This window comes from Kitasatospora sp. NPDC028055 (assembly GCF_040637885.1).
In the GTDB taxonomy this organism is placed as follows: domain Bacteria; phylum Actinomycetota; class Actinomycetes; order Streptomycetales; family Streptomycetaceae; genus Kitasatospora.
This window is the reverse complement of the sequence record NZ_JBEZXE010000029.1, coordinates 1-57,671: the sequence shown is the minus strand read 5'-3', so window position 1 is coordinate 57,671 and position 57,671 is coordinate 1. Positions and strand designations below refer to the sequence as shown.

39 protein-coding genes are annotated in these 57,671 nt (G+C 68.2%); 15 read left to right on the top strand and 24 right to left on the bottom strand.

Going from position 1 to position 57,671, the window contains the following annotated elements; translation table 11 throughout:
* Positions 1-105: 105 nt before the first annotated feature.
* Positions 106-2,424, bottom strand: coding sequence for a DUF262 domain-containing protein (locus AB0F71_RS25505; RefSeq protein ID WP_360238415.1), 2,319 nt, complete (start codon positions 2,422-2,424; stop codon positions 106-108).
* A gap of 553 nt (positions 2,425-2,977) precedes the next feature.
* On the opposite strand from AB0F71_RS25505, the gene AB0F71_RS25500 reads away from it, so the two are divergent.
* The 5 genes from AB0F71_RS25500 (at position 2,978) to AB0F71_RS25480 (ending at position 10,473) form a co-directional block, all read left to right on the top strand.
* Positions 2,978-4,156, top strand: coding sequence for a cysteine desulfurase family protein (locus AB0F71_RS25500; protein WP_360238413.1), 1,179 nt, complete (start codon positions 2,978-2,980; stop codon positions 4,154-4,156).
* A gap of 60 nt (positions 4,157-4,216) precedes the next feature.
* Complete coding sequence (locus tag AB0F71_RS25495) at positions 4,217-5,323, top strand: DUF4007 family protein (RefSeq protein ID WP_360238411.1); 1,107 nt, start codon at positions 4,217-4,219, stop codon at positions 5,321-5,323.
* A 2-nt stretch (positions 5,324-5,325) separates the two neighbouring features.
* Complete coding sequence (locus AB0F71_RS25490; RefSeq protein WP_360238409.1) at positions 5,326-8,937, top strand: ATP-binding protein; 3,612 nt, start codon at positions 5,326-5,328, stop codon at positions 8,935-8,937.
* Positions 8,934-9,767 (top strand): phosphoadenosine phosphosulfate reductase family protein, encoded by an 834-nt coding sequence (locus tag AB0F71_RS25485; protein WP_360238407.1) that lies wholly within the window; start codon positions 8,934-8,936, stop codon positions 9,765-9,767. The genes AB0F71_RS25490 and AB0F71_RS25485 overlap by 4 nt, the downstream gene beginning before the upstream one ends.
* Positions 9,768-9,954: 187 nt before the next feature.
* Positions 9,955-10,473, top strand: a complete 519-nt coding sequence (locus tag AB0F71_RS25480; RefSeq protein ID WP_360238405.1) for a hypothetical protein — start codon at positions 9,955-9,957, stop codon at positions 10,471-10,473.
* A 36-nt stretch (positions 10,474-10,509) separates the two neighbouring features.
* On the opposite strand, the gene AB0F71_RS25475 is transcribed toward AB0F71_RS25480, so the two are convergent.
* The 3 genes from AB0F71_RS25475 to AB0F71_RS25465 form a co-directional block, all read right to left on the bottom strand.
* Positions 10,510-11,337 (bottom strand): phosphoadenosine phosphosulfate reductase, encoded by an 828-nt coding sequence (locus AB0F71_RS25475; protein ID WP_360238403.1) that lies wholly within the window; start codon positions 11,335-11,337, stop codon positions 10,510-10,512.
* A gap of 506 nt (positions 11,338-11,843) precedes the next feature.
* Positions 11,844-12,608 (bottom strand): helix-turn-helix transcriptional regulator, encoded by a 765-nt coding sequence (locus AB0F71_RS25470; RefSeq protein ID WP_360238401.1) that lies wholly within the window; start codon positions 12,606-12,608, stop codon positions 11,844-11,846.
* A 10-nt stretch (positions 12,609-12,618) separates the two neighbouring features.
* Positions 12,619-13,134: a hypothetical protein gene (locus AB0F71_RS25465; RefSeq protein ID WP_360238399.1), complete on the bottom strand. Its 516-nt coding sequence runs from the start codon at positions 13,132-13,134 to the stop codon at positions 12,619-12,621.
* 938 nt (positions 13,135-14,072) lie between these two features.
* On the opposite strand from AB0F71_RS25465, the gene AB0F71_RS25460 reads away from it, so the two are divergent.
* Genes AB0F71_RS25460 through istB form a run of 3 tightly spaced genes read left to right on the top strand, consistent with a single transcriptional unit; the run spans position 14,073 to position 16,553 of the window.
* A complete protein-coding gene (locus tag AB0F71_RS25460) occupies positions 14,073-14,447 on the top strand; it encodes an HNH endonuclease (RefSeq protein WP_360238397.1) in 375 nt (124 codons plus the stop codon).
* 39 nt (positions 14,448-14,486) lie between these two features.
* Positions 14,487-15,740 (top strand): IS21 family transposase, encoded by a 1,254-nt coding sequence (istA, locus tag AB0F71_RS25455; protein WP_360238395.1) that lies wholly within the window; start codon positions 14,487-14,489, stop codon positions 15,738-15,740.
* A gap of 3 nt (positions 15,741-15,743) precedes the next feature.
* Positions 15,744-16,553 (top strand): IS21-like element helper ATPase IstB, encoded by an 810-nt coding sequence (gene istB / locus AB0F71_RS25450; RefSeq protein WP_360238393.1) that lies wholly within the window; start codon positions 15,744-15,746, stop codon positions 16,551-16,553.
* A 9-nt stretch (positions 16,554-16,562) separates the two neighbouring features.
* Here istB and AB0F71_RS25445 read toward each other — a convergent pair whose 3' ends face one another.
* Entirely contained in the window at positions 16,563-17,096 is a 534-nt protein-coding gene (locus AB0F71_RS25445; protein WP_360238391.1) for a hypothetical protein, read from the bottom strand.
* Positions 17,097-17,217: 121 nt separating this feature from the next.
* Between AB0F71_RS25445 and AB0F71_RS25440 the strand changes: the two genes are divergently transcribed.
* Positions 17,218-18,285, top strand: coding sequence for a hypothetical protein (locus tag AB0F71_RS25440; protein WP_360238389.1), 1,068 nt, complete (start codon positions 17,218-17,220; stop codon positions 18,283-18,285).
* A gap of 671 nt (positions 18,286-18,956) precedes the next feature.
* Positions 18,957-19,589 (top strand): hypothetical protein, encoded by a 633-nt coding sequence (locus AB0F71_RS25435; RefSeq protein ID WP_360238387.1) that lies wholly within the window; start codon positions 18,957-18,959, stop codon positions 19,587-19,589.
* A gap of 1,081 nt (positions 19,590-20,670) precedes the next feature.
* Here AB0F71_RS25435 and AB0F71_RS25430 read toward each other — a convergent pair.
* Positions 20,671-25,275: an ATP-binding protein gene (locus AB0F71_RS25430; protein ID WP_360238385.1), complete on the bottom strand. Its 4,605-nt coding sequence runs from the start codon at positions 25,273-25,275 to the stop codon at positions 20,671-20,673.
* A 327-nt stretch (positions 25,276-25,602) separates the two neighbouring features.
* On the opposite strand from AB0F71_RS25430, the gene AB0F71_RS25425 reads away from it, so the two are divergent.
* The gene (locus tag AB0F71_RS25425; protein WP_360238383.1) at positions 25,603-25,929 is read left to right on the top strand and encodes a hypothetical protein; all 327 of its coding nucleotides are present in this window, start codon (positions 25,603-25,605) and stop codon (positions 25,927-25,929) included.
* A gap of 139 nt (positions 25,930-26,068) precedes the next feature.
* Here the strand turns inward: AB0F71_RS25425 and AB0F71_RS25420 are convergent, their stop codons facing one another.
* From AB0F71_RS25420 to AB0F71_RS25410, 3 genes are all read right to left on the bottom strand, one after another.
* On the bottom strand, positions 26,069-27,190 hold the full coding sequence (locus AB0F71_RS25420) for a tyrosine-type recombinase/integrase (protein ID WP_360238381.1): 1,122 nt from the start codon (positions 27,188-27,190) through the stop codon (positions 26,069-26,071).
* 648 nt (positions 27,191-27,838) lie between these two features.
* Positions 27,839-29,293, bottom strand: coding sequence for a site-specific integrase (locus AB0F71_RS25415; RefSeq protein ID WP_360238379.1), 1,455 nt, complete (start codon positions 29,291-29,293; stop codon positions 27,839-27,841).
* A 156-nt stretch (positions 29,294-29,449) separates the two neighbouring features.
* Complete coding sequence (locus AB0F71_RS25410) at positions 29,450-30,595, bottom strand: hypothetical protein (protein ID WP_360238377.1); 1,146 nt, start codon at positions 30,593-30,595, stop codon at positions 29,450-29,452.
* 219 nt (positions 30,596-30,814) lie between these two features.
* On the opposite strand from AB0F71_RS25410, the gene AB0F71_RS25405 reads away from it, so the two are divergent.
* The gene (locus AB0F71_RS25405; RefSeq protein ID WP_360238375.1) at positions 30,815-30,967 is read left to right on the top strand and encodes a hypothetical protein; all 153 of its coding nucleotides are present in this window, start codon (positions 30,815-30,817) and stop codon (positions 30,965-30,967) included.
* Positions 30,968-31,174: 207 nt separating this feature from the next.
* Here the strand turns inward: AB0F71_RS25405 and AB0F71_RS25400 are convergent, their stop codons facing one another.
* The 6 genes from AB0F71_RS25400 to AB0F71_RS25375 all read right to left on the bottom strand — a co-directional run bounded on the left by AB0F71_RS25400 (position 31,175) and on the right by AB0F71_RS25375 (position 42,151).
* Positions 31,175-36,184: a hypothetical protein gene (locus tag AB0F71_RS25400; RefSeq protein WP_360238373.1), complete on the bottom strand. Its 5,010-nt coding sequence runs from the start codon at positions 36,182-36,184 to the stop codon at positions 31,175-31,177.
* Positions 36,181-36,537, bottom strand: a complete 357-nt coding sequence (locus tag AB0F71_RS25395; protein ID WP_360238371.1) for a hypothetical protein — start codon at positions 36,535-36,537, stop codon at positions 36,181-36,183. Before AB0F71_RS25395 ends, AB0F71_RS25400 begins: the two co-directional genes overlap by 4 nt.
* A gap of 1,426 nt (positions 36,538-37,963) precedes the next feature.
* A complete protein-coding gene (locus AB0F71_RS25390) occupies positions 37,964-38,872 on the bottom strand; it encodes a hypothetical protein (protein WP_360238369.1) in 909 nt (302 codons plus the stop codon).
* Positions 38,873-39,372: 500 nt separating this feature from the next.
* Positions 39,373-40,551: an XRE family transcriptional regulator gene (locus tag AB0F71_RS25385; RefSeq protein ID WP_360238367.1), complete on the bottom strand. Its 1,179-nt coding sequence runs from the start codon at positions 40,549-40,551 to the stop codon at positions 39,373-39,375.
* Positions 40,535-41,407, bottom strand: coding sequence for a hypothetical protein (locus AB0F71_RS25380; RefSeq protein WP_360238365.1), 873 nt, complete (start codon positions 41,405-41,407; stop codon positions 40,535-40,537). The genes AB0F71_RS25385 and AB0F71_RS25380 overlap by 17 nt, the downstream gene beginning before the upstream one ends.
* A 552-nt stretch (positions 41,408-41,959) precedes the next feature.
* On the bottom strand, positions 41,960-42,151 hold the full coding sequence (locus tag AB0F71_RS25375; protein WP_360238363.1) for a hypothetical protein: 192 nt from the start codon (positions 42,149-42,151) through the stop codon (positions 41,960-41,962).
* Between the two features lie 120 nt (positions 42,152-42,271).
* Between AB0F71_RS25375 and AB0F71_RS25370 the strand changes: the two genes are divergently transcribed.
* Complete coding sequence (locus tag AB0F71_RS25370) at positions 42,272-42,790, top strand: hypothetical protein (protein WP_360238361.1); 519 nt, start codon at positions 42,272-42,274, stop codon at positions 42,788-42,790.
* Between the two features lie 52 nt (positions 42,791-42,842).
* On the opposite strand, the gene AB0F71_RS25365 is transcribed toward AB0F71_RS25370, so the two are convergent.
* Together AB0F71_RS25365 and AB0F71_RS25360 are read right to left on the bottom strand one after the other, a co-directional pair.
* Complete coding sequence (locus AB0F71_RS25365) at positions 42,843-43,067, bottom strand: hypothetical protein (RefSeq protein ID WP_360238359.1); 225 nt, start codon at positions 43,065-43,067, stop codon at positions 42,843-42,845.
* Between the two features lie 217 nt (positions 43,068-43,284).
* Positions 43,285-44,886: a restriction endonuclease gene (locus AB0F71_RS25360; RefSeq protein ID WP_360238357.1), complete on the bottom strand. Its 1,602-nt coding sequence runs from the start codon at positions 44,884-44,886 to the stop codon at positions 43,285-43,287.
* 628 nt (positions 44,887-45,514) lie between these two features.
* On the opposite strand from AB0F71_RS25360, the gene AB0F71_RS25355 reads away from it, so the two are divergent.
* Complete coding sequence (locus AB0F71_RS25355; RefSeq protein WP_360238355.1) at positions 45,515-47,494, top strand: hypothetical protein; 1,980 nt, start codon at positions 45,515-45,517, stop codon at positions 47,492-47,494.
* Positions 47,495-47,531: 37 nt separating this feature from the next.
* Here AB0F71_RS25355 and AB0F71_RS25350 read toward each other — a convergent pair whose 3' ends face one another.
* From AB0F71_RS25350 to AB0F71_RS25330, 5 genes are all read right to left on the bottom strand, one after another.
* Positions 47,532-48,788 carry a site-specific integrase gene (locus AB0F71_RS25350; RefSeq protein ID WP_360238353.1) on the bottom strand — a complete coding sequence of 419 codons (1,257 nt, stop codon included), beginning with the start codon at positions 48,786-48,788 and terminating at the stop codon, positions 47,532-47,534.
* Between the two features lie 1,107 nt (positions 48,789-49,895).
* Complete coding sequence (locus AB0F71_RS25345; protein WP_360238351.1) at positions 49,896-51,146, bottom strand: tyrosine-type recombinase/integrase; 1,251 nt, start codon at positions 51,144-51,146, stop codon at positions 49,896-49,898.
* Positions 51,147-51,518: 372 nt separating this feature from the next.
* A complete protein-coding gene (locus tag AB0F71_RS25340; protein ID WP_360238489.1) occupies positions 51,519-51,776 on the bottom strand; it encodes a LysE family transporter in 258 nt (85 codons plus the stop codon).
* Between the two features lie 277 nt (positions 51,777-52,053).
* A complete protein-coding gene (locus AB0F71_RS25335) occupies positions 52,054-52,863 on the bottom strand; it encodes a methyltransferase domain-containing protein (RefSeq protein WP_360238349.1) in 810 nt (269 codons plus the stop codon).
* Positions 52,864-52,907: 44 nt separating this feature from the next.
* Positions 52,908-53,168: a phosphopantetheine-binding protein gene (locus AB0F71_RS25330; protein ID WP_360238347.1), complete on the bottom strand. Its 261-nt coding sequence runs from the start codon at positions 53,166-53,168 to the stop codon at positions 52,908-52,910.
* A 215-nt stretch (positions 53,169-53,383) separates the two neighbouring features.
* Here AB0F71_RS25330 and AB0F71_RS25325 point away from each other — a divergent pair, with 215 nt between their 5' ends.
* Positions 53,384-54,394, top strand: coding sequence for a ketoacyl-ACP synthase III family protein (locus AB0F71_RS25325; protein ID WP_360238345.1), 1,011 nt, complete (start codon positions 53,384-53,386; stop codon positions 54,392-54,394).
* Positions 54,395-54,496: 102 nt separating this feature from the next.
* Here the strand turns inward: AB0F71_RS25325 and fabV are convergent, their stop codons facing one another.
* The gene (gene fabV / locus AB0F71_RS25320; RefSeq protein ID WP_360238343.1) at positions 54,497-55,714 is read right to left on the bottom strand and encodes an enoyl-[acyl-carrier-protein] reductase FabV; all 1,218 of its coding nucleotides are present in this window, start codon (positions 55,712-55,714) and stop codon (positions 54,497-54,499) included.
* A 19-nt stretch (positions 55,715-55,733) separates the two neighbouring features.
* The coding region (locus AB0F71_RS25315) for a type I polyketide synthase (RefSeq protein ID WP_360238341.1) at positions 55,734-57,671 on the bottom strand (1,938 nt) is incomplete at its 5' end.

The following is a 57,671-nucleotide window of genomic DNA, read 5'->3' as shown; positions in this document are numbered from 1 at the left end:
ACTGCCCTTGGGATTCGGGAAGTCCAGGAATCCCAAGGGCAGGTGACTGTGGCGTCTATCGACCCAGGTTGAGGGCTATCGGCAGCCCACAGCAGCGATGCCGGCTCAGAGCCCGATCCAGGGGGCGAGCGAGTCCCAAGCCATGGTGCACAGCCGCTTGGAGCGCTCGCGCACGAACTCCACAGTCCAGTCCTCCTCGCGCTCCGCCAGGGCTGCAACCAGAGGCAGATAACGCGCTCGGCGGATGATGGCCTCCGCGCCTTCGCCGATTTCGATACCTTCGTGGGCTGCCTGGGCGAGCGTCTTCTCGGCCTCCTCGACGGTCGTGGCGGAGAGGGCCCGGAACATCAGCCGCTTGATCGGCCACGAGCGCTGATGGGCAGAGGAGTTCTCGACCCTGGGGAGCAGCGTCAGGTTCCCGAGCACGTGGACGGTGTTCGACTCGTCATAGAGCCTTCCCTCCCACCCGCTCGCACCGGGCCCCTTCGGGGCCACATGCTCGATCGTGGAGAACGCGTCGTCATGCCAGCGCTCCAGATTGAGGGTGCTCAGGACTCCCTGCCTGCCGATCGTGACCAGGCCGGGCCGCTCCCTGTCGGGAGTCGAGTCGTTGGAGGCCGCGAGGAGTAGGAGCTTGGTGAGCTGCCGCGAGCTCGAGTAGACAGGGGTCTCGGCCGCGCGTGCCACCCATCGGTCCTTCTCGCCGAGCCCTTCCTCCTGGAGCTGTTGGCGGAAGTACGTCAGCATCTCCTCGATAGGGGGAACCTCGGTGAGCTGCCTGCCGAACCGCATGAACCGCGGCGCACCTTCGTCAGATGCCGGGAGGGCCATGAGCTTGCGGTACTTGTTGTCGATTCCGTTGGTGCTGCCGAAAGCCCCTCGCCAAAGACCGTAGAAGGCGCCGCAGGCTCGGACGGCGGTCAGGAACTGACGGGCCCGCTCGTCGATATTGTCCTGCGCCAGCCGGTGCGAAGCGTAGTACCGGGTGAGCGGCGCGACCACGATCTCGTGCTTGGCCTCGCTAAGCACCTGGGCACACAATGCAGCCTGCTTTCGCAGCGCGTCATCCGTGCAGTCTGGCAACTTGTCCGGCTGAGCCCACGGACCGGAGACGAACTTGGTGACCTGGGCCAGAGCCTGCAGGAAGACCCGCCGCTCGGACTGGCCAGCCTCCTTGTCGAACGCGGTGCGCAGGTAGTGACGCTGCTCGCTGAGACGCTTGCTGAGCCGGGTTCCGTCATTGAGCAGCGCGAACGGGATGAGGATGTTGTCCGTTGCGGTCTGCCGCTTGTCAGCGGATGACGCACCCTGTGCATCGAGGTACTTCTCGATGGTGTCGAAGTGGTTGTACGACTCCGAGTCGTGCCACTCCTTGAGCGGCTCATTCTTGATGGCCTTGGGCTTGAACGTCTCGATCGCGGTGAGCGGCTGCCCAGTGGTGTTCAGCGCTTCGAACATGTCGAAGCCGTAGTCCTCGTGCTTGGACGTCACGACCGCCACGGTCACGCGGTTGAGCAGGTAGTTGGCGAAGACGATCAGCCGGAGGAGAGCCCCCAGGCGGTCGTCTTCCCGTGCCGCGTCGATCACGTAGTCGGGGAAAGGACTGTTGAACAGGCCCTCCTGGAGGACCTTGGAGTCCACCATGGCCCGAGCGGAGGGGAGCTCGGCCTCGTCCTCCCGAGCCTGCCGCGACAGTGAGACGGCCTGGCGCAGCGTGCGACGGATGAGGACGCGCGTGAGCTCGAGATGCCTGTGAGCCTGGGCGTTGGCGTCCTCGGCTTCGCCCTCGACGAAGGGAACGTGCTTGTAGTCCTGGGAGATCGGCTCGTCGCGGCGGAACTTCCCGTACTGGTGCAGGTAGTACCCGATCGGGGATTCGTACTGCGCTTCGCCCTTATTGCGGGACCACACGTCGTGGAACGAGCGGATCATGCGAGGGTAGAAACGGAAGCTGCCCTCGCCGTAGCGCATATCCTCCTCGAAGGTGTCGGTGAGGCGGACCGTCACATCGACTGCCTGGTTGAAACACCAGTCGCGGGCCTCACCTCCGTTCTTGGGGAGCCGATTCGCTCGAAGGCTGATTTCTTCGTGCAGGACAGTGGTCAGCAGGAGAAGGGTGGTCATCCGCTGCTGGCCGTCGATGATGCTCATGACCTTCGCGGGCACCATCGGTCGGTGGATCGGGTCTACGGTGCTGTACTGAAGGTCGCGCAGCGCGATTACCGAGCCGATGAAGCAGATCGATTCCGGGAATTTGGTGATCTGCTCCACGCCGTGGGCGACGTCGGCGATGAGGCGCTTGACCTTGTTGGATTCCCAGCTGTATGCGCGCTGGTACGGCGGGATATAGAGTCCCTGTCCGGTTTCGCTGAGGTACTGCGCCACGGTGTAGGGGGCGGCGTCAAAGATTTCTCGGGTTTCCAAATGAAGCTCCCGTGCATTTCGCGGTTCCGTTTGCCGGCCAGGCTCTCTTCGCGCGGTGATCGCGGCTTCTCGATTCCTCGGCTAACGCCGGGCGGCCTGCAGCCCGGCGTCGCTGGAACAGTTCACAGCTGCTGCGGTTCCTGCCGGCCCCCTCGCCACGTGTCCCCGAATAGGGACACTTCTGCTTCCAACCGTCCCCCTCGGCGTACCCAACCCTGACGATCGCGGCCTGCCGCTAAATGGGTAGTCCACGACCAGCGATCACCCTAGACCGAGTGGCTGACACGCATGGGCCCCTCTCGGAAAATCGCATACGAAAAACCGGGCATATCTGACATATGCCTCAAAATTTCGCTGACTAGCTCATGGTGCGCGGTCAGGGCGCTCGACAGGCAAGTTACGCACCGTGTCCGGCCTGGGTGGTTTGGGTGAGCGCGCGTCGGCAGTCGCTCCGGTTGGATAGGATCTCAGTGCACTCCTGGCGGAACAGATCGGCCCGCCGAGGGGAGCCGCCAGGAGTGAGAGTCGGAACGCGCCGGAACGAGGGGGCAATATGGTCGAGGGCCATGCCGCAGAAGCAAAGATCGTGTACCTCGACTACAACGCCACGGCTCCGCTGCGCCCGGAGGCTCTCGAGGCAATGCTGGCCGCGCTCAAGAGCGTCGGCAACGCCTCAAGCATGCACCACTTCGGCAGAGGTGCCGCCGTCAGGGTCGATGGCGCGCGCCGCCAACTTGCCGATCTGCTCCACTGCTCTCCCGGGGAGATCATCTTCACCTCGGGGGCGACCGAGGCGAACAACCTCGCCCTGCGGGCCGCGCTGGCTCGCGGCGGTGCGCTGGTGACCACCGCGGTCGAACACCCTGCTGTTCTTGAAGCGGGGCGTGCGATCACTGGAGGGGAAGCCGGTGATCTTGTCGTACTCCCCGTGGACGGCGATGGCGTCCTCGACCTGGAGCCGCTTGATGACGCCCTCAACCAGCGGAACGTCGCCCTGGTGTCGGTCATGCTCGCCAACAACGAGACCGGAGTCCTGACCGATCTGGCTCCCATCGTCAAGGCCGCGCACGAAGTCGGCGCCCTGGTCCACACCGATGCGACGCAGTACGTCGGGCGGCTGCCCCTGGACCTTGCCGAGCTGGACGCCGATCTGCTGTCGCTCTCCGCTCACAAGTTCGGTGGCCCTCAAGGAGTGGGGGCGCTGTTCGTCCGCCGCAGCACCAACCTTCCGCACCGCCCGCTCCTGATCGGAGGCGGCCACGAACGCGGATGGCGAGCCGGAACCCTCAACGTGGCCGGCATCGCCGCGCTCGGCGCCGCAGCAGAGGCTGTCCGACGCAACCTGCCCTCGGAAGTTGCCCGGGTGTCCGAGCTGCGCGACAAGCTGGAAGCCGGCCTGACCACTCGTGTGTCGGGCTGCCAGATCAATGCAGCGCGGGTGCCTCGCCTTCCTGGCGTGACCAGTGTCACCTTTGCGGGAGTGCCGGCGGACGCGGTGCTCGCCGCCATGCCACACGTAGCGGCGTCGGACGGCAGCGCCTGCTCGTCGGGAGCGCCGAGCCCGAGCCATGTCCTGCTGGCAATGGGCCGCAGCCGTGAGGACGCGGACTCCACTGTGCGCTTCTCCCTGGGATACGACACCACCGCGGAGGACGTCGACCGCGCAATCGACGCCGCTGCTGCCGCGGTTGAACAAACCCGGTTGCTGATGGCCGCTACCGCCGAACAGTGACCGACGTTATCCCCTATTAGCCCTTCTTTCCTGCGATTGACCACCGAGAGGCATCCCCGAATGTCAGACAGCCGGCTCGCTGAGGCCGTCGAGCTCAATTTCAACCGCCACGAGACCTTCGCGCCGCGGTTCGGTTGGATGCACAAGGCATACACGCAGGTCAAGGACCACCCCGACATCTTCTACCGCGAGGACGCGCCCGTCCTCCTCGGCGTTGGCCGGAACATGGTCAACGCGATGCGCTACTGGTCGAAGGCGTTCAAGCTGACCCAGGAGCATGCGCACACCGACCCGTCCAAGAAGGCACGCCAGTCCGCACCGACATGGCGCGCACGTTGGCTGCTCGACGATCACGGCGCGGACCCGTATCTCGAGGACACCGGCAGTCTCTGGCTGCTGCATTGGTGGCTGCTCTCCGCCGAACCGGACTCCAAGTGCCAAGCACCCAGCTGGTACGTGATGTTCAACCTGGCATCCCGCTCCCGAGTCACGACCGCAGAGATGACGAGCGTCATTACGCGCTTCGTGCATGAGAACTTCGATGAAGAGAAGTGGCGGGCTGCGGAGTCGGTCAATCGTGACGTGGACTGCCTGGTCAAGATGTACGCCCTGGACCAGGAGTTCAACCCGCTGTCTCCGGGGAGTTTCGAAGACCTGCTCATGTCCCCGTTCAGGGAGCTCGGACTGCTGGAGGGGCAGGGCAAGGGCAAGCAGCGGACCTGGCGCTTCACCAGCGGATCCCGGTCGAACCTGCCGGCGCCGGTGCTCGCCTATGCCTGTCTGGACTACGCCTCTCGGCTCGCCTCTAACGCTGGCTCGATCACGCTGGCACGCCTGGCCGCAGAAGAGGGGTCGCCGGGCCGCGCATTCCGTATGCGGGAGCCTGAGTTGACCAAGGCCATCGAGTCCCTGATCAACGATCACCCTGACCTCCAGTTGGTCGAGGCCCTCGGCCAGAGGAGCCTCGCCTACCTCAAGCCCCCACAGGCGCTCGCGTGGGACATCTTGGATGAGTACTACGGCCGTGTCCGGGATCGGGACGGATTCCCCAGCCCGGAGCAATGGACCGAGATGTACCCCGGGCTTGCCAAGACCGCGGTGAGCAGTCCGCGTAAGAAGACGTCCCAGCAGGCCGAGGAGCTGGTGTTCGGCGAGGAGAACTCCTGATCATGACGACGAAGACCAAGCAGCGCGCCCGCCAGAGCACCGACAGTTTCCAGCTCCCGAAGGGCATCGCCCTGGTCGGATCGGAGCTGCGGTCCACCAACCTCGAACGTGACGTCCGCGAGCGCCACCTGAACTCGCCCTACGTCGGTGCGCGCGCCCTCGATGTCCTCGAGCGTGTCACCAACGCAGTCGGCGATCTCGGACGCACTCGCGCATGGTCGTTCACTGGCCCCTACGGCTCCGGTAAGTCCACGCTCTCCAACCTCTTTGACGCCTTCCTCGGACACGACAAGGCCCGCCGTGTCGAGGCAGAAGCAGCTGTTGCGGCAACCAGCCCCGGATACGCCGCCCGGCTGTCCCGCGTCCGGGATGAGCTGACCGCGGACGGCTTCCTCGGCGCTGTTGCCACGGCCCGTCGTGAACCGCTTGCCGCAACGATTCACCGAGCCCTGCAGACCGCCGTCGAGCGCAGGTGGAAGAAGCGGCCCCCGAAGGCCGTCGCTCAGGCCCTCGCTGCGTGCGCCGAACGGGAGGTCCCGACGGCGCAGAGCCTGCTGGACGCCGTCACCGTGCTGTGTGACGCTGCCCCTGTCCTGCTGATCCTCGACGAGTTCGGCAAGACACTCGAGTACCTCGCCGCGGCCGGCGACACCGGAGACGCCGACAGCGACGTCTTCCTGCTCCAGATGCTGGCAGAGAAGGGAGCAGGCCGCTCGGGCCTGCCGCTGTTCATCTTCACGCTCCAGCACCTGGCGTTCACCGACTACGCAGCGCGATCCAGCTCCGTCCAGACCCAGGAATGGGCAAAGATCCAGGGCCGGTTCGAGGACATCACCTTCGCGCCGAACCTCGGAGACGCCGTCCACCTCATGCGCCGCCGGCTCGACCTGTCCGCCGTGGCCGAGCCGGGCCGCGCTCTTATCGACGCCCAGGCAGAATCTGCCGCGAAGGCGTGGAGGGAGGGGCACGCACTCAACTCCGTCGTCGACATCTCGGCCGAGATGTTCGCCGGCCTCTACCCCCTGCACCCGCTGACCGCTGTCGCGGCCCCGCTGCTCGCCTCCCAGATCGGCCAGCATGACCGCAGCCTCACCGGCTTCCTCGCCAGCGACGAGCCCCACACGGTCCGGCGGACAATGGAGACGCTGTCCTCGGACACGCCCGAGCGCGCCTCTACCGTTCGCCTCGCGCAGCTGTACGACTACTTCTTCGCATCGGGCCGCACCACCATCCTGGCCTCGGCGAACGCCAGCCGCTGGCTCGAGGTCGACATGCGGCTCAACGAGGCCCACGGCCTGCCCAACGAGGACCAGGAAGTCCTCAAGGTCATCGGCATCCTGAACCTCATCGACGCAGACGGGCTCCTGCGCGCAACGCCCGGCATGATCCAGTTCGCGCTCAACGACCCGCTCGACGCCAACGACCCGGACCGCTTCGCGGCCCTGCAGAAGAAGCTGGACAAGCTCGTCCAAGACGGCTTCGTGGTTCACCGCGCCTACAGCAACGAGTACCGCGTCTGGCAGGGCACCGACGTCGACATTGAAGCCCGGGTCCGCGAAGTCGCCACCCGGATCCAGCCCGCGGACGTCGTCGACTACGTCAGCAAGCATCTCGGCACCGTCCTTCCCGCCGCCGTGGTGGCTGGCAAGCACAGTCAGCAGACCGGAATGCTGCGGTACTTCGTCACAGCGGTCAGCCACGAAGGCGAGAAGATCGACGGCCCCGAGGTGGTCAAGGACGCCGCAGATGGCCTCATCGTCTACCACCTCGGCACCCTCGACACCCGGCCTGCCGTCAACTCGCCCCTTCCGGTGCTGATCGGCGTCACCGAGAACCCCGAGCGGGTCCTTCAAGCCGGAATCGACCTCGTCGCACTCGAGGAACTCCTCGACGACGACACCATCGACCACGTCGCATCCCGGGAGATCGCCGAACGCGCAGCAGAGATCTCCCATCTCATCGGAGCGCAGCTCGACGAGGCGTTCAACCCCCGTAGCCCGCAGGCCACCTGGCACCTCTGGAACACCGCTGCCGATGTCGGCAACGCGCCCGACGCAGCTCTCGAAGCGCGCAGCTACGCCAGCCTCGCCTCCCAGGCATGCGAACTCGTCTACCCGCACACTCCGCGCATCCGCAACGAGATGGCCGGCCGTCACCAGCTCACCAGCAACGGCTCGCGAGCCCGCCGCGAGGTGCTCACCGCCATGATCCAGCGATCGGGCGTACACCTCCTGGGCTTCGACCCCGACAACTACTCCGCGGAACGAGCGATGTACCACGGAGTCGTCGAGTACCTCGGCCTCCACCGCGTCGCGGGGGAGAGCGGCAACGCTGTCGACGCCGACACCATCCTCACCCACGGAATCTCCAGGCCCAATAAGGAGACCAACGCCGAAGCCAACGTCACCGAAGTCTGGGACACCCTCGAGGCAGCGCTGACCAAGGCCACCCGCCCGACCCCCCTGGGCGATATCTACGAGCAGCTCATGGCGCCACCCTTCGGTGTCAAGGCCGGCGTCGTCCCGATCCTCGTAGTGACAGCCCTGATCCTTCGCAGCGACGACATCGCACTGTTTGAGGACGGTAACTACTGCCAGCGGCTGACCCCGGAGATCATCGAACGGCTCAACGTCAACCCGGACCGCTTCATGGTCAAGGCCGCACCCGTCGGCCGCGGCCAGCGCCGCCTCGTGGTCGAAGGACTCGCTAAGGCCCTCAACATCACCGCGCCGCGATCGCGCTCGGCCCGTAACCCCATGCTCCTGGCCGTCACCCGGACGATCCTCGGCCGCTACATGGCCCTTGACGACTTCGCCAAGGCCACCAAGCGCCTGAGCGCGCCGGCGCTGGAGCTCCGGGACGTTCTGAAGGAAGCCACCGACCCCGACGAACTGATCTTCACCGCCCTGCCCCTCACTCAGGGAGCCGAGCCCGTCCTGGCCGAGACCGCCAAGGACGAGCAGGCAGCCAAGACGTACGTCGCGGGCCTCGTCGCCACCCTCGACGAGCTGTCCGGCGCGAGCGCCGCCCTGCGCCAGCAGCTCGTCGCGGCTTTCGCAAAGGAATTCCGCCTTCCTGCCGAGATCGGCGAACTCCGCGCTGGTCTCGCCGAACGGCTTCGCGGGTTCGCCAACGCCCCCCTCGAACTCAGCCTGCAGGGCTTCGTCTCGCGCGTTCTCGACGAGAACCTGCCCGACGAGGACTGGCTCGAGCCGATCACCATCCGTCTCCTCAACAAGGCCCTCGTCAACTGGACCGACCGTGACACGGATGCCTTCCCGGCCAAGGTGAAGGAGGTCGCCCGCGCCCTCGACCGAGTCAGCCACCTCTACGAGACAAACGACGAGCGGGAGGCCGTCCGGAAGCCTGCCTCGCGGCGGCAGATCGACACCAGCCTTCTCACGCTCACCACCCCCCAGGGCACCGAGGAACGCACCCTCATCCACGTGCCCAAGCAGTCGCGCAAGGCAGCCGACAAGCTCGTTGTCAGTGTCATCAGGCAGGCTGAAGAGGCGCTAGGCCCGGACGGCGCCCGCATTCTGCTCGCCGCCCTCGCCGAACGCCTGGCCGCCACCGGCACCGACGCGGCCCCCGAGACGAAGGAGAAGCTGTGAGCGACACCAGCTCCGGCACCAAGAAGCGCCACGTACTCGGCCTGTCCGGGGGCAAGGACTCCTCAGCCCTCGCCATCCACATGCGCGACCGGGTACCCGACATGGAGTACTTCTTCTGCGACACCGGCGCCGAGCTGCCCGAGACGTACGAGTACCTCAACCGCCTTGAAGCCGCGGTCGGCAAGCCGATCGTCCGGCTGAACGCCAGCCGCGACTTCGACCACTGGCTTGAGGTCTACCAGGGCACCCTGCCCAGCCCCCAGATGCGTTGGTGCACCAAGAACCTGAAGATCAAGCCGCTGGAGGAGTGGGTCGGCGACGACGAGGTGATCTCCTACGTCGCCATCAGGGCAGACGAGAACCGCCTGGGCTACGTCAGCACCAAGCCGAACATCACCGCGGTATTCCCGTTCCGCGAAGATGGCATCGACCGCGCCGGCGTAGACAAGATCCTCGACGAGGCCGGCATCGGCCTGCCGGCCTACTACGAGTGGCGCACCCGCTCGGGCTGCTACTTCTGCTTCTTCCAGCGCAAGCACGAGTGGGTCGGACTCAAGGACCGCCACCCGGACCTCTTCGAGAAGGCCATAGCTTACGAGGAGAAGGTCAACTACCGGCACACTGCTATGCAGGGCCGAGAGTACACCTGGTCCCAGGGCGAGTCCCTGCACGACCTGATCGAGCGCCGCGAGGAGATCGAAGCTAAGCACCAAGCAGCTCTGGAGAGGGCTGCCACCCGCATAAGGCCGAACCGACCGCTGCTCGAGATCCTCGCCGATGCCCACGACGAGGACGACGACGAGGCAGGCTGCTCCGTCTGCCACCTCTGAGCGAAGCCTGAGCCCCGTTGCGACCGGCGACAAGCCTTGCAACGGGGCTCAGGCGCAGCCGACGGCGCTCGCAGCAACTCAGCCGCGCCGCCAAGATCCAGTACGGCACGTTGGAGAGCGCTATCGTTTGGGAGCCCGCACGTGAGCCGGGCCCGAATAGACGATGCTCCCCGGAGAAACACTGGTCATGGCCGCACAGCTGCCCTACCTGGTCGGCCACACCGAGATCGCCGCCCTGTTTGGCATCGAGCGCCAGACGTCACAAAAGTGGCGAACCGACGGCATCCTCGGCGAGCCCGACCTCATCGCGTCCGGGAACCCCTACTGGCTGCTCCACACGGTACTTCAGCTCGACGGGCACAGTGGTCGGGAGATCACCGAAGAGCGACTGGCGCAGTACAAGGCGACGATCCTGGGGGGATACAGCCTCGCGGATCCGAAGGATCTTCCGGCGGTCGTAGGGAGCAAGGAGGCGGCTCTCGTACTGGGGGTCGACGAACGAGCCATTGCTCGATGGCGAAACCGGCGGACGATCGCGGACGAGGACCTCAAGCTATCGGGGTCACCGCTCTGGCTTCTCGACACGCTCATCGCCGATGCCCAGGCCCGTGGCCGAACGGTTGACGCAGAAGCACACGCAAGACTGCTCGCCGGTGAGCGGCTGAGTCAGAAGCCGCGAGGACGTAAGGCGGTCTCGGGAAGGTAGTCAGGCAGAAAACCGCACGCCGGGACGCCGATGACGTCACGTCATGCACCAGCCGGAGTCGCACAACCCGTCGTCGTCGACGACGGCGACGGGAGGCTCCACCGCTATCGCCTCGGCCAGCGGACGGCCGTAGCGGGTTAGGTACACCGGGTCCCGACCGAGAGCCTTCCGCCGGCGGTTGACCAGTTCCTCGATGTGCACCGACTGGGCGAAGAGCTCGGGCTCCAACGACCGTTGACGGCGCCAGTCCCCGACTGTGCGAAAGGGGCAGAAGAAGCACGAACTCTTCGGAGGGACGGGAAGCCCCGCTTCCTCAATGAGGCGCACACAGTCCGTTCTCCGAAGCCCGAGGTCCAGGAGCGGATACTCGATCAGCTCGTACGGTTCGCTACGCCTGCGATTCGCACGATGGACCTCGTCGACGGAGATTCCGATGCCCACGTGCGCCGGCGCACCGGTCGTGGCGCCGTGTGCGCGAAGCCATCGTCCGATCACCTTGATCTTGAAATCGGCGGTGCAGGACCTTCTCCCTGGCGCCCCGTTCGCCATGCGAACGGGGATCGGGATGGAGCGAGTGTCGGGCCTACTGAGGCGTTGCACCAGCGTTTCGGACTCGCCATCGCGCCGAAGCCGTCGGAGCAGCCTGAGATCGATCCCGGCGCTGGAAGCGAACGGAACTGCGACGTCTCGCACGTACGTCAGCGTGGCCGGGTGCTCGCTATCGTCGCCGACGTTCGCGAACAAGAACGTCGGGTAGTCGATTTCACGGCGAGCCGCGAGGACGAGTAGTGCAGTGGACTGAACGCCGCCCCCGTACGACACCGCTCTCAACGGGCCGGCCGTCCGCTCTCTACGCCCGGACATCGCATCTACTGAAGGTTGACCCATGGAGGCTCCCAGGTTGATCACTCGAACCTGAGATATTCTATGGATGATGATCGAATAGATCAAGTGTTTATCTCGCGGCTCGACGTCCCGCGCCGCTGATCCCTTGGGTGGCGAAGCGGACATCGAGTGGGCCTGCGAGTGCGGCAAGGCGGCTGCTTGGCTTGGCGCTGTCGGCGGACTGCTTCAATGCCGACTCGGTGTTGGGCCAGCCGCCGGCTTGCGAGTGTCAGTGCTCGGGGCTGGTCATGACTGGGCCGGGACTGCAAGTCGGTCAGGGAGTCTCGGTCGGGCGAGACGTGTCGTCATCGACCACAGGTCGCCCTGCGAATCTGCCCGACTGGACGGCGGTCGGCCTCTTGATGGAGTGGCGTGCCTGCTTGATCGGATAATGTGCTGGAGAGGTTATCATTTGTGTCGACTATTCAGTCTCGCCCATAGTTGAGAGTGCGGGCAAGGTTGACTCAATGTGTATTACCGGGAACTCACGACTTGCCCAGTTCGATGTCTCGGCGTCGAGTCTCTTCCATGTGTCGAATGAGGATTTCCTCCATGAGATCGAGATGAAGGCCATCCTTTCGATATTTCTCCAGGAGGCGTTGCGCGTCATATCGAAATGACCGGGCGGTGTTGCCCTCTGTAAACGTCGGTGGCTTATCTGCCATGGTCTGCAAGGACCGTCTGCGTTCCGCACGGTCCCATCCGGCGAGCCACACGGCAGCTGCGCTCTCAGGGATCCCGCACGCTCTCACGAAGGATCCTACGAATCTCCTGGTCGGCACGCGGCGACCCTTCAGGACGCCGTGGATCGTGCCGCGAGAGAGCTTATCGCCCGAGCTTTGAGCGCGACGCTCCAGCTCTCGCAGCGATAGTTCTCCCATCGCTTGATGAAGTTCGATCAAGGCGAGGCGAAGCGTGGCGTGATCTCTGATGTACTCGGGCCGCATTGGCTGAGGCGAGTTGACCCCACGCCCAGCGGCCCGTGCCCTCTCATGCCGTGCACGCTTCCACAATTCACGGCCGGGTGCGGGGTCAACTCTGCATACTGCCGCGAACGCTTCCACGATCTCCAACGTGGGCACAATCTGCCCCGAGGCTGCGCGAGAGAAAACGGTGGCAGAAAACGGGGCCTGCCGGGCCATCTCGCGGTATGTCAATCCGGCCCGTTGCTTGTGTTCGCGGAGCCAGAGTGCCAGCTGAGCCCTGTGGTGCCATGTACCTCTGTCGAGCTTTCTCTGGGGCCGGCCCATCTTGGCCGCCTCAGTGACGACGACCGGGGGCCAGGGTTGCCATCTCCCTGGCCGCTGGCATTGCGATGGCGACCGCACCGGCCAGCAGCTCAAGGGTGCTGGTGGTTGGGGTGCCGGCGAGAGTCAGAACCGCGGCGAGGAGCACGATCACAAGCACGATGACGACTGGAGCCGGCGGGAGCATCTTACGGTTGCGCGAACGGGGCATCCCGGTGGAGCACCGGAGCCCGGTCAGGTTCTGGCGGTTGTTCTTCATCATTTCCTCCCTGGGGGCGAGGCGGGCTGGAGCGGTCGACAGATGCCAACGTGTTGGTCCGTCAGGCCGCTTGTGTGCCCCCGATCCTGCTGCCGGGGTGGCTGCTCCGGCAATGATGATCATGGTCTGAGTGTCGCGTTGATGGGTGTGCGTCCCAAAAGGGGGTGAGCGCCCAGGTTTTTTTGAAGCATGATCGAAAAGGGGGCCGTCGACACATCTGCCCAGGTCGGCAGATTTGATCTTGCCGAGCCGATCGGAATTGATGCACATCTGTCCGCAGCATCGGGCAAGGTCCTCCCTGAGACAGGGGGCTGGGCATCGGTACGGTCCACAGACGCCGTCGCGTTCAGCAGGTCGGGCCGACCAGTTCCCCGACCGACGAGAAGCGAGAGACCCCGGGACACGCTCGGACGGAGAGCGAGGGCCTTACGCAGTGCAGAGTGCGGTGGCCGGACGGCCAGCGGTGCGCTGCGTCTCGGACTGGTCGAGGGTGCTGCCGTGTGCGGCGCCCGTCCTCCTGCGGGCCGGCGTTGGCTGAGGCAGCTGGCGCGCGGCTGCACCGGCGTCAATGGAGGTGACCCCACAGTGGGCATCCGCAAGGTCAAGCGCAGCGGCCAGGCGACGATGGTGTCGTTGGCGGAGTCCTTGAGGAGGTGGCCGTAGAGGTCGACGGTGATGGCAAAGTTGAAGTGGCGCAGGGTCTTGGAGACGACGGCCAGGGGATTCCGGTGGCGATCATGATGCTGGCGGCGGTGTGGCCGGAGATCGTGCAGGCCGATCCGGCGGGGGCCGAGCTTGGCAGTGCGCTTCCGGACCAGCTCGATGGCTTGGCTGGTGCCTCGTCACCTTCGAGACCGACGAGCCACCCCGAGTCGGGCCCGCTACTACTACTCCAATCTGGGGTGGGGGCGCACACTCGACGATCGCCGACGGGCGGACGTAGCAGAGCTGAACCGAGGAGCGTTCGGCAGCTGAAACCGCCGGGAGGTCAAGCGCGGCGAACTAGCAGCCGCCAACTACGCATCCTGGTCCTGGCATGTCCGGTGACAGAGTCTGCCCCCTTCGCCCGGGGCCGGTCGTGGCGGACGCCGTCGATCCTGCAAAGCATTCCGGCCGCGCTCGGCGGACCGGACGGACCGTGTCACCGGGCGTGCGGCAGTGCGATGCGGCCGTGAGCTCCATCGCAGTTGTGGGTAGCTCGGTCTACTGTGGCTTTGAGGTGGCATCGGAGGTGCGCAGCTGTGGCGAGCTTGAGGGACGCTGACCGCCGGTTGCTGTGGGGCCGATCTGGCAACGAGTGTGCGTTCCGGGACTGCGGGGCTGCACTGATCGAGGCTGTCGTTGGCAAGTCGGACTCAAAGGGGCATCCCATCGCCGTGGCGGTTGGGGAGGAAGCCCACATCGTCGCTGTGAGGGACGATGGGCCTCGCGGCGATCCGAGCATGCCGCTGTCTGAGCGCAACTCCTACCACAACATGATCTTGCTCTGCCCGGCGCACCACGTCATCGTTGACCGGGAGAACGGGCGCTACTTCACCGTGCAGGAGCTGCATGTTGACGCTCCCGCAAAACTAACCCCGTAGCGCTCTCGCACTATTGACCCCCTTGATCACTCTTGGAGGGTGCTGAAGGTGGAGGACTGGGCCGAGATACGCCGTCTGCATCGCGCGGAGGGTGTGCCCATCAAAGAGATCGCGCGGCGGTTGGGGGTGGCTCGGAACACGGTTCGGGCCGCGTTGAACTCCGACCGCCCGCCGAAGTTCGAACGGGCTCCGCGGGGCCAGGTGGCGGACGCCTACGAGCCGCAGATGCGGGCCCTGCTCAACGAGTGGCCGCGGATGCCGGCGCCGGTGATCGCCGAGCGGATCGGCTGGCCGTACTCGTTGCCGCCGCTACGCAAGCGGCTCGCACTGATCCGCCCGGAGTACGTCGGGATCGATCCGGTCGACCGGGTTGTCTACGAGCCTGGCCGGATCGCCCAGTGCGATCTGTGGTTCCCGGAGACGAAGGTGCAGGTCGGAGCCGGTCAGCAGCGGATCCTGCCGGTGCTGGTCATGACGCTGGGGTTCTCGCGGTCCCTGTCCGCGGTGATGATCCCGTCCCGGCAGGGCGGCGACATCCTGTCGGGCATGTGGCAGCTGATCCACGGCATCGGCCGAGTGCCGAAGACGCTGGTCTGGGACCGGGAGGCCGCGATCGGCGGCACCGGGAAGGTCACCGCCCCGGCCGCGGCCTTCGCCGGCACCCTCGCCACCCAAATCAGGCTGGCCCCGCCCCGGGACCCGGAGTTCAAGGGGATGGTCGAGCGCAACAACCACTACCTGGAGACCTCGTTCCTGCCCGGCCGCATGTTCGCCTCACCGGCCGATTTCAACCAGCAGCTGCACGAGTGGCTGGTCAGGGCCAACTCTCGCACGGTCCGGGCGATCAAGGGACGTCCGGTCGACCTGCTGGAGACCGACTACCAGGCGATGATCCCGCTGCCGCCAGTGACACCGCCGATCGGACTGAGCCAGCGGATCCGGCTCGGCCGGGACTACTACGTCCGCGTTGACACCGTGGACTACTCGGTCGACCCGTCCGTGATCGGCCGGTTCGTCGATGTCACCGCCTCCCCGGAGACCGTGACGATGTTCTGCGACGGCAAGGTCGTCGCCCGCCACGAGCGGTCCTGGGCGAAACAGCAGGTCATCACCGACCCGGTCCACCAGGCCACCGCCGCGAAGATGCGCGAGGCCCTGGCGACGGACCGCCACCACCGTCAGGCAGCCGTCCGTCAGCACACCGACGGCCACACCGTCGCCCTGCGGGCCCTGCCCGACTACGACGCCCTGTTTGGCGTCGACTTCAACCCGCCGTCCACGAAAGCGAAGTGATACGTGACCACAGCCACCAAGCCCAAGCCGGCCAGCACCTCGGGCGCCCCGAAGGACGGGATGCCCTCGATGCTCTCCTACCTGACCCGGGTGCTGAAGATGCCCACTATCGGCGCCTTCTGGGAGGAGCTGGCCGAGCAGGCCCGGGACCAGAACTGGTCCCACGAGGAGTATCTGGCGGCCCTGCTGCAGCGGCAGGTCGCCGACCGGGAGAGCAAGGGCACCATGATGCGGATCCGCACAGCCCACTTTCCGCAGGTCAAGACGTTGGAGGACTTCAACCTCGACCACCTGCCCTCGCTCCGTCGCGACGTCCTCGCGCACCTGGCGACGGGGACGTTCGTCGCGAAGGCGGAGAACGTGATCCTGCTGGGGCCGCCCGGGATCGGGAAGACACACCTGGCCATCGGGCTGGGCGTCAAGGCGACGCAGGCCGGCTACTCGGTCCTGTTCGACACGGCGAGCAACTGGATCGCCCGCCTGGCCGCGGCCCACCAGGCCGGCCGCTTGGAGGGGGAGCTGAAGAAGATCCGCCGCTACAAGTTGATCATTATCGACGAGGTGGGCTACATCCCGTTCGACCAGGACGCCGCGAACCTGTTCTTCCAGCTCATAGCCTCGCGCTATGAGCAGGGCTCGGTGATGGTGACCTCGAACTTGCCCTTTGGGCGGTGGGGAGAGACCTTCTCCGACGACGTGGTCGCGGCCGCGATGATCGACCGCCTGGTCCACCACGCCGAGGTCCTCACCCTCACCGGCGACTCCTACCGGACCCGCCAACGACGCGAGCTCCTGGCGAAGGAGAACCGGTGAGGCCAGGCATCAGTAGCCGAACCGGTAGTAGACGACGTCAGCGAGGTCCGCACGGTCGAAGGCGGCGGCGTTGGTGAGGTGACTGTCGAACGGGCCTACCTTCGACACCGCGGAACCGCGGCGGAAGACGACCTGGAGACCGTGCTCGGGCTCCCAAGCGCACTCGCACTCCGCGGAGACATACACCTGCCGGTCGCCGTGGGCGTCCTCCCGCTGGACCGACACCTCACCTCCGAGGCGGACATGCGACCAGACGTCGTCCGGGCTGGCGATGGACACGAAGTCCTCGTCGTCGCCGACCTCGGTCTTCACGTCCAGGTAGTACTGGAAGACCGGCTCTGACGCGGACCTCAGAGCCGACTTGCCAAGCCCCAGAAACGCGCTGATGGCCGTCTCGAAGTCGACCTTCGCGTCGTCATCGTCATAGCCGGAGACAACGAACTGGCACAGGGCGTCCCCGAAGACGGGGACGGGAAGCGGCTGACTCACGTAGTCGCCAAAGTCCGCATCGACGGTCACGGGGCCGAGGCCGGGGATCTCCATGCGCGCACTCTACGGCCTGCATCGAGGGCCCTGGACGCCACGGGCACGCTACGACCCCAGGGGGTCAATTCTGCGGGACTGGTGGGTGGTCAATTCTGCGAGAGCGTTGACACTGCACGACATGAAGGACGCTCACGAGGAACTCGTGAGCCAGCGGATGTCGGCTGTCCAGCGGTCCCGACGGCAGCGCGAGGAAGGACTCGCGGAGATGGCCGTCCTGTCCCGCGCACGGCTGATCGCCCGATGGGCCGCGGCCGGCCTGAATGACGACCTGAGCAGCGCACTCGCTGACGACCCTTCGGTTGGTCGGGGGCGAGATGCATTCCGGGACCTGCCGCAGCAAGGTGTCGTGGTCCTGGAAGGTGACTACGGATCCGGGAAGTCAGTGACGGTCGAGAGGTTGCATCAGACCGACATCGAGGAGGCGACCGAGGACCGTGACGCTCCACTTCCTCTGTACCTCTCGGCCCGCGAAGTTGCCGGACCGCTGCAGGCTGCGGTTGCGCGAATGGTTGAAGCTCTGGGCGATCCAAGCCGCAACGGTGTCCGGCTCATCCTGGACGGGCTGGATGAGGCCGGAGCGAGCCGCGGGGCAGACCTGCTGACCGAAGCGAGAGTGATCGCGAAATCGTGGCCCCACACCCGGATTCTGGCAACGGCACGTCCTGGCCTGGACCTCCTGGCGGAAGAACGCATCACCCATCCGGTGATGAGTTATGACGAGGCCATGGCACTGGCACGGCGGGTCGGCGGACCCGGTGCCGTTCTCTACTCCGAGTCCGAGGCCGTCAGCCAAGCGCTACTCCTGCCACTCTTCGTGATCATCGCAAGTTTGGACCGCAGAGAGGGCCGGGCGGCCCCGCGATCCCGGGTGGACTTCCTGGACGACCTCGTGGCCCGGGCTTTGCGCCGGCCTGGAGCAGACCATGATCCGGCGCAGTCTGCACTGGAGCGCCTGGCTGTCCTCACCATTGAGGCCGGGGGCCGATCCCGGCTGGCGAGATCGAAAGCGAGTCGGAGGTACGGGTCCTGGTCGCGTCCCGTCTCGTCAGCCGGCGCGGGCGTACCATCGCCTTCAGCCTTCCCGTGCTCGAGCAATACTTCGGCGGGAAGGCAGTGCTGGCCAAGGGCTTTCCAGCCGGGGCACTGGACAGTCCGGCGGCGCTGGACCGCTGGCGCTACCCGCTAGCGCTCGCCGTGGCCGGTGCCGGATGGGAGCGCTCTGCCGCTCTCCTGGAACCGATCGTGGCTCGCCATCCGGGCGTCGTCGCCTGGATCGTCCGGGAAGCGGTGCCGGAGGCAGGCGGTGGGCTTTCCTCCCCTCCTCCCGCTGTCGAATGCGCTCGACGGATTCATCGCGCTCTGACTGCATGGCTCCCCTCACTCACCCCAGCGGCGGGCCTTCTTCGGCTCGGCAGCCCAGGGGGCTCGTCACTCACCGTCGGTGTCCTCGCCAGCGACACGGGACTTCTCACCGTGGCCCGTAGCGCGTCCGAGGCGGGAGCTGAGACGGTGGTTCGGCTGCCAGCAGGCCTCGACTGGGATGACCTGCAGGCATTTCGAGGACCGGAGGGCTCGACCAAGAACGGATGGCCTGCAGCTGACTACCCGGCCTGGCCGTGGCGGTGGACGCTGGACTGGATTGCCTCGCAGTTGGAGCCGCTACTTCGGCGACGGAGGCTCAGTGACGGACTGGCCGGCCCGGCGGCCCTCGAACGTCGGTGGGAACTATGCCGTGCACTTGTCGGCGACCGAGGCCTACTGGTCCCGCCGATCGAGGCCGAGGCAGTCGTCCGGGCCGCGCGTCGACACACCGACGAGCCGAATCTGAGGCGGGTCACCTTCGCTTCCGGACGACCCGTGACGGCCAGCGCGGAGGACCTGCGAAATCTGGTGGATGGCCTCGAGGCCGGCCGTGATGTCGAACCGGATGGCAAGATCCTCTGCCCCTACCCGGGCCCCGATCGTTCGGACGGTGGCCGATGGGTTATGGACCTTTTCAGCGATGACGCTCTGACACAGCTCGTGACGCACGTCCACGCAAATGCCCTGGCCATCTACAGAGAGATGTGCGAGGCATGGTTTCCCCGCCTGATCCCTACGCTGGGGCTGGCGTGCATTCTGCCCGTCCGCATCACGGGCTACGTCACCCGCACCGGTGGCGGCGGCACGACCGGCTTCGCCGAACACGGATACTCGTTCCGCATGGTCCCGCAGCCGGTGGAGGAGAGCGATCAGGTGGAGTTCCGGTACCTGGCACACGGACGGGAGGAGGTCGACGAGGCCGAATATCTCGCCCGTCGCGAAGAGAGACGGCGGGCCATCCGCTTGATTCACCCGGACTCTGAGACCTGGGCCCGCCCGAGAGTCGGCGAGGCCGCTCTATCCGCCCCAGATGAGACACCGGCAACCGACCTTGCGTACTCGTGGCTCTGGGAAGACCTCCGCACATTGGGCCTTGTAGCAGGCTTCCCGCCACGGTCCGGCTGGTGAAACCGCCCCGTCGACGGGTTCTTCGCCTCCCGTCTTCCGGGGCGAGGTCGACGCAGTACGTCCACGACCCGCGACCCGCCTCCTCCAGCAATCGCACGCACCACGGACCCAGCTGCTTGCGGTGCTCGTCCGTACACCCGCACCGCTGGTAGACCCGACCCCGCCCATGAGCTTCCCCTTCTCCCGATCGGGCGATCCTGGGACCAAGAGTCGATGCTCGGTCGGGCGTGGCGGCAGAGTGTGAGGGGCGGTGCGCGAGGCACGTCAGAACCAGACGGCGACGACACGCTCAAGACGACACACCGCCCGGAAGATCACTGCCCGCAACCGATGGGTCAGCGACCATGATCGGCCCGCAGGAGCTGGCCCCGCGGGCCGGCTCACGGCATCGACACAGGGGCAATCGGGCCGGAACGACGCCGCTTGCTGAAGGGCCGACAGGTCTCGATCACGGGCCGTGGCTGTCGCGGGGCGGTCGGCCTGGGGAGCACTTTGGGACCACACCTGATGAGCGCCTATGGACGCCGATGGTCTGAAACGGACACTTCTGTACGAAGTAGACACTGAGCAACTGTCAGCTCTCTGTGCCGCCGCTTCCGCCGAGAGGTCACAACTCACTTGTGTCCCAGGATAGTTGAGAAATAAAACAGCCGAGGCTTTGAGGCCTCGGCTGCCCTGGGGGTCAAGGGCCGCGACCGCGGCACCCGGCAGGGCGCCGGTGATTTTGGTGGCGACGCAGAGGTAGCGGGAGCTCAGGCACTGCCCCACCGGCGGGGCAGGGCGGACGCCGGAGTCGGCCCCGACGGCGCCCACAGCGCCCGTGGCGGACAGCGAGCCGACGAACAGGAGGGCGGCGGTGAGCACCTGGGCCAGCGGCCTGCGCATGGCGGGAAACCTCTCGGGCACGGGCGATGACGACCGATCGCCGGGGCGGCCGGGCACCTGACGGACCGATGACCGCACATCTTCGCCACGCAACTGACGGATCGCCAAGTATCTCTCAGTGTAACCGACTTGATTGATAGGGTGGCGCAGTCCGGGCACTGCTGGCCCGCCGCGTCCCCTTGCTGCTGCGCCCCACTCAGGCCCCTCCGTCGGGATACCGCAGCACGCGTTCGCCCTCCGCGACCTCCTGTGTCACCTTGAGCCGGATCTCCGCGACCGGCTCTACCTCGAAGTGGCGCACCGGGTCCCGCACGATGCGCAGCGTCGGGTCTCCCTTCCCTCGTTCCAGGTGGGAGGCGAGGACCAGGGAGAGGTTGTCCCCCTCGGTCAGCGCCCGGACGAACTCCTGCTTGGTGAGCGAGACTTCGGCCGGCAATGCCCCGCCGTGGGTCTTGATCTCGTAGTAGTGCCCGGTCGAGTCGATGGCGTCTGCGCCGAACCCCTGGACGCCGCGCTGGTCGTCGAGGGTGATCCCGTCCTGGCACAGGGCCTCGCCGAGCAGCTCGATGACGAGCTTCTCCTTGTCCCGGTCGGCGTAGCCGAGCGGTCCGGACCGCTCCTGGGGCGCGCCCGCCCCGGGTCGGGGTTTCGGCAGCGAGGCCGCCCGTCGCCGCTGTGTCGCACCACCGCCGGGCCGGAGGGCGCCCTCCGAGGGTGCAGGCCGGGCCTCCTGCCGGCGGCGGGCCAACTCGGCCGCGGTGTAAAGCTCGCGGGAGCCGGTCGGCGGCGCCGGTGCGGGGACCGGAACCGGGACCGGCACAGGTGCCGGCGGCACAGGGGGCGGCACCGGGGCGGCACCGTTCCTGGGCCTCGGCAGCGCGGGGGCCGGTGCCCGGCGTGCCGTCGCGGGCACCGACGGCGATGCAGGGAGCTGCCGTTCGCGGTGCGCCAGCAGTTCGCGCAGCCGCTGCTCCTGCTCGTGGTCCTGCTGACGCGCGGACACCAGCGGCTCCGCGCCCGGCGGTCGGTCGAGGAGCTCCGCCTCCCAGAAGTCCCGCCAGCGGTGACCGACCCGGGTCCGCTCGCCGTCGAAGAGGCTCGCCACGGCCGTGCCGCCGCCGTGCGTGGTCCGCAGTGCCTCACGGTTCGCCACGAACAGTGCCTTGGCCTCCAGGTCGATCTGCGCCTCGACCGGTACCTCGAAGGCCTCCCCGCCGCCGTCGAGGTCGAGCCGGATGCGGAGCCCCGGCAGGATCCGCACCTCCAGCTCGGGCAGGCAGCCCCAGCCGGTGAAGGCGTCCGCCGCGGCCGGCTCGTCCCGCACCAGGATGTCCTGCAGCCCCGCGACCGCCCGTCGGTATGCGTGGGTGAGCTCCGGATCGGGCACCGCGCCGTCCGGGTCGAGGACCTGCGCCCCGGCCGCTTCCAGCCGGGTGACCTTGAGCAGGCCCAGCAGGGCGGTGAACTGGCTTACCTGACCGCCTGGTTGCCAAATTGGGACCCGGTCGGCGAGGGCGCGCGCGATGCCCGGGTGGTCCACCGCGTGGACCGGGCGCTTCCTCGTCCACCCGGCGCCGGTCCACAGCGGCAGCGCCCGCAGCCTGTTGCGCAGCGCGATCGGCACCGTCGAGCCGGTGCCGCCGACCAGGCCAGACAGGGAGCGCAGCGCCTCCAGCATCACCTGCTGCCGTGCCCCGGTGGGCCGGGCGTCGTCCTCGGCGATCTCCCGGAGCACGTCCACCAGGTCATCGGCACCCGGCTCCCGGATGCCGAGTGCGGTCCACAGCGGGGTGAGCTCGGGCCCGGCGAGGACGTAGGGCCGGAATCCCCGGAGCACCGACCTTCCCCGCAGACAGGCAGCCGGCCGCTGCCAGCCCCGGTCGGTCAGCACCAGGTCCACCCGGTCGAGGAACGCGGTCCTGATCTCCTTCTCTGCTGCCGTCCGGGCCGGATCGGCCGGCCCGTCCGCCAACCGCCCGGCCAACGCCCGGTAGACGAGCAGGACTTCGGCCTCCAGGGCCTCTCCCTCAGGCCCGTTCGCCGGCCGGCGCCGCAGCTCTCGCAGTCGCGCGATCAGCTCGGGCACGTCGGGGTCGGCGGCCACGCCGAGCGCAGCCAGCACCTCCCTCCAGGAGGTCGTCAGACGCTGGATCTCGGGGTGCAGGTAGTCAGGGTCGTCGTGGCCGTAGAGAGCCTCCGAGTCCCTTGTCCGCAACCGCAGTTCGGCAGGGGTGCGCAGGCGCCCCCGCGCGTCCTCCAGCCAGGCCGTCTTCCGCAGCTGCCAGACCCAGAGCGCCGGTGTGCTGCCCCGCACCTCCCACTTGTGGTAAGCCCACGCCGCCTTGACCCGGGCGTGGTCGGGCGAGGTGAGCATGCCGGGTTTGCCCAGGGTCGCCAGCAGAGCAGCAGTACGGCGCAGGCGCTCGTGCGGGTCCGGCTCGGCGACGATGTGCTGGACAACGAGCCGGAGGACGGGGCTGACCTGGTCGTCCAGGGTGTGGGTGGCTGCCAGCTTCCGCAGGTCCGTCTGGCGGCCCTCCAGCGAGGAGGCGAACTCACGGGCGAGGCCCACCCGTTGGTCCCCCCAGTACTCCTTGGTGTGGCGCCCGGGCCGGGACAGCACCTCGACCACCGGTACCAAACGCGGCACGTCGGCCACCCCCAGCAGGCGCAGGAAGCCTCCTGGGCCGAGTCCGTTGTTCCGGGTGGACGGCACCAGTGAGCGCGCGTAGGAGCGGTCCGCCCAGCAGAGACCCGGCGTCTTCCCGGCGGCGACGGCGAACCGGTCTCCCTCCGTGGTCTCCAGGGGCTTGGAGAGGTACACCTCACCGGGGGGCTTCTGGCTGTGCTTCTCCTTCCCGTCCGGACCGTAGCCGAAGCAGTTCAGCACCACCGCCCGCCCGATCCGTCGACCGAACGCCTCCTGGTCCTTCTTCGAAACCTCCCCCAACGCCTTCTGCAGCGCGACCAGTTGCTCGAACATCCGGTCGTCATCGCCCTGCAGCCGGGCCCCGGCGTCGCCCAGCTCGGCGACCCGGCGCAGTACCGCCCGGGTGTCGTCCCGCCGCAGCAGAGCGCCACACTGCCTGAGCCAGCCGACCACTGACCGGGCCCACCGGTCCTCCGCCCAGTACGCCGGGTGGAGGTCTGCCACGATGCCCAGCACGTCCAGCGGACCGCTGCCCTCGGACGCCGCGAACGCGTGCGCGTGGCTCTGCGGCGCCAGGCGGCGGCCGTCGGCGGTGACGATGCACGGCTCGCTGGCGATCAGCCGGCCCAAGCCGGCGTCGATCGCCACCGCCGACAGTCGGATGGTGCGCCCCACCTCGTACTCCGGCCGGCTCAGCAGGCCGACCGCCTGGGCGATGTCCACCTCCTCACCCAGGGTGGCCCCGCCGTGGGACCGCCAGTCGGCGAGTACCCGCCGCCAACGTCCTTCTCCGTCACGGGCGGTGGCCGGGTACGGGTGCGGCAGCCCGCCGAGTCTGGCGACGTCCGCCGAGTCGAGCACCCCCGACAGGACGGCGGCCTCCACTGCCAGGTCGGTAAGCGGCACGGACTCCCCGGTCTCGAGCGGCAGGACGAGTGCCCCGGCCACGGTACCGCGAGCGCGATCCAGCAGTTCGGCCCGCAGGGTGTGCGGGAGTCCCGCCGGTGCGAGGTCCCCGGGCTGCGGGGGCAGCGGGATCAGGTGCCAGGCCGAGGGTGCCGCCTCGCCGAGGACGTCGAGCACCGCCGCCTCCCAGAGGTCGGCGACCAGCGGGACCAGGGCGTCGTTCAGCCGGCTGGCGGCGAATCCCTCCCGGTTGGCGACGGGGTCGAACTGGGCGTGCACCCGCGCCGCGACGTCCAGCGACGCGACCGGCAGGCCCGCGTGCACGCTGCCCTCCGTCCCAGGGCGGAGCGGGAGTGCCACGGCGAGCGGCATGGTCTCTCCAGAGGCCTTGTTCCGGCGAGCTGCCCCGGCGGGCGAGTCGACCCGGGTGTCGTAGACCCGCCACACCGAACCGTCGGTCGTCACGGCCTCCCGGACGCCGACCTCCGCTCCGGCGCCGCCGACCACGAGCCGCTTGCGCCCGATCTCGCGCCAGGACAGGCGGAGCACCGTGCCCGACTGTCCGCCGTCGGCCTCGGCACCGTCCGCCGCTACGGTGATCCGCTCCAGGTGACGGAGGAAGAGCAGTGAACCGTCGCTCCAGCCCTCGAACCACCGGACTAGTCCGGCCGCCGGGAGGACGTCGTCCACCAGGGGAATCCTGAACACCGTCCACCGCTCGTCGGCGATCTCGGCCGGCAGCTCGAGCGGCTCCGCCACTGCGAGTTCGAGGTCGGTGAAGCGGACGTGGAACGGGTGGCAGTGCACCTCCCAGGACCTGGACAACGCGCGCAGCGTCGCCAGCCCGATGCCGAAGCGTCCGGTCGCCTCGGCATCGCGGGTCTTGCCGCTCAGCCAGGGCATCCCCAGGAGCAAGAGGTCCGCCAGCCGCACACCGTGGCCGTCGTGTGCGATCAGCAGTTCGGACGGCCGCCAGACGAAGCGGATCTCCCGCGCTCCGGTGTCGTCGGCGTTCTGCACCATCTCGGACAGGATCTGCAGGCCGTCCGAGGAGAGCGTCTCGGCCCCCTGCTGCCCGCCCTCGGCCATCAACCGGAACACCCCGAGCCCGTTGCGCAGCCCCTCGTCGAGCAGGGCCACCGCCCTGGCCGCCTGTTCGGCGTCCCGGACCTCGAACCCTGGATCCCGCCTCGGATCGGTGAGGAGTACCCCCACCGCCGTCGCGAGTGCATCGTTGGCGTCCACACGCCTCCCCTTCCCTATGCCCCTACCGGTACAGATCCTGGCCCCCCGGTGGAGACCAGACGACCACGACCGGCGGAATCCCGTCGAATCCGGGAGGACGGCCGTTCCCTCGTAGACGGCCTGACCAACCGTCACCCCGCAGTCGCCCCCCACCCGACCCCGTCGGGAAGCGGGCGGGGAGACGGGCCGGAAGGACACCCCGGCAGGTCGCAGCTGTCAGTGCCGGCTGCTACGGCGCGTGTCGGGTCGTGACGCAGCTGCCCCAGCGGGTCAAGCATCCGGGGTCGGGAGGCACCCAACGCGCCACTGCCCTCTCCGCTACACAACTTGTTCGGCGGCTTCATCGGCCACCTCTGGGTAGCCCTTGGCAGGCCCCGGATCGAGCAGGTCTTCGTGGAGGAACTCGCCAGCCGGGTACCGCTGCCATTCGGGCACGAGATCGCCGTCGCCGCCCGGGGCCTCCAAACCGCCGGTATCTTCATCTGCTGCACCGACGGAAGCACCACGCGAGATAGCGCGTGCCTACGGGATCTCCTCGTGAACGAAGGCAAATCCCAGCTCGACAACCTGCTCCAAGGCACCCTGCAGAACTGGAACGAGCTTCCCATCCGCATGCACGACGGAAGCGGAACCGCAGCACCCGGACTGCGCTGACCCGATGCCGTGACTGCCGCAGCCTGCTGGCGCCCCTCGCTCCCAGAACCCGGCGGCCCCCTGCTGCCTGAGCATGCAAGAGGCCCGTCAATCGTCAGCCCTGCTGGGGCCGGAGACGCTCTCCCGCCCCATCAACCCGCTACGCCGCGAGGGGCATCCCGTCATCGCCGCCGGGGCGGACGCGGGGGCGTTCCGGCTGGGCGCGGTCGAGTGCTCGGGCGAGGGCCCTGACGGCTTGGTCGGCGGAGTCTTTGAAGAGGTGGCCGTAGAGGTTGATGGTGGTGGCGAGGGTGGCGTGGCGCAGGATTTTGGAGACGATGGCGAGCGGGATGCCTTCGGCGATCATGATGCTGGCGGCGGTGTGGCGCAGGTCGTGCAGCCCGATCTTGGGCAGGTCGAGTTCGGCGGTGCGCTTGCGGAGCTGGTCGAGGACCCACTGCGGTCGAAGCGGTGCACCGCTGGGGCGGGAGAAGACGAGGCCTTCGAGAAGGCCGTCCGGGTGGGCGGCCATCTGGATCGCGGCCTGGCGGTGGAGGGCTGTCATGACTCTGGGGGAGAGGCTGATCCAGGCTCGGCTGGCTTCGGTCTTGGGCCGGCCGAAAGCGAGGCCGTTGTTGTTGACGGCGGCGAGCGTCCAGCGGACGAAGAGCTGGCGGTCCATGAGGTGGACGTCCTCCCAGTGCAGGGCAAGGACTTCGCCGCGGCGCATACCGGTGCCCAGGATGACCTCGAACAGGTCGGTGAGCTGGTCGGCGTACTGCTCGGCGTTGCGGTGCAGGAACATGGCGGCCTGCTCGTGGCTCCAGCAGGTGCGCTCCTCCGCTCGGGGCTTGGGCGGGACGGAGTGTTTGGCCGGGTTGTAGCGCAGCCGCCACGAGCGGACAGCGGCGTTCAGGGCGTTGCGCAGGGTGGACGCGGCCTTGTAGGCGGTGACGCGGCCGAGCCCGGCCTCCAGCTGGGCGGCGATCCACTCGTCGACGTGATGGGGGCGAAGGTCGAGCAGGCGGAGGTGGCCGAATGCCGGGATCAGGTCGCGCTCGACACACGCTACGTAGCCGGCGTAGGTGTTCGGCGACAGATGCGTCTTCCTCGTGACCAGCCAATCGCGCAGGTAGCTCGCCACCGTGGTCCGCCGGCTCTCGTACACGCCGCGCAGCTCACCGTCCAACACCGCCCACATCTCCCGCAACGCCTCCGCCTGGCTCGCGAACCCACCCCGCCGTCGTACGCGCCGCCGACCCTCGTCCTTCGCGAGGTCCACCGCGTACGTCCACGTCCCATGCCTGGGATCCCCGGCCAGCCGCGGACACCACGGACCCAGCTGCTTGCGGTTCCCGTCCGAACAACCACACCGCCGGTACACCCGGCCACGCTGCGCGCGCTGTCCCATGGCTTCTCCTCTTGAACTCGGTGAGCTTGAGTCCAAGGTCGCTGCCCGACCCGGTGTCGGCAGAGCGCGCGGGACAGTGCGCGAGGCACGTCAGAACCAGTCGGGGAGGACACGCTCAAGGCGACACACCGCCCGGAAGGTCACGATGCGTAGCCGGTGGGTAGTCGACCTTGATCCGCCCGAGGAACCGGGGCCGCCAAGCGGCGCCACGCACTGGGATAACGCGCCCAAACGACGGCCGTCTCTGAGGGACCGCCAGATTGCCGTTACTCGCGGTGACAGGAGACGGCTCGGAACCTGGGGACCATTTTGGGACCACGCCCCCTGAGCGCCAGTGAGCGCCGGTAGGCACATATGGACATTCCTGCACATTGTAACGGCTGAGCAACTGTCAGGTAGACGGCTCGCCATCAATGTTCTTTTCCATCAACTTCCCATGCGAGCAGGGCAGTTGGACAACAAAAAAGCCGAGGCCTCAAGGCCTCGGCTGTCGACAATAGTTGAACCCCTTGCTGGGGGTCAAGGGGTCGCAGGTTCAAATCCTGTCGTCCCGACTTGCATAATTGCAGGTCGTAGGCCGTTTCCGCTTCTGGCGGGAGCGGCCTTTTTGATGTCCCGTCGACTGGTGGTCGCAGTGTGGTCGCCGGGCCACATCGGCCAGACGGTGGTCGCTTCGATCTCCTGTGGCGTCTGACGGGCAGCCAGGCGGTGGTGCGGGCGCGGATTCTGGTGCCATGGGCGTCGGGCGCGGCAGGAGGGCTCGCCGAGAACCGCGCGGTCGGCGGTGCTGAGGGTCCAGGAGATGGCGTCGACGGCTGCACGGGCGGCGAGGCGGGTGAGTTCGGCGTAGATGTTCGCGGTGGTCGACAGGGTGCGGTGGCGTAGCGTCTTGGAGACGACCGGGAGGGCGACGCCTGCGGCCATGGCGAAGCTGGCGGCGAGGTGGCGCAGGTCGTGGAGGGCGATGCGGGGGACGCCGGACTTGTCGCAGAGCAGGTGGAAGCGGTCGAGGGCCGTTTTGGGGTGGAGCGGGCGGCCGTGGCGGTGGAAGACGTAGCCGCCGGCGGGGGTGATCTGGCCGAAGGCGTGTGAGCCGGCGCGGTCTTCGAGGGCGTTGGTGACGCGGTCGGACAGGGCGACCCAGGCTCGGCTGCCCTTGGTCTTGGGGGAGGTGAGCAGGAGCTGGTTGTTGTCGATCGCGGAGAGGGTGGCGCGGACGAAGAGGGTCCGCTCGGCCAGGTGGACGTCGTTCCAGCGCAGGGCGAGGGCTTCGCCTTTGCGCATGCCGGTGCCGATCATGAGCTCTGCGAGGTCGGCGAACATCGGGTCGGTGACGTGGGTGAAGCGCAGGAAGCGGGCCGCCTGCTCTTCGGTCCACAGGTGTCGTTCGGCTGCGGCGGGCCTGGAGATCAGCGGGGGCTTGGCGGGGTTGCGGGCGAGGCGTTCGCCGGTGACGGCTTCGCTGAGGGCGCTGGAGAGGGTGGCCATGATCCGGTGGACGGTGGCTCTGCCGCGGCCGTGCTGGAGCTGGGCGGTGACGAAGGCGCTGAGGTGGCGGCGGGTGAGGTCGTCGAGGGAGATGGCGCCGAGGGCCGGGATCAGGTCTTGGTGGATGTAGTCGCGGTAGCGGGCGATGGTGGTGGGCTTGAGGTGGAGAGCCTTCTCGGCGAGCCAGGCGGTGAGGTAGTCGGCGAGGGTCTGGCGCGGGTCGGTGATCACGCCGACTGGTAGGGACTCGTTGAGGCGCCGCAGGGCGATGCGGGCCTCGAGTTCGTCGGGGAAGCCGGCGCGGCGGATGGTGCGGCGTTGACCGTCGCCGGAGGGGGCGTCGACGGCGAAGGCCCAGGCGCCGTGGTGGGGGTCGGTGGCGAGGTGTGGGCAGCGGGTGCCGAGCTGGCGGTGGTGGTCGTCGCGGCAGCCGCAGCGCCGGTAGACACGTCCTCGGTCTCGGTCGGGGTTCGGTGAGCAGCGCATGGTGATCGCCTCGGGAGGGTCGAGCGCGCGGGATCTCTGTTCCAGTCTGCGCTCGCGGGGCGATCACCGTGCGACCACGTGCTCAAAAAACGCCTGCTGACCTGCTGGTCTCCCTTGACCAGTGGCAAGGGAGACCAGCGCAGGTCGTGGGGCGAGTCAGATGAGCCGGTCGCGGTGGGCGGCTGCTGCTTCGCGGACGAGCCGGGCGAAGCGCTCGCGGCTTCGCCGCTGGTGCTGTTCGGCCTGCTCGTCGGTCCAGTCCTCGGCGTTGGTGTCGTCCTCGTGGTCGAGGTCGTCGTACTCGCTGTGGAGGAGCCGGCAGCCGTGGATGCCGGTGAGGAGGTCCTCGAGGAGGTCGCGGGCGGGGCGCTTGGGGTCGAGCGGGGTCAGGCGCAGGGTGATGTTGTCGAGATCGGCTTCGTCGTCGCTGTACTCGGCGAGGGTCTCCTCCAGGTCGTCGAGCTGCTCGCGCAGGGCATCGGGGTCGGGCAGGAGGCCATCGGTAATGTGCAGGGCGTGGCGCACCAGGCCGGTGACGGCTTCGTACGGGGTGGCGCCGTCCTCGATGAGGCCGAGGACGAGGGTGGGGGTCTCGTGGGGGAGGGCTTCGATGTTGTCGGCCTCCCGGACGATGTGGACGGGGGCGTGTCCGGAGGCGTCGGCGGTGACGTCGGCCGCAGCGGCGAGCCAGTGGGCGGCGGCGGCGACGGCGGCGGCGGTTGGGTCGAGGTCGGAGCAGAGTGCGGCCGGGCCGAAGGGGTCCTGTTTGAGGAGGCGGTCGGCGGCGGCGACCTGGACAGGGGAGGCGTCCTCGCGGCTGAGCAGGACGGCCTGCTTCGTGCGGCCGGTGAGGTCGCCGAGTTCGGCGTTCTCGACGGCGGTGAGCTCGGTGGCGGTCTCGGCGAGCACGGCCTCGGTGAGTGCGGAGTCGTCGAGTTCGTGGAGGGCGCGGCCGATACGGTTCGCGGATTCGATCAGGGGGCTGTAGGAGACGACCATCGAGCCGCCGCTGGGAAGGTTCGGTTTGGCGATGGCGTCCGCGACCTCGGCGAAGTGCTTGCGTTCCTCCTCGCGGCGCCAGCCCTCGGAGTTGGGCTCCATGGAGGCGGCGGCGCTGGCGGGGTGGGTGTAGGTGAGCCAGGCGGCTTCCGACAGCTGGGCCAGGGCGCGGGCCAGGTCCAGGAGCACGGCGATGCCCGGTCCGGTGGGGAGCGGGGCGACGCGGGTGGCGAGGTCGCCCGCACCGGTTCCCCACGTGGCGATGAGTTCGCGCCTGTCAGGGTCGATGCTGTAGCGGGTCATGAAGCACTGCCTCCGATTCTGCCGGCACATCGCCCGGCCGCGGGGACATTCTGACGTACCGGCAGATGCGGTGTGAGGCCGTCCGCCGCCACGCTGGTGTCCCCAGGGGGCGCAGGGGTCACTGGTCCAGCCGGTAGAGGCCGACGTAGTCCGCCACCTGCGACTCGGGTAGGCCGCGTGCTGCCATGGAGTGGTTGCATGGGTGCGAATGGTGATGGCATGGACGAGTTGATCGATGCCTGGGTGGAGGAGCAGCTCGCCTCGTCGCCACCGTTGTCGGCGGAGCAGTGGGAGAGGATCTCGCTCATCCTGGGGATCGGGGAGGCGGGCCAGGGCTCGGTGGCGCATCCTCCATCTCCCGCAGCATGTTGAGAGCCCAGTCGATCGGTTACTTCGCGGCCCCAGGTGGCCCTGGGGGCTGATCGGCGGAGATTGGCTCGGTGGCTATCGGCTACGTGGCGTGCCACTGAGGCCAGCAGCTGACTGTCCGTCAGGTTGTCGCCAAGGGGGCCGCGGGTGCTTGGGCGGCGCGGAGCTCGTCCGCCAGGCCGGCCCCATCGCCTTAAAGCTAATCCCTGGCTATCTCATTCGGAGGCGCTCCTGCACCGCGTTGTTCTCTCCGACTGCGCGGGAGCACACCAGGTTGAACCCGCTGACACTGTGCTCCCGAGCTGCCAGCAGCAGGCCAACGGCCTGCCGGATCTGAGGTCCCCTCCCTTGAAGCAGCGATCGCGGGAACGGATCAGGACTGTGCAGTAACTTCGCGGCGAGCGTGATGGCGCGCCCGCGTTCGAACTTCGTCACGATGGACTCGGCGCCGTGCGCCTCCTGCAGGACGCGACAGGCGTCGAAGCAGTCGTAAGCCCGTCGAGCGTAACCTGCGGCGTCTATTGCGGTTTCGGAGTCTGGTGCCGGTTCGGACCCGTTGAGCGTCTCGTGGCGGGCTGCCAGGTCGACGGCCCGATCCAGATAGAGCTTTCCGAGCCCGCCCATCAGCTGCGCACTGGTGAAGTCCGTAAGCAGCAGTTCACCCAGAAGCTCCGACATGTCCTCGTCACGTTCGAAGGTGTCCAGGGTGTTGGACTGCGGCAGCGGGTCATGCGTGCCGCTTGAGGCGGTAGGGGTGCCCTTGTGGTCAGCGTGATCGCCGATGAACTCACCAAGCAGCTCCTTGAGCTGGCTCTGTTCCCATTGTTCATCACCACCCTTCGTCGTGATGCGCACCCTGTCACCGACACGGTCGCGACTACGGTCTTGCCCGTAATGGCGGCGGTCCAAAAAGCGCCCAACCGTGCCCGCGTAGTCGCCGCCAACGACGGTCTCGAAGGCGGCGTCGATAGGCTCCCAGTTCACCGGCTCGCCCAGTCGGAGGGCAACCCGTTCACGGAGAACCACGGCCATTCCGACATCACTGTTGCGGCTTAGAACGGCGTCCAGGTGGTCCCGTGCGCCGATAAGTCGGGCGTGCCAGTCGGGCCGGTGATCGGGGGTGGCGTATTCCACGTCGGCGAGCATCGCCTCTGCGGCGGACAGCCGAGCGACGCGTCGGATCTCGCCGTTCGGCGCGGTGCGAGCGAGGTGCTCGTAAAGAGTGATGGCCTCGCTGTAGTTCCAGATGTAACGGCGGAAGCTGGCCTCGGCGGCGATCAGCCGAGCGTCGCCCGGCCAGAGGACCGCGGCCTCGCGGAAGATCGTGAAGAGCGGGGTGTTGTCGACCTGAGGTGCCCTGGTGGCAGGGCCGGGGCCGATGCTCTTCTTCTTTTCGTCCTTTGCCACCTTGAAGTCGAGGACGCTTGTCCAGCGGCAGTACTCGCGCTCCAACCGGGTTTCCAGGGAGCACAGTTCGACTGAAGGGCCGTAGCGGTGACGGTGTGCCTTCAGCTTCTGCTGGCGTTCGCGGTAGACCGCCTCAATACGGCGTCGCTGTACGACGGGGTGCAGCCGCAGGAAGTCCTCCCCGGACCTCTGGGCAGCACCGCGCAGACTGCCTTCCTCGAACCAGTCGGAGTCAAGGCAGGTAAGGTCAAGCAGAGCGTGGGCATGCGAGTGAACGCTCCTTTTCGCCAACCAATTGCGGACCGCCCTTACGCAGACCCGCCGGTTCTTCTCCGTCTCCTCGCCCGCTGTCCCGGCGCGGGGAGCGGCCCGCCGGATGTCAAGGATCTGCCTGAGCCAGACCGAGTATGAGAAGGCAGTCGGAGCGAGCTCCACCGCGACGCGAGCACATTCTTCGGCTTTCGCCAGCCGGGCGCCTGCTGCGCCGAAGCGCTGGTTATCCCGGAGGGCGCGGGCGAGAAATCCGTTCGCCTGCGCAAGGGAGCTCAGAACGTTGGCTGCATCCCCATCGTTCAGTGAAGGGATGCGGTCTCCAGGCCCGGAGGGGGGCTGGGGGGCATCTCCGGCCATCTCCAGGGCTTGGCCATGCCTTACGGCAGGAAGGTGTTCCAGCAGCTCCACTGCCTCTTGGGCCCCGCTCTGCTTCAGGGCGGGATCAGTGCACCGTGCGTGAACCTTCCGAAGAAAGCGCGCCGCGGAGATGCAGATGCTCGCCGGCCACGAGCGTCTGTCGCCCCAGCAGCGTTCCAGCGTGTTCATAACGAGGCCGCGGGTCTCTACCAGCTCCTCGTCGGTGGCGCTCTGCTGAAGGAGCAGGATGGCGAGCACGAAGAGACGCATAGACCAGAGCGATAGAGGCTCGCCTTGCTCATGCGCGAGTTCCAGGCCGTCGACGACGTTCCGTACCGCGTCCACCAGTTCGCGGCGGCTCTGCGCGGGGTCCGTAAGGATGCGGCTGCGCACCCGAGCGATGCGGCTGCTGAGCTGAAGCCGCGAGTAGACGCTGCGTGGCGCATCATCCTGCGGAAGCTCCTCGGCTACCAGTTCGGACTTCTCGACGAGTTCCCGGGCATCGCCGAGCCGATCGGCGTCGATCAGTGCATCGGCCGTGTTGACCAGCCAGGAAACAGCCAGGGTGATGCGGCCAGCCTGTCCCGGACCGCGCTGGCGGGCTCCGAGGAGCAGCACGTCGACGGCGGATAGCCGGACGTCAAGAAGACGCGCTCCAAGCCGCAGGCGCTTACCTGTGAGCGCCAGTGAAGCATCTGCAGAGCGCAGCAGAGTGTGGGGGACCTGCTCAGGTTCACAGGCGGCGAGTGCCGCGGAGAACTCCTGAGCGGCGGCGACGAACCGTGCGCCCATCTCCGCAGCCGCGCCCTGGGCACGGGCGGCGAACGTAAGGGATGCCAGTGCGTGATAGAGGCGGTAGAGCGCGGCCAGCGGTGTGACGCCCTCCTCATCGGCCTGCACGTTGGTCAGGCGCTCGAATGCGGCGGATTCGTCGGCGACCTGCTCGCCATGGTCAGTTGGCTGTTCCATGCCGTCCGCCGACGCTGGCAGATAGGGGGCGTCACCGGCGGGTGCCACGACGAGGGAACGGATAACGTCGTGCAGCGCCGGGAGCCGCTTGTTGCCTTCGTCCTCGATCCACCCGAGAGCGGAGCGGAGCCTCATCTGGTAGACGTTGCCGACCTTATCGTCGTTGACGTCCAGCGCCCCGGCAGCAGCGACGAGCAGCGGGCTTGCGGTCACGGCGAGGCGCCGGTCTAGTGCAGCGGCGTCCAGCTCAGGCGGAAAGAGCTTGTCCAGGAGCGCGGGGTCCAGGATGGGTTCAGCGAGCGGGCTCTCCACGGCCTCGCCACGCGTTAGTGCGGCAACGAGCAGGGAACGCAGCGCCTGCTCACTAGCCTGCCCCAACGTGAAATGTCCCGAGCCAGTGGAGGAGAGGACGCGTGCGTCCTCCAGCAGCGCTAACGTGCGGCGAGGAAATCCGACGGAAGGGTCCTCCAGGACGTTCCGGGGCAGAGGCAGCTGGTCGGATAGGGCCCACACGGCAAGGACCGCGAGCGGTTCCGGGCTGTGCGGTGTGCCGGTCCCGGTGGTAAAGCGGCAATCGAGCTCCAGCAAGGTCTTGGCCACGCTGGGGGCGGTTCCCTCCAGCAGGGCGGTAGCCACGGTCGCCGGGTCGGGCGTGGTCGCGCCACGGTCGTCGGCGCTGAGATAGCCCTTCGCGCTGTGGTTCAGTACACCCGGGAGCCTCATCCGGCGATCGTCGATGCGGCTCAGAACGTCGGTGCCGTCGACCGTCACGCGTTCGTGGGCCATGAGGGCAGTAAGGAGCTCGGCGGCCTCCTGTGGCTGGAGCTCCTCTAGTCGGACGGGGACCTGGAGGTTCAGTTGGTCGTCCCCATAGACGGCGATGCGGACACGAGAGATGACAATGTTGGCCGTGTCGCGGAAGTAGGGGTGCGCGAGCAGTTGGTCGAGCTCGCCGCTGATCTGGCGGGAGTCGTACCCCAGGCGCCCGCAGTCGATGACAAGGAGCAGGGTGCGCCCACGCGCGTGTTCTTGGAGCCGGCCAATGACCAGTTCGCGGCGGAGGTCGCTATCGGCCTCGGCGTCGTGGCCGATGTCCTGGAGACGGACCTCCAGCGCGGAGGCAAGGGCCTCCAGGACCGGGGACTCGGCGCTGGCGTTGAAGATCGTGATCTCCAGCAGTAACCAGGGCTGCTCCGCCGGAGCGGAATCCTTGACGCCAGGCCCGGCCAGCAGTTGGCGAACGAACGCGGACTTGCCAGCATAACGGGGGCCGTGTACAGGGAGTACCGTGCGCTGCCCGAAGCGGCCTAGGGCGTCCTCCAGTTCCTGGGCGCGACCGGTGAAATTGGCCTCGGGAACAGGCCAGGCCCGAAAGCCGTTCGGCAGGGGTTGCTGGGGGTAGGCGGCCTCAGCGGTAATCGACGGGTAGGTGTGCGGGACAGCGGGGGCTTGGACGTGCAAGCGGTTACGCAGCCACGGCTTGCCCGCCCAGGTTGCTGCCGACTGCTGGGGTTGGAGTTCCGTGCCATCTGTGTCGGGCGAGCCATCGATCATCTTGCTCACGGTGTTGAAGACCCACTGCGCGGAAAGGCCCGGCCGTTCCTCCTCAACGCCTTCGAACGCCCTCAGTAGGGCACCGGTGAAGAACGTAGTCTCCCGGCCGGAATCGCCGAGCGCGGTTTTGCTCTCCGCGCAGGCAGCCATGACGTACCAGCCGCGTTCGCTTCCAACTGTCGACGCCTCCCCGGGTGTGGCCGCGATGGCACTGCCGGAGAAGCAGCAGTCAAGGATGAGAAGCTTCCGCTCGGCTGTTGGCTCCTGATCAGCCACCGTCCTGTAGATGTCAGCAACCGACACCATGGAGTTCTGGGGGGCCATTGGGCTCCCTGTGTCGTACGGCGCCAGGTACAGCATGCCGTTGCGGTCACGCTGCGCGTGTCCTACGAAATAGAGGACGAACAGTCCGCCGGGAGCCGCCTTCATGTAGGCCGTACCGATCGTGTCCAGCATCTCGGCCCGTGTCATGTCGGGGAACACGTCCAGGCGATTGCGGGGCACACCCCACAGCTCGCGATCGGCAAACGCCTGCTTGAGTCTCTCAAGGTTGGTCTCGGCCGCGCGAACGGGCGCTAGCTGAGACCCCGGGTAGTTGGTTCCGCCAAGCAGGAGGACGCTGGAGCGGGAGGGGTCGATCCTCTCCTCGTCTGAGTTCACTGCAGCTCCTTGAGAACCGCAGCCACGTCCTTCGCCTCTCCCTCCATCGTGAGCTCGGTGCGGCGCGTGCCGTCAGGGAGATCCGTTCGGACAGCCTGGAACTTGAGGTTCATGCGCCTTGGCTCCCGCAGCCGCTGTGTCACGTAGTCATAGAGAGACTGAAGGAGGACGGGGAGCATGACGTTCTCCCCCACGAACTGGAGCACTTCGACAGCTCCGAGCGCTCCCTGATCCACCTCACCGACCGTACGGACTGTGCGGATGCCCAACGTCCTTAGCTCGGTCTTCAGAGCATTCTCAAGACTCCCGAGCTCGTCTGGCCGGCCGCCCTCGATCTTCACCACAACGTCCATGCGCTCCCCTGGTGCCACCATCTGACGAACAACGGGCATCAAAGAGCTTCACTGTAGCGGCAATTCGATGGCAGAGATCGTCGCTTGCCCATCCTCGGTATCTGGCATCAGGTGGGCCAGCGCGGCATGGCCTATCCGGCCGATGAGGTCAGCGCCGTGTGCGGTGACGAGATGGTTGCGGGCGGTTCCAACCTCGATTCGTCAGCGGCTGGTGCTCGGTGATCGTCTCGGCGGTTGCTCCTCACAGACCCCCATCTGCTTGCGCCGCCCTGGTCGCGGACCACGACGCTCCAACTTGCTCGATTTGGACATGGGGCGGCCCATGAACACTCCCCGCAGTACCCCGCACTGCCCATCGAGTGGTGCGACGGGTTCTATTCCGTACGAGCGACCAGCTTCGTGGTCGTCACCGTAGTCCTGGACAGTGTCGGCGGATAGGTGGGAGAGAGGTAGTCACCCGCCGACTCCACACCCACACCGCCCACCCCCGCCTCGCCGCCGCCCGCGACAGCGGAAAGGTGCTGCAGGGCGTCGCCGCCATCGCCATCTCCCGACCGCACGGGCGGCCGGGCGGCCGGCGACCTACCGTCGCCCGCCGGTCACGACCGGCGGGCGCAGCCCGGGTCGGGGACGTCGCCGGCCTCCTGGAGAGCCGTCAGGCGCCGCTCGAACTCCTGGGCTAGGGGCCGGAAAAGGCCTGGCCACTACGAGCCGGACACGTGGGTACGACCCGGCTGTGTGTCAGCCCGGAATGAACGTCACCCTCCTGATCCGGACGAATGCTGACACGCTGCTCGGGCACCCTCTCAGGCGGGGCAGCCAACCGGTCCTCGACCCAGGCCCCCATAATCCTGCCCAACCGCTCGTTATACGTGTCCACGCCGCCACTCCCCGAAACATCCCAGGTCAACTAGCAAGTCTTCTTCGCCCCAGCCCAACCGGAAAGTGCCCCAGGGCCACAACTCACCCTCTACTGAGAGTGGGCGTTGCGGCGCGATGACAAGTTGGTGTGATCAGCCGATGGGGCACCGGTGGCGCGGACCGGCGATCACCGAGCTGCGCGGTGCTGGGTGCGGGGACTGATCGGTCCCCGCACCCACGACCGCCGCCGTGGGCCCCAGGCTCCGGCCTTGTGCCTTACTCGCCGACGGCGGTCGTGCCACCCTCCAGAAGCTGGCGAATCCTGGCGTACCGCTCGGGCGTCCACTCGGGAGAGGCCGCCAACTGCTCCGCAACCCAGGCGTCTATACCCTCGCCCTGCTGCTCATCCTGCGTACCCATGCAACTACTCCTCGGAAAAATCCCAGGTCAGAACTACCATGTTGTGTTCTTACACTGGGGCAATAACTGACGGCCCATCAGGAATAGGGCGGGGTAGTCATGACCCGCGAGCAGGAGCCGTGAACGACATCCCGATGCGCCTGGCTCAGGGCCGGGCATGCGCCCGCTCAGCAGCCCGCTGGAATGCCGGCCGCATCTCACCCAAGGCGTGGGCCAGGACAGCGAGGAAGCCGTTGACGCGCTGCCGGGCCATCTGCTCCTGATCCTCGGGAACGTCGAAGATGTGCGCCAGGTGGCCAGCGTCGCGCATCAGGGCGGGCCGCTGCGCAGCGTACCCGGCCCAGTCTTTCCGTGCCGCTTCGCGGGCTTCCAGGAGCTTGCCCTCGGGCACGGACTCGGTTCTCAGCAGCCGTGTAACCGCCCACTGGGCTTCCCACATTGCCACCACCTGATCCGTGGTGACCGGCATCTGGGGCGGCCCGAAACCGCGGACGATCTCGGCCGGGCCCTCGCCGCGCCACGGGCTGCCCACAGCCGCGAGCGCTTCCGCAATCGCGTCCCAGTCCGGGCGTCGGGTCTGCTCACCCTCTCGCAGCAGCCGAGCCAGCCGGAGGCGCTGCGCTGCCGTGGAGGTCGGGTGGGCGAACTGCTCAACCACCTGGTTCGCGCTCTTCCGGCGCCGATCCTCCGCACTGATGCCGGCGGCGCGGGCGTGGGTGCGCAGCGCCTGCCGGGCCTGCTCGCCGGGGATAACTGTGTCGTCGGTCAGCCACACGTAAAGGATCACCGGGATCATGGTGCGGTGCGGCACCCGCGGCAAGGGAGACCGCTGCTTGGCCCGGCACAACTCGTAGAACAGACGGCGCTGCTCCGGCGGGAACAGTCGCTGGTCGCTACCGCGCTGCGTGGTCTTGCGGTATCGCGGAGGGGCGAGCAGCCCGACCTCCACGTAGTCGGTGATCATCCTCGCGGTCGCCTGAACACCCAGCCCGAGCGCATCCGCGACCAGATCGTCAGCTGTTCCCGACTCCCAGCCGGCCGGACCGTTCATCACGCCGTGGAACTTACACCGAGATCGGCCACCGCGAGCTGGGATCGCCACCGGCCTGCGTGGGACAACGGAAACAGGCGGCCGCGACGGACTGGACTTCCTGGTCGGCGCCGACCTGAACAGACTCCCTGGAGGCTTCATGTACCACCGTGCCCGTCTTCCGCGCCGCCAGCGCCCGAACACAACCCCGAACCCGGCCGGGGCGCGGGCCACGAGTCGATGCCGGGACCTCGTAGACCTGGCCCTGCGCACCGCGGTGGGCGTGGTGTCCACCGGCGTGGCCGCAGCCGCACTGAACGCCCTGCTGCACTCGCCTTGGTCCCGGTGACCATCCATGCTCCGGTGGTGGCGCTCTCTGAATTGGTTCTGGTGGCGATCCGTGAATGATCCTCCACTCGACACGGGCACCCCCAAGCTCGCGCGGCTGCCTCGACGGCTAATCACCGCGCGGGCCCGCGTGGCGGGCTGTACCCGCACGTCAGCGAGCTCCGGCAGATGCGCGCCTAAGCGCTGTGGACCAGCGTGAGCACGGGGCGGCGGTCGGCCACGCCGAGCAGCTCCCGGACCCGCTCGGGCTTCCACGCGAGTTCGTGGGCGAGCCTGGTGACGGTCAGGTCGGTCTCCGCGGCGGCCAGCTCGAACGCCTTGCGCAGGAGGGCCGGCTGCTCGCCGGTGAAGCCGCTGACTGGTTCGGGGGCGAAGCCGGGCTGGCCGTCGAGTGCGCGCAGGCGCTGGTAGGTGCGGCTGCTGGTCGCGTCCGAGATCAGCCCGAGTTCCCTGCACCGGTAGATCAGGGAGCTGATCGACACGCCCCAAGTCCGGCGCAGGCCGGCCAGGTGGTTGAAGTCCATACGGCGCGGGAGCAGGGGCGTGATGCTCGCCTGGGGGGTGAGGAACTCGGCGGCGAAGGTGTCGGCTTCCTTCTCCTGGCGGCTGTCGCCGGTGGCTTCGGCGTGCAGCACCAGGTGCCCGAGCTCGTGGGCTGCGGTGAACCGGTGCCGGTAGACGTCATCGGCCCGGTTGGCGGTCAGCACGACCAGGGGGCGCGGGGCACGAGAGGAGAAGGCGTCCACGGTGGCGGCGCAGGTGTCGGCCGCCGGCGGCATGACCAGGACGATGCCGTGCGATTCCATGCGCCGCACGAGGTGGGTGACCGGTCCGTCCCCGAGGTTCCACAGCCGGCGCAGTTCGCGGGCCGCAGCTGCGGGGTCGGTGGGCAGCTCCTCGCCAGGGTGGACCTCGCCGCCGGCGAAGCCGGGCAGGTTGACCAAGGGGAGCTGGACGCGGGTCTCCAGCGCGTACGTGAGCTCCCAGACCTGCTCGGCGAAGGCGAGGGCGCGCTCGCGCTGGGCCTTGGGTGTGCTGCGCAGGGCGCGGAAGTGCGCCATCGAGGAGTCCAGCCGGTGGGTGGGGCGGCCGGTGAGGAAGAAGCTGAGCGGGACGTCGAGTGCCTCGGCGAGGCGGGGGATCAGGTCGGGCCGGGGCCGGGAGGCGCCGGTCTCGTACTGGCCCACGGCCGCCGCGGTGACGCCGAGGTACCCGGAGACATCCTTCTTGGTCATCCCGGCCAGCCGGCGCGCCTGGGTCAGGCGCGCCGGGTCGAAGGCGTCGGAGACGGCGCGGGGGGTGACCCCGCGCTCCTCCAGGCCGGGAATGAGGTCCTGGCTACTGCGGCTTCTCATCGTCTTCGCTCGCCTGCGGCTTCTCGGGTTCGTGCTCGGTCTGGGGCGGGGTACCCGGCTTCTCGTCGTCGCGGTCGCGCCGCTGACGGTCAATCGCGGGGCGCATGGCGAGGCCGAACTCGGGTTCCTCGCCATGATCGAACCTAGCGGTCGCGCCGACCTGCTCCAACTCCGGCCCCTGCTGGGCGGGCACCTCGGCGACAGCGGCGAGGTTCTCGCTCCGCTGGGCCGGGATCCGGCGGACCGTCGGCTCGGTCGGCAGCTGCACCCGCTGGGGGCGGAACTTCCATTGGAGGCGGCGGTCCTCGCCGAGAGAGCCGATACCCCAGTAGGACTCCAAGAGGCCGTCCGCGTTGCAGGCGAAGGGGACCAGCACCAGGCTGGTGTCCTTGGGCAGGTCGGCCAGCCCGGCGCGCAGGGCCACCTCGGCCGGCTCGGCCTCGTCCTGCAGGGAGTCGAAGAGGGAGAGGTCCTCCTCGTAGGCGGGGGCGAAGCTGAAGAGCTCCCGGATCAGCGCGGAGGCACTGGGGACCCGGGCGAGGCTGACGTCGGCGGTGGTCTCGGCGTACCGGAACGGGTATATCAGACCGCGCCCTACCAGGGTCAGGCTGAACTGGAACGCCTTGGGCTTGACCTTTCTGGCCCCCGGGAGGTCCTTCAGCTCGTCCCAGATCCGGGCGAACTGACCCGAGTAGCGCGACCAGCCGTAGGCGTGCTTGGTCTCCGCGGCGGTTTCCGTGTGGGCGGTCTGGGCGTTGGCCTGCATGTTGCGCAGTGCGTGCCCGATCCCGGCGCGCACCTTCTCGTCGTGGTCACCGAATAGGTCGTGCGCCCAGGGAGGGACGGGGACATCCACGGACAAGCTCCTTCCGAGCTTGGCGCTTCGGATCGAAGCGCAACGAAACCAGTGAGACTTTATTTGATCGCAGGTTCTTTGCACAAATGCTTTACCGTCAGACTGTCGCCACAGACAGGCGACTGACGGGCCGACCGCCCCGACGGAGCGGGCCGCACGGTCGCGGCCCGTCCGGAGTTCCCTGCTCAGCGGGCCTAGTGGTGGGCAGTGGCCGAGGGGGCGGGGTGGGTGCCGGGTGCCCGGCGGGCTGCTGACGGTCAGCCAGCCCTAGGCAAGGGCTATGACGACCAACACGGCGGCGAAGAACGCCATGGCGGCGCCGAGCCCTCCGCCGCCCGCGGGGGAACGCAGGCGGGCGCGTAGTCGTAGCGGCGCGGGCGTGGGGCGACGGTAGTGCGCCCGGACGGGCGGCCGTTGCGGGCGTGGGCGCGAACGGCGGGCACGGGCAGGGTCCCCTTCGGATGCGGGTGGTGCGGACGGTACGACAGGAGGAAACGGGCCCGACTGGTTTCGGGCTCTCCAACGCGGGGTCGACCGGGTCCGAATCCGGGATCAGCCCTCCACGGCAACCTGCTTGTCGGCCTCGGCCAGCAGGCAGTGGCCGTACCGGTGGACGACCAGGTAGAGGGTCCACTCCCTCCTGCCGTTGTGGCTGATGCCGATCCAGAAGCCGGAGGCCGGCTGGACGGCGGTGTCGTGGGTCTCCCCGCCGAGCGGACCACCGGCGAACTTCACCTTGAACATGCTGTAGCTCCGCCCTCTTGGAGGCGGTCCGCCACGTGCAGACCTCCCACACCCCTTTCGGGGAGGCGATTCGGTATGTCGGACAGGAGCCGGGAGCGGATCCGTTTCTACGCTGGCCAGATGAGTGTGAACTGGGGAGACGCGCCGACCTGGGTGGGCAGCCTGGTCGCGCTGGGCTTCTCTGTCACCGCCTGGCGGGAGACCCGGAAGCAACGTGAACGCCTCGAGGCCAGCGAGCAGAAGGCCGAGACGGCCGCACGCCTGGCTGCCGAGGCGGAGGCCGACCAGGTCGTCAGCTCGCTGGGTTGGAACGGCGGCTCCCTGGAGGTGACCATCACCAACGGCTCGGTCCGCCCGGTCACGCAGGTCGAGATCCTGGACGTGGCACCGACCCCCTCGTCCGGTTGCGACTGGGCATCATGGACACCCAAACAGCAGATCCATCCGAATACGCCGACGTCATGGGCTGTGATCAGCCCGGGCCAGGAGGTCCGCTCGATCCTCTGGCTGCGGGACGCCGACGGCAACCGCATCAGTCAGGTACCGACGGAGGCCGAGGTGATCATCCGGTTCTGCGACAGCGCGGGCCGGTGGTGGCAACGGACGCCTGATGGTGCCGCCGGGACCGAGGCACCTTAGTGCCAAGGTTTGTTGTAGTACGGCGGAGGACACAATTCCTCTGCGTCGTCGGCTACGCGAAGTGCTCGCCCGCGGTGCCGAGCAGCGGGTACTCCACTTCCGCCAGCAGCTCCAGCCCGTTGTTGTGCACGCTATTGACGGTGGTGGTGACCGGTCGGACCGTCAGCCCGGCGGCCGGGCTGTGCTGCAAGCTCCGCACCTCGGCGGGGTCGTCGAGCTCGGGGTCGAGCCAGGCGCCCACCCGGTCGGGGGCGAGGGAGCCCGCCTCGTTCGGCAACCGCCACCAAGCGGTTTCTTCGTCCTCCGGCGCGCCGGGAGACGGCGGCGCCATCGCTCTGAGGGCGTCGATCAGGGTCCAGTTCCGCTCGGCCAGCCAGGCGGCCCCGTGACGCTACCCGAGCATCGTCGAACACGTCCTCACCCCGGCCACGCGCGAGTCCACCCTCAGGCTCGTGCGCCGCTGAGCGCCACCCGGTAAGGAGCGAACAGCGCTTCTAGGCGCGGCGCTTGGGGGGAACTGGACCGGGGATGACATCGAGGTTCAGGTGCTCCCTGAAGAGGTGCACCAGGTTGGCGCCGTCGAGGAGCTCGAGTCGACCGTGGTCCTGGGCGAACGCCTGGCTGGCCCTGCCGAACCAGGATGTGGTGACCAGGATGCCCTTTGCTGCCCGCTTGTGCTCGACGACGCCGGCCAGGGCTGAGACGGTCTCGAAGGGCACCACGTTGCGGCTGCGCTTGGCTTGGATGATGCACAGGCCCTTCATCACTGGGTCGGTGTTCATCACGATGGCGTCCACCCCCTCGTCTTTGGAGGGCTGGGTGTTCCACCCTTCCATGCCGATGGCTTCGAAGAGCTGGCGGACCAGGTGCTCGAACTCAAGGGGTGAAAGGTCGAGCAGGACCGGGCGGCTGTCGAGGCCGGCGACCACGTCCATGCTGTCCATCAGCTTGAACTTCGACAGGTCGAAGGTCACCAGCGGGCGCACCGGTTCCAGCTCGTAGGGGTTGGGGGAGACGAGAGCCCGAAGCCGCTGGAGACACAGGCGCGGTTCCACCTGGGTCAGGACCAGGGCCTCGAACTCCTCCCGGCTCGCCTGCAAGGTGATCAGGCACGGATGGACATTGCGGCCCGTGGCACGGTCGATGGTGTCGACGTGGCAGTTGAGGGCGATGGACCGGATGATCCGGTCCGGGTCGGCGGCGAACACCTCATGCAGAGTGCGAAGCGCGCTCTGAGCGAGCACCGACGCGTACAGCTCCTTCCGCTCCTTCTCGGGCCGCGGCACCGGGACGATCTCGTCCCGCGTCTTCACGTACTTGAACGACCGGGCCGCCGGCACCACGTCCTCCAGCGGCAGGTCCAACTGCACCAGGAGATCACCGGTGTCGGCCTGGTAGGACACCTGGTGCCGCTTCGGGAAGCCAAGAGGATAGACGGACGCAGCCAGCACCTGGTCGACGAACCACTCCACAGCCTCGACGTCCCCGACCCGGTACGCCAATTCCCGCTCTGCCAGCGCGGCGTTGAACTCGCGGACCCGCTCGCCGACTTCCCGAACCTTCGAGTCGTGGGCGGCCCGGCGCTCCGCGAGCTTGGCCACCCGCGTCTTGTCCGCCCGGGCGTGCTCGCCCAGCGCCCTGTCGAAACGCTGCCGGGCCTCTTCGACCACGGCCTCGTAACGTCGGCTCGCGAATCCCAGCGACGCCAGCAGGCCAGTTCGGGCGGGCGGCTCGAAGTCCTCCCACCGTGGTGCGGCCACCGCACGGTCCAACTTGCCGGCCACGAACACACCAGGCGCGAACTGCTGGCGGAGTGCGCCGAACGACAGGGGTGCCGTGTGCCGGACCGACCGGATCAGGAGGGTCCGCAGCTTCTCGGCATCGTCTTCCGCCACGCTCGTGAGATCCACCGCCTCCTGAGCCCGCGCCACTGCGTAGGCAGCACGCTGCTCCCGTTCAGCCTGCTTGGCACGGGCCTCCGCGGCCCTGCGCTCACGCTCCGCCTGCTGCTGGAGCCGACGTTGCTCGGTCTCGGCCCGCCGTGCCTGCGCCGCGTAATCCGGCTGCCGCTTCGGACGCGCCGAACCTCCCGTCACTGGCCCTCCCCAGACTCATGCGTTTCGTGCCGCTACCACTTTGCCCTAACCGACCCGGCGCCATGCAGCAAAATCGACTAAACAGTGGTCCCAGGGCCGGCCGTTCGGACACCAGGGGATCCGCTGGTATCCGAGCGGCCGACGGACCCGTGCGAGTGGGTGAACGGTCCACCGGATGAGGAACTCGCAGTCCACGAGCAACATCTTGACGAGGCCGCTGGACCGGGGCGGTGCGGCAGCCGGCACTGTGGGGCAAGCACACGGAGACTCCCTCGATGGTGCAGCGATTGCGTCCGCCAGTGAGACTGGGAGCCGTTGTGGCTTCGCACTCAGTACCCGTGATCGAGGCTGAGCCCGGGTGAGTCGGCGGACCGGCCCCGCTGTCGATGTTGCGCTCGGGCCTGCGATCCTTGGCCGCGTGACGACAGTCGACTCGTACCAGGTGAGACTCCTCCTGGCGGCGAACTGCGGCCCCTGCGGTTTGCCTCGGGCGGTGACGCGAACCGGCCAGTGCCCCGAGTGCGGGCATCTCCTGCCAGATGACGAGGTGCGCGAGGTCAGGACTGCGGTCGGCGCTCGACGCAAGGCGTTCAAGGTAGCTCTCCAACGCCTTGGCCAGCGTGTCACCTTGACGGCCGACAGCATGTCTGCCTTCGCGACGCGTGGAGTTCCCCTCGGCGACCACGAGCACCTGGACAAGGTGATCCTGCCGGCGCTGGCGAAGCTGAGCGACCCGCTCCCCAAGGTGAAGCAGCTGCTTGAGAGTTGCACCTGGGACCCGCGAGAGGATGGTACGGTCGCCGCTTTCAGCGAGCTGGTAACGGCGTTCGATGCCGGTCTGGCATGGGTCGAGTCGTTGAGGGACACCATGCCGCCGATGGCCTGGCGGGCAGTGCACCGCGAACTGGCCCGGGCCGGTACGGCTCTGCTCCGAGGCCAGCTCGCCATGGCCACCACCATCGTCGCGGTAGACCTGGACGCGGCACGAAAGGTGCAGGGGGAAGGCGAGAGCCAGTTCGGCGCTGCGGCACAGCATGCTCGACGGATCGCCACGCAGATCGAGATCATCAGGTACTCGCCCGCCGACGGCCCGATCCAGGCGGACGGATCGATCGACGTCGCGACCCTAGCCTGGGCGGGCGTGGGAGGCCGCGCCACGCTGATCGCGGCGGCAGCGGACACGGTGCGCACGGCCTTCGCCAACATCACCGGCGTGAGCGAGGCAGCTGACGAGCACATCCTCGGCCTGCTGCCTGTCCTGGCCACCAGCGCGGGCGCCGTCGACCACGAACTCCTCGTGGCGCGGGCTCTCCAGCTCAGGGCCGTCCTGGACCAGGCCGACGCCTTGGGACCGTGGGTCGTCGATCACGTCCTCCTCGTGGCCCGCGTGAATTCCGGTCTGGAGCGGATCACGGACGAAGCGGAGCGGCTGGGGCGTGAATGGCGCTACCGCCTGCCCCGGCGTCACCTGATGCGGACGCTGACCGAGATCTACCGGGAACTCGTCGAAGGCGCGCTGTGCGATCTCGGGGCCGTGATCCTCGTAGCCTCCCGAGCAAGCCGCCAGGACCGCGACGGTGTCTACGAGGAAGCCGTGGTGGAGGGCATCAAATCCGGCGACATCGTGAGCGAGTTCGCCCGCCTCGGTCCACCGTGCGGCAACACCGTCGACATGCTCTACCGCAACGCCAGCGCCCACGCCTCCATAACGGTCAACGACCACGGCATCACCGCGACCCGGCGGGAGATCCGCGACGGCCGCCTCGTGTCGAGCAAGACCGCCACCCTCTCGGACGAGGAGTTCGGCGAGGAACTCCTCGCCCTGCACGAGTTGCTCCTGGCGCTCCAACTCGCACTCCTGCCGTGGATGACCGGGCACAGCGATCTCGGCATGGTCACCGCGGTCGCCACGGCCACCGCCTCGGCGCGCCAACGCGACCAGATCCTCGCCCTGATCGCCGGCCTGGCCGGGATGAGCAACGTCGCCGTGACCACAACCGAAGGCCACCTGACGATCACGGCAGCCCCGCCTGCCCCAGGGGCCGACGACCGGCCGGAGACCAAGGTGCTCAGCGTGGTCCCCGCCGCCTTCGGTACCACTCCGACGCCGGCCACGGTCACACTGGATGTGACTGGCCTGCGCCCGGTGACCTTCACACCCGAGGAGTTCGCGGTCTTCCGCGATCCGGACGAAGCACCGGACACCGAAACGGCGCTCGGAGTCGTCACGGCACGCTGGCTCCTGGAGAGCTCCGAAACTCTCAGCCCTCGCGACGAAGCGACCTACATCACCGTGCCGCTCGCCGACCTGTACATCCGGTGCGCCAAGCTCGCCCCCATCGACCAGGAGCTCGCGCTTCGCACGCTTCGAACGGCCCGGGCCCGCGTGGTCAAGGTGATCGCCGAAGGCCGGCGGTCATCTCTGACGCGCTCCGTCATCAGCCAGGTCGACATCATGATCGACTTCCTGAGAGGACTTGCGCCTGGAGGCGATGCACCGAAGAACTCGGAGGAGGCCCACCGGCGAGCACGACGTGCCGTCGCTGCCATCGAAGAGGCACACCGGATCGGCGAACAGGCCCGAGCCGTTCGCGACGCTGAGCGATGAACGCGCGGGGCCCTGCGTGAAGCCGCGGGCCCGTGCCTTATGGGGCCTGCAGGACAACTTCGTCGAGCACCGTGGCGGCATGCTCGGCCCACTGGGTGTCAGCCTGGTTGAGGGCGGCGGCGAGGGCCTCGATGGCCTGATCGGCGGAGTTCTTGAGGAGGTGCCCGTAGAGGTCGGTGGTGATGGCGAGGTTGGCGTGGCGCAGGGTCTTGGAGACGACGGCGAGCGGGATGCCGGCGGCGATCATGATGCTGGCCGCGGTGTGGCGCAGGTCGTGAAGGCCGATCTTCGGCAGGTCGAGTTCGGCGGTGCGCTTTCGCAGCTGGTCGAGGACCCACTGGGGCCGCAGGGGCTCGCCGTCCGGGCGGGCGAAAACCAGACCTTCGAGCCTGCCCTCCGGGTGGGCCGCCATCTGAAGGGCGGCCTGGCGGTGGAGGGCGGCCATGACTCCGGGGGAGAGGCTGATCCAGGCGCGGCTGGCCTCGGTTTTGGGCTCGCTGAGGTGGATCTTCCCGTTGTTCACGGCGGTCAGGGTCCAGTGGACGTAGAGCTTGCGGTCCATGAGGTGGACGTCGGACCAGTGGAGGGCGAGGATTTCGCCGCGGCGCATGCCGGTGCCGAGCATGACCTCGAACAGGTCGGTGAGCCGGTCGGCGTAGTGCTCGGTGTTGTGGCGTAGGAACGCGGCGGCCTGGTCGGGGGTCCAGCAGACGCGTACGGCGGCGCGGGGCTTGGCGGGTACGGAGTGCTTGGCCGGGTTGTAGCGCAGCCGCCACGTCCGCACCGCGTGGTTCAGGGCGCTTCTCAGCATGGCCACCGCGTGGTGGACGGTGGTGCGCCCGCGACCGGCGGAGAGCTGGGTGCTCACCCAGGCGTCGATGTGCTTGGGCCGCAGGTCGAGGAGCAGCATGCCGCCGAATGCGGGGACCAGGTCGCGTTCGATGCACGCCCGGTAGCCTGCCCAGGTGTTCGGGGCCAGCGCTGGCCGCTTCGCCTCCAGCCACTCGTACAGGAACAGCCCGACGCGCAGCGTCCGGTCCTCGTACACGCCCCGGTACTCGGCATCCAGCACCCGCGCCATCTCCCGCGCCGCCTCCGCCCGGCTGGCGAACCCGCCGCGCCGCCGAGTCCGGCGCTTGCCGTCCTCCGGGGCCAGGTCCACCGCGTACGTCCACCGGCCATGCGCGGTGTCGGCGGCCAGCAGCGGACACCACGAACCCAACTGCTTCCCGCTGCTCCCGTCCTTGCACCCGCACCGCCGATACACCCTGCCCCGCTTGGGACGCTGCGCCATGGGCTCCTCCATTGAACCAAGTGGTGATGGAGTGTCCAGAGTTGCGGGAGTGGTGGGTGTAGCGGCAGAGCGTGCGGGACGGGGCGTGGAGCACCGGCAAGATCGACTGGCCGGGACACGCGCCGGCGACACGCCGCGAGGGCGATCAAGGAGCACGTTCGGTGGGTAGGGCAGCCTGATCGCGCAGCGTCGGCCCGCGCGGGGTTGCTGCTCAGGAGAGTGGCCGCGGACTGGGAGAGGGCGGCCTGCCGGTCGGCCGTGGGTTGTTGGGCTCGTACAACCTGGAGCGCGCGAGGTGCGGTGGCGCTGAGCCTCGGGCCGGTCTTCGGAATGTGTTACGGCGAGCGCCGTGAATTCCGCGAGCTCGTGGGGAATGGGTGATGTCGGGATTTGCGTGGCCATTCTCTGGCTGGCGTTCAGCCCGGATCGGATTAATTTCGCCCGGCGGTTCATGGCCCTTGTTTGATGAGCTGCTGGGAGATCTGCGGGAATCGCTGGATCCTCGCCCGGAGGGGCGCTACTCTGGAGACATGAACGCCACTCGGACCCTCCGTCAAGCCCCTGGCCTGGGGACCAGCTGGGGACCACACGTCGTGCGCGGCACTGCACGAGGTGCACGAGACGCGCTCATCTGCACACGCACGACGTGTGTGCGAGCGCATTTCAGGCAGGAATAGAGAAACCCTTCCTGACTGGGGGTCAAGGGGTCGCAGGTTCAAATCCTGTCGTCCCGACCAGCATTTTCGCAGGTCGGAAGCCACTTCTATCAACGATAGGAGTGGCTCTTTCTTTTGGTGGTCGCAAGGTGGTCGTGAACACTCGTTCACGCCACTTCGCTGAGCGCGTCGCCGCAGGACTGGCCTCTCCGACTCGGTCCTGACGGGGCATTGTTCATTCATTCGGGAATCCGCGTGCCGTCGATCGCGGACTGGTCGCCTCTTCGGTGCGGAAACGGGTCCGGATTCGCGGGAAATGGGCATGCCGACAGAGCCTGCGGCGTCATCTGATTCGACGGGCCGCACGTTTATCGGGTGTCAGCGATGAGCCGGGAATCCCGGCTGTTTGTCAGCCTTGGCGGCCAGAGCGGCTCGGAACGCCGAGCTGGCTTCAGGCCGCGTGGCTGAACAGCGGGTTCGGCAAGCCGACGTCGTGGGCGGGGGCGTCGGGCCCGGACTGGATGCGGGCTTCGACGAGGTGGAGCCTTTCCTCGATGGTGTTCACGGCGGCCCTGGCGACGTCCCAGGTCAGGTGGCTGTAGATGTTGGCGGTGGTCGACAGGGTGGAGTGCCGCAGGGTCTTGGAGATGACGGCCATGGGGACGTTGCCCTCCAGGGCGAGGGTGGCGGCGAGGTGGCGCAGGTCGTGGATGGGGACGTGGGGCAGTGCGGCCTGTTCGCGTAGTTCGTGGAAGCGTCGGCGGACGGAGGCGGGGTGGAGGGGCTTGCCGTCGGGGCGCTGGAAGACGTGGCCGTTGATGGTGGCGGTGCTTCGGTTCATGGCGCGCTGGAGGGCGGCGGCGACGCGCTCGGACAGGGGCACCCAGTTGCGGCTCTTCCTGGTCTTCGGTGCGGTCAGGACGAGTTCGTGGTTGTCGACGGCGGAGAGGGTGTGGCGGATGTACATGACGCGGTCGTCGAGCCGCACGCACGGGCGCTGGAGGCCGAGGGCTTCTCCCTTGCGCAGGCCGGTGCCGGTGATGACCTCGAAGAGGTCGGCGAAGGCGGGGTCGACGTTGCGGCAGTGACTCAGGAAGGCGACGGCCTGCTCGGCGGTCCAGGGGATGCGTTCGTCGGGGCGGGGCCGGCGCATGGGCAGGGGTTGGGCGGCGTTGAAGGGCAGGCGGTGGGTGCGCACGGCGGTGCCGAGGGCGCTGGAGAGGGTGGCGAGGCAGTGGTAGACGGCTTGGCGGCCGCGGCCGGCTTCGAGCTGCTCGTGGGCGTAGGCGGAGATGTGGTCGTGGGCGAGATCTTCCAGGCGCAGCTTGCCGAAGACGGGGATCAACTCGCAGAGCACGTAGGTGCGATAGCGGGCGTAGGTGGTGGGCTTGAGCAGGAACTCCATGCCCTTGAGCCACTTGGTGAGGTAGGCGGCCACCGTCTCGTGCGGGTCGGCTTCGAACCCCAGCTGCCGGCCTTCGAGGAAGCGCCGCAGCGCCGTCTCGGCGTACCACTCGTCCTTGAAACCGCCGCGACGTACGGTGCGGCGACGGCCGCTGAGGGAGGGGATGTCGACGGCGAACGTCCACGTGCCGTGCCCCTCCTCGGCCAGGCGCGGGCACGCTGCGCCGAGCTGGCGCCGGGTGGCGTCCCGGCATCCGCAGCGGCGGTAGACCCTGCCTGGTCGTTGCGACCTGCGCACTTCCTTGTACCTCCTGTAGCTGCGGCCCATGTATTGGCTCGCGGAGGCTACAGGTGTCCGGCCCGGGTGGTCGTCTGCGACCACCATGCGATCACCAACGCGGAACAGGGGCCCTGACCTGCGGTTCGCGGTGAGAGCCCGCTGGTCACTGAGGGGAAGTCCGGGTACAAGGATGCCAGCGCAACCGGAAGCAGAGTCGGTCAGCTTCGTCGGGCTCGCATCTTGGTCTGACGTCAGCGGACATACCCTCACCCGGCAGTAAAGAAGGCAACGGACTGGCGCTGCGCATCCTGCTGGAGACGTATAGGGGCTTGGTCAGGTCGCCGGCCTTGGTGCACTGCGGTCGATCGTCGTGTCGGGTCGTGCGCCGGGTCATGCGGCGGGCTGGAGTGCGATGTGGAGGCTGAGCGCGACCATCATCGCTCCTGAGATTCGTTCAAGACGGCTGGTCAGACGGCTGGACAGGCTGCCGGCGATGCGTGAGGCAAGGTGGGCGAGCCCGGTGAGCCACAGCACGGAGAGTGTGAGGTGGATGCAGACCAGAGTCATGAGGAACCAGGCCCCGTGCTGGCCCTGACCGGCGAACTGCGGCAGAAGCGAGACGTAGAAGACACCGACCTTCGGGTTCAGGATCGGCCCGCCCGGTCACGCGAGTGGAGGCTGCGGGTGGTTCCGCAGCCGACGCGCTCGGCAGTCGACGGGGCGCCCTGGTCGGAGGCGGCTTCCTCCTTGGCGGCGGAGCGGCGGGGCGGCGGCTTCCTTGGCCGTCCTGGGTCGGAGCCACCGCAACCTCCGGCCTGTGGCAGCCGCCGCCCACCCCGGGCGGTACGGGGATCAACCGGACCTGCCCACACCCCGAACACCACGAGGACGCAAGGGCGTCACGCGGATAGCTCGTCAGAACCGATCACTTCGGAGCCCGCACGATGGTCGTGTAGGTGTGATTTGTCAGCATCTCGAACTCCGGGTCGATCAGCGTTTCCCGGATGACAGCCAGGTCGGCTGCGGTCAGGCTGGTCTGGCTCAGCAGGAAGGGCTCCAGCATGCCGCTGTGCAGCTGGGCGAGCAGCGCGGTCGGTTCCCCACCCCGCCCCGGTGCCTGGTAGTCCCGCACCGTGACGTCCTGATGGCCGGCGGCGCGGAGCACGTCTGCGGTACGCGCCCCCCAGTCGAAGTCCATCCCGGTCTCCGCGCCGAGCTTGTGCACGCCGTCGTGGAATTCCTGGAAGATGCGCGCCCGGTATTCGTCGACCGGCGACTTGATCAAGCTTTCGGTGGCGCAACCGCAGAACCAGTCGGTGAGCACCAGCGCGCCGCCCGGCCGCAGGTGTTCGGCCAATTTTGCCGCGATGGCATCCCGGTCGGCCAGGTGCATCAGAAGCAACCGGGCGTGGATCAGGTCGAACCCCGGCTCCGGCCAGGGGTCACTGGTGAGGTCGTGACTGATCGCCTCGATCCGCGGATGGGTGGGCACGTGCTGCGGCTTGAGGTCACTGGCCACCACGTGCCCGTTCGTTCCCACCCGGGCGGCCAGCCAGCGGGCGACCGAGCCGTCCCCGGTGCCCACGTCCCAGCAGCGCCAGCCGTGGCCGACGGCCACCTCGGTGCCCAGGATGCTGAACGTCTCCCGGTTCAGGATCTCGGAGAGCAGGCTCAGCTGCTCGGGCGCCGCCGGCGCGTCGTTGTCGAAGCGTTGCTCGTGGGTCGTGTTGTACATGGACGTCTCCTCGTCGGCCTGTCTGTCGGCTCAGTGCTCACGCGCTACGGCTGGACCAGCTCGCTCAGCAATTCGTTGACCAGATCGACAAATTGGGCCGGTGTCGCGTTCTTGTCCGCCGTCTCCGGCAGCTTGATCCCGAGGCCGCGCTCGATCAGGAGCGTGATCTCCACGATCGCAATCGAGTCGTATCCGAGATCGACGAACGTGGTCTCGGCGATCTGGCCGTTCAGGTTGAGCGCGTCGTCCTCGCCCCCGCCCTGCCGTACGTACTCCAGCAGGTCCGCCAAGGTGAAAGTGGCCATTGCTGCTCCTCTTCGTCTAGTCACATCGCGACTAACATCGCTGGGGCGCTTAGACCTTGGATCGAGTGCCGATCGACTGCGAGACACGGTCGCGGGGGACCGTCGCGCGCGGCTCCGGGCCGCCTCCGCCTCGCCCCGGCCTCGAACGAGACTCCGCCGGAGCTGGCGATCCTGGCCCCATGCAGGTACCCGATTCGATCAGTGGGAGCGTGACCATGAGCCGCGAACTCTACATCGCCGCCGCGAGCTCGTGGCTGCCCGCGCGCATGACGCTCGATGACGCCGAATCCGCCGGTCTCGTCGAGCGGTCGCGGGTGTGGAACACCGGCATCGAGTCGGTCTGCGTCTCGGTGGACAGGTCGGCGCCGGAGATGGCAGTGCTGGCCGCGCGGGACGCGCTCGAACGCGCCGGGGTCGGCCCGCAGGAGCTCCAGCTGAGGCTGCACGCCTGCGCCTATCACCAGGGGCACGACATGTGGCCGTCGGCGTCGTACATCCAGCAGTTCTCCGGCGGTGGCACGTGCCCGGCCATCGAGGTCCGCCAGATGTCCAACGGGGGGATGGCGGCCCTGGAGTTGGCGGCGGGGTACCTTCTGGCCGACGACCGGTCGGCTGCTCTGATCACCACGGCCGACCGGTTCTGCCTGCCCGGCTTCGACCGGTGGCGCAGCGACCCGAGCATTGTCTGCGGCGACGGCGCCACCGCCGTCGTGCTGTCCACCCGCGCCGGCTTCGCCGAGCTCCGCGGGCTCGCCACGGTGTCCGACCCCGAGTTGGAGCGCGGTGGCCGGGGTGACCGGTTCAGCGACGCACCGTTGGCTGCGGGAGGGCCGGTCGACCTGAACGCGAACAGCGACTCACTGGTGCGCGAGCTCGGGCTGGAGGGCCTGCTACGCCGCATCGAGGCAGGTCAGCGCGAGGCGTTCGACCGGGCTTGCGTCCAGGCGGACGTGAAGCTCAGCGACATCGACTGGTTCGTGCTGCCGAACCTGGGCCGCACCCGGATGCGGGCGCAGTTCTTCGACCCGTTCGGCATCGACCCGCAGCGTTCCACCTGGGCATGGGGTCGACAGGTCGGGCATCTCGGTGCGGGCGACCAGTTCGCCGGGCTGGCGCACCTGGTCGCCAAGGGCGCCCTGAAGCCAGGTCAGACCTGCGTGCTGGCTGGCGTCGGCGCCGGTTTCACCTGGACGGTCGGCGTCCTGGAGATCACTGCAGAGCCGTGAGCCGGTGGCAGTTTCACCCTGTGGAAGCGTCAACTGCCGTCTGGCTGCGCCCTGCTCATCGATGGCGGTCAACCCGGGGTCGGGCTGGCCGCCATCGCGAGTTCAACCTGAGCAGTTCGGCCAGGGCAGGTCGGTCTCGACCGGGGCGGCGTAGTCGACGCCGGGCACGTCGAAGCCGTACAGGGCACGGAACTGGGCACGGAACCATGGAATGTCCGCCAGGTCGGTGACATTGTCGGGGGTGAGCGACTGCCAGCGTTCGGCCACGGCGGACTGGACCGGCTCGGACAGCTCCCAGCGATCGAGGCGGATGCGCCCGGACTCGTCCAGGTCGGGCCGGTCGGCGGTGAGTTGGTTCCACAGGTGGAGCGACTGCTCGACGGGGGACGGGAAGCGATCGCCCAGAACGCCACGGAGCAGGCTGACATAGAGCGGGATGCCCGGGATGGCGGTCAACGCCTGGGTGACCGCGGCTCCGTTCACCGAGGTGTAGGCGTGACCGCCTACTGCGGCCAACTGCTCGGTCAGGGCGCGTGCGGTGGACTCCAAGTCGGCCTTGGCAGCGCCGATCGTGCCCCCGCAGTAGATCGCCGAGGTCAGCGGCGACCCGAGGTAGCTGAGGGCGACCGTACGGAACCCGTCGCGCAGCAGCCTTCGCTCCGCCAACGCGGTGACCCAGCGGGACCAGTCCTCGCCACCCATGACACGGACCGTCGCGGCGGTCTCGGCCTCGGTCGCCGGGGCAAGGGTGACCTCGCGCAAGTACGCGGCCCCGTCGTCGCCGAACTCCAGGTTTCGGGTGGTGTGCGGCGCGCCGAGCGGCTTGAGCACCGACTGGTAGGTGGTGCCGTTCCGTGGATCGGTGCGCCGGGGCGCGGCCACGCTGTAGATTAGGTAGTCCACACCCCCGAACCGTTCGGCCAGCAGGTCCAGCGTCTCGGCCTTGGTGGTGTCGGCGAACGCGTCGGCGTTGCGGAACGAGAATTCCGCTCCGAGCTCGCGGGCGATCGCGTTGGTGGCGAGGGTGCGGTACCACCCGGCGGTCGCACTGCGGTGCCCGGCCGGCCGCTCGAAGCCGATGCCGACGCCGCCGATGCCGTACCGCACCAGCCCGGCGATCGTACTCGCCAGGCCGTAGCCCGCGCTCGACCCGATCACCAGCGCCGTCGGCCGCCGCGCATGCAGCTTCTCGGGAGCCGGCACCTGGACCCGCATCAACTCGACACTGCGAAAGCATCCGGTCGGATGCGAATCGAGCAGCAGATAACCACGTCCCGTCGGGTCGACGACGCGTTCGGACTGCGAAAGCGATGGGTGCATCATCTTCTCCTCTGTCGCATCAGTTTTCTAGCAGCGCCTGCTTGAGGCGCTCGACCAGGTCGTTCGGTGTCGACCGGTGGAACATCGACGAGGTGTCCAGGCGCAGGCCGGTCGCCGAATTCAGGCGGTTTCGCAGGGTCATGAGGGACAGCGAGTCGAATCCGAGATCCTGGAAGATCTGGTGCGGCTGCGCGGCGTTAGCTGACTCGAGCCCGAGGACCGCCGAAATCTGCGTGGAGACCAGTTCGAACAGCGTGTGGTCCCGGTCGGCTTCCGCCATCGACGCGAGCCATTGCCGTAGCGAGGTCGCCGAGGCCGCTCGGGCGCCCGCCGTGCGTTTGCCGGTGATCCTGACCAGCGACCTGAACGCCGGCGGCAGCGCACTTCCGGTCCTGCCCTGCCGGGCCAGCTCGGCCAGATCCAGCCGCACCGGAATCGCCACGGGTTCGCCTGCGCGGCAGGCGGCATCGAACAGCGCAACGGCCTCCCGGGCCCCCAACATGCCCACTCCTGCGATCCCGGTACGGGACGGCGCGTCGCCCAGCGTGCAGGGCCCCCAGGCCAGCGACACCGCGAGGGCACCGCTCGCCCAGCGCCGTCGGGCGAGCGCGTCCAGTGCGGCGGCGGACGCGGCCGAGACGGCGCTTCCACTACCGCCGACAGTCCCGGCGAACGACGAGCACAGGACAAGGGTGGCGGCCCCGATCTCCTGGTCGAGAATCTCCGCAGCACCGACCGTCGCGCCCAACAGCTCGGCGAGCGAATCCGGTGTCGGACGAGCCGTCTCGTCGCTCGGCAGCGCTTGCGGTATGTGGACGACTGTGGTCAGTGGATGTTCCGCAGGAAGACGGTCGATCAGCTCGCGCAACGCCGTGCGGTCGCCCGGGTCGCACGCCGCGGTGGTGACGGTGGCGCCCAGTGCGGTGAGTTCCGCGGTCAACACGGGTGCCTCGACGCCGGTGAGCACCAGGTGCCGCACTCCGTGTACGGTGACCAGGTGGCGTGCCAGCCGTTCGCCCATGGGCGTCGTCCCGCCGGTGATCAGCGTGGTGCCCTCCTCTCCGGTGAACTGCTCCGTGCCGCCTGCAGACCCGCCCGGTGCGAGCCGCGGCACCCTGACCCGGCCCTCGCGCAGAGCTAGCTGCGGCTCGCCGGACATGACGGCCCTCGGTAGCGCACGCCACGACGCTTCGTGGGCGTCCACGTCGGCGAGTACGAACCGTCCGGGGCTGTCAGCCTGAGCAGATCGGATCAGCCCCCACACGGCGGCTGCGGCGAGGTCGGTGCCGGCCTGGTCGAAGGCCGGCACCGCCGAGGAAGTCAGGAACACCACGGTCACCGTGGCGAGCGCTTCGGTCGCCAGCAGGGCGTCCAGCCGGCGCAGTGTCTCCCGCGCGGTGACGGCGACCCCCGCGCCCGCCGGCACGGTGAGCACCAGGTAGTCCGGCACGTCCCCGCCGGCTTCGGCCAAGGCGTCAAGTCCCGAGTACGCCCGGGCGTACCCGCCCACCGTGGTCAATCCCTCCACGGCGCAGAGCGGATCCGCGCCCACGACCGCCCAGTTCGTCCTCCGAGGCGACGACTTCCCGACGTGGTCTGTCCACACCTCCCGGTACAGCGCGTCCAGTTGTTCGACCCTGGCCGCCTGCAGCTCCCTCGAATCAACGGGGGTGGTGCCGACTTCGAACTCAGCGACCGGATCACCCACGGTGTCGGCCAGCGTCATCGACACCGAACCGGTGCGGTTCGGGCCGATCCGCACCCGCAGGGTGGACGCGCCGACCGCGTGCACGGTGATTCCGTGCCACGACGTCGCCAGTCGGGGTCCCTCGGTGTACGTGGCGTGGAGTGTGGCGTCGAGGAGGGCGGGGTGGATGGCGTACGTATCGGGGTCGGTGGGGAGGGTGATCTCGGCGTAGATGTGGTCGTTGTGGCGCCACATCTTGTGCAGGCCTTG

What these genes read in the sequence shown, in the direction of transcription:
- AB0F71_RS25500 (WP_360238413.1), top strand. Translation starts at nt 2,978, where the DNA reads ATGGTCGAGGGCCATGCCGCAGAAGCAAAGATCGTGTACCTCGACTAC.
- AB0F71_RS25495 (WP_360238411.1), top strand. Translation starts at nt 4,217, where the DNA reads ATGTCAGACAGCCGGCTCGCTGAGGCCGTCGAGCTCAATTTCAACCGC.
- AB0F71_RS25490 (WP_360238409.1), top strand. Translation starts at nt 5,326, where the DNA reads ATGACGACGAAGACCAAGCAGCGCGCCCGCCAGAGCACCGACAGTTTC.
- AB0F71_RS25480 (WP_360238405.1), top strand. Translation starts at nt 9,955, where the DNA reads ATGGCCGCACAGCTGCCCTACCTGGTCGGCCACACCGAGATCGCCGCC.
- AB0F71_RS25475 (WP_360238403.1), bottom strand. Translation starts at nt 11,337, where the DNA reads ATGTCCGGGCGTAGAGAGCGGACGGCCGGCCCGTTGAGAGCGGTGTCG.
- AB0F71_RS25470 (WP_360238401.1), bottom strand. Translation starts at nt 12,608, where the DNA reads ATGGGCCGGCCCCAGAGAAAGCTCGACAGAGGTACATGGCACCACAGG.
- AB0F71_RS25465 (WP_360238399.1), bottom strand. Translation starts at nt 13,134, where the DNA reads ATGTGCATCAATTCCGATCGGCTCGGCAAGATCAAATCTGCCGACCTG.
- AB0F71_RS25445 (WP_360238391.1), bottom strand. Translation starts at nt 17,096, where the DNA reads ATGGAGATCCCCGGCCTCGGCCCCGTGACCGTCGATGCGGACTTTGGC.
- AB0F71_RS25440 (WP_360238389.1), top strand. Translation starts at nt 17,218, where the DNA reads ATGAAGGACGCTCACGAGGAACTCGTGAGCCAGCGGATGTCGGCTGTC.
- AB0F71_RS25415 (WP_360238379.1), bottom strand. Translation starts at nt 29,293, where the DNA reads ATGCGCTGCTCACCGAACCCCGACCGAGACCGAGGACGTGTCTACCGG.
- AB0F71_RS25410 (WP_360238377.1), bottom strand. Translation starts at nt 30,595, where the DNA reads ATGACCCGCTACAGCATCGACCCTGACAGGCGCGAACTCATCGCCACG.
- AB0F71_RS25405 (WP_360238375.1), top strand. Translation starts at nt 30,815, where the DNA reads ATGGACGAGTTGATCGATGCCTGGGTGGAGGAGCAGCTCGCCTCGTCG.
- AB0F71_RS25395 (WP_360238371.1), bottom strand. Translation starts at nt 36,537, where the DNA reads ATGGACGTTGTGGTGAAGATCGAGGGCGGCCGGCCAGACGAGCTCGGG.
- AB0F71_RS25385 (WP_360238367.1), bottom strand. Translation starts at nt 40,551, where the DNA reads ATGAGAAGCCGCAGTAGCCAGGACCTCATTCCCGGCCTGGAGGAGCGC.
- AB0F71_RS25375 (WP_360238363.1), bottom strand. Translation starts at nt 42,151, where the DNA reads ATGTTCAAGGTGAAGTTCGCCGGTGGTCCGCTCGGCGGGGAGACCCAC.
- AB0F71_RS25370 (WP_360238361.1), top strand. Translation starts at nt 42,272, where the DNA reads ATGAGTGTGAACTGGGGAGACGCGCCGACCTGGGTGGGCAGCCTGGTC.
- AB0F71_RS25350 (WP_360238353.1), bottom strand. Translation starts at nt 48,788, where the DNA reads ATGGCGCAGCGTCCCAAGCGGGGCAGGGTGTATCGGCGGTGCGGGTGC.
- AB0F71_RS25335 (WP_360238349.1), bottom strand. Translation starts at nt 52,863, where the DNA reads ATGTACAACACGACCCACGAGCAACGCTTCGACAACGACGCGCCGGCG.
- AB0F71_RS25330 (WP_360238347.1), bottom strand. Translation starts at nt 53,168, where the DNA reads ATGGCCACTTTCACCTTGGCGGACCTGCTGGAGTACGTACGGCAGGGC.
- AB0F71_RS25325 (WP_360238345.1), top strand. Translation starts at nt 53,384, where the DNA reads ATGAGCCGCGAACTCTACATCGCCGCCGCGAGCTCGTGGCTGCCCGCG.
- fabV (WP_360238343.1), bottom strand. Translation starts at nt 55,714, where the DNA reads ATGCACCCATCGCTTTCGCAGTCCGAACGCGTCGTCGACCCGACGGGA.